Below are 54,563 nucleotides of genomic sequence, written 5' to 3'. Positions count from 1 at the left end.
GTCGTAGATCAGGTTGAGGTTCTGGAACAGCGCGTCCGCCGACCCGGAGAACCAGTGCGGCCCGAGCCGCTGCTGGGCGGGGACGGGCGTGACGTAGTTGCCCAGCATGGACGACAGCCGCCAGGTGCGGGAGATGTGCCGGTCGAGGCTGTGGTTCTTGTACTGCGTCAGCACGACGATCTGCAGGTAGTTGGCGTTCGCCAGGTTGGACAGAACGAAGTCGATGAGCCGGTAGATGCCCCCGAACGGGACGGCGGGCTTGGCCCGGTCCGCGGTCAGCGGCATGAGCCGCTTCCCCTCACCACCTGCGAGCACGATCGCCAGGACCTTCATAGGCAGGACCTTAACCTGCCAAACCGCTAACAAACACCCGTGACACCGCCAAACAGGACCCGCGTGTCCCGTGAGATGACTCTAAGCTCCTCATATGCGCGTCGATCTGCTCAGTCGTGAGTATCCGCCGGAGGTGTACGGCGGCGCCGGAGTCCATGTGGAGTACCTCGCGCGGGAGCTGCGCGGGCTGGCCGACGTGCGGGTCCGGTGCTTCGGCGGCCCGCGGGAGGAGCCCGGGGTGTCGGCCTACCGCGTCCCCGGCGGCCTGGCCGACGCCAACGCGGCGCTCCAGGTGCTGGGCGTCGACCTGGAGATGGCGGCCGGGTGCGAGGGCGCCGACGTCGTGCACAGCCACACCTGGTACGCCAACTTTGCCGGCCACGTGGCCAAGATGCTCTACGGCGTGCCGCACGTCGTGACCACGCACAGCCTGGAGCCCCTGCGGCCGTGGAAGGCCGAGCAGCTCGGCGGCGGCTACACGCTCTCGTCCTGGGCCGAGCGGACCGCCCTCCAGTCGGCCGACGCCGTCATCGCGGTGTCCGAGGGGATGCGGCGCGACGTGCTCACCGCCTACCCCGAGGTCTCGCCGGACCGCGTCCGGGTGATCCACAACGGCATCGACACCGGGGAGTACGCCCCCTCGCACGGCACCGAGGCCCTGAAGCGGCACGGCATCGACCCGGAGCGCCCGTACGTGGTCTTCGTCGGCCGCATCACCCGGCAGAAGGGCTTGGTGCACCTCCTCCACGCGGCCCGGTCGTTCGACCCGGGCGCCCAGCTCGTGCTCTGCGCCGGCGCGCCGGACACGCCCGAGATCGCCGCGGAGGTGACCGCCCTCGTCCGGGAGCTGTCCGCGAGCCGGGAGGGGGTCGTCTGGATCTCGGAGATGCTGCCGAGGCCCGAGGTGATCCAGATCCTCACCCACGCCACCGTCTTCGTGTGCCCGTCGGTGTACGAGCCCATGGGCATCGTCAATCTGGAGGCCATGGCCTGCGAGACCGCCGTCGTGGCCACCGCGACCGGCGGCATCCCCGAGGTCGTCGCCGACGGCTCGACCGGCCTGCTCGTCCCGATCGACCAGGGCCCGGACGGCGAGCCGCACGACCCTGAGGCCTTCGCGGCCGCGCTGGCCGAGCGGGTCGGGACGGTGCTCGCCGACCCCGGCCTCGCCGCCGCCATGGGGAAGGCCGGACGCCGGCGGGCGATCGACCACTTCTCCTGGCAGCGGATCGCCGAGCGCACCCACGAGCTCTACGCGAGCCTGACGCGCGGCTGATCCCCGATCCGCCGTCGCCGGCAGGACGGGGCCTCCCGCGGCCTGGCGGCCGGGCGGCGGGGTCAGGCGGGCCCGCGCGGCGGGCGCCCGGGCGCGATCATGGTGATCCCCGGCGCCGCCGGGGCGGCGCCCATGGCGGCGAGCGCCGCCGGGACGTCCTCCAGGCCGACCGTCCGCGTGACGAGCAGATCGGGGCGCAGCGTCCCGGCCGCGATCATCTCCAGCATCGCCGGGTACGCGTGGGCGGCCATGCCGTGGCTGCCCACGATCTCCAGCTCGTGCGCGATCACCCGTCCCATCGGCAGCGGCGTGTCGCCCGGGAGCAGCCCCACCTGGACGTGCCGGCCCCGCCTGCGCAGGCCGCCGACGGAGGCGACGCAGGTGGCCGCGCTCCCCAGCGCGTCGATCGAGACATGCGCCCCGCCCCCGGTCGCCTCCCGCACGGCCTCGGCCACGTCCCCGGCGCCGGCTGCGTGCCGCACCGTCTCCGCGGCGTCCGCGCCGCCGGACGCGGCCCGCACCTGGACGGCGGCGCCGAGACGGGCGGCCATGTCGAGCGCGGCGGGGGAGACGTCCACGGCCACGACCCGGGCGCCCGCGGCCACCCCGATCATCACGGCCGACAGTCCCACGCCGCCGCAGCCGTGCACGGCCAGCCAGTCGCCGGGGCGCACCCGGCCCTGCGCGACCACGGCGCGGAAGGCGGTCGCGAACCGGCAGCCGAGGCTCGCCGCGGCCGGGAATCCCATGCCGTCCGGGAGCCCGACCAGGTTCACGTCGGCATGGTCGATCGCCACCCGTTCGGCGAACGACCCCCAGTGCGTGAACCCGGGCTGCGTCTGCCGCTCGCAGACCTGCTGGTCACCCGTGACGCACGCACCGCAGCGCCCGCAGGCGGAGACGAACGGCGTCATCACCCGGTCGCCGGGGCGCCAGCCGGTCACCTCCGGCCCCACCGCCTCCACGACACCGGACAGCTCGTGCCCGGGCACGTGGGGGAACGCCGTGATGTCCGGATCGCGGCCCATCCAGCCGTGCCAGTCGCTGCGGCACAGGCCGGTGGCCTCGACCCCGATCACCGCGCCCGCCGGCGGAACGGCCGGATCCGCCACCTCCCGCACCTCGGGCTCCGCCCCGAACGCCTCGTACACCACAGCACGCACCCGTACGCCTCCCTCGGTCCGGGCACCAACCTAGATCCTGCGCGGGCGGGCTTCGGCGGGGAGGGCGGGGCGGGCTTCAGTAGGCTGGGCGGGTGATTGCGATCGACCGCGTCCGCATGGCCTTCACCGACCGGCACGGCGGCGTGAGCGCCGAGCCGTACGGCACCCGCAACCTGGGCGGCGGGGTCGGGGACGACCCGGCGGCGGTCGCGGAGAACCGGGCGAAGACGGCGGCCGAGCTCGGCCTCGACCGGGTCGTGTTCATGCGTCAGGTCCACGGCGCGGACGTCGCCTACGTGACCGAGCCCTTCACGGGGGAGCCGCCCGCCCTCGACGGCGTGCTCACCGACCGGCCCGGGCTGGGGCTCGCGGTGCTGGTGGCCGACTGCGCCCCCGTGCTGGTGGCCGACCCCGTCGCCGGGCTGGTCGGCGGGGCCCACTCCGGACGGCCGGGCACGGAGGCGGGGGTGGCGACGGCCCTGGTGGAGGCGATGGCGGCCCGGGGGGCGGAGCCGTCCCGGATGGTGGCGGCGATCGGCCCGGCCGCGTGCGGGCTCTGCTACGAGGTCCCGGCCGACCTGCGGGACCGGGTGGCGGCCCGGGTCCCCGAGACCCGGTCCACGACACGGCGGGGCACGCCGGCGCTCGACATCAGGGCCGGCATCGAGGCCCAGCTGCGGCGGGCCGGGGTCGCCGACGTCCGGCACGACGCCCGCTGCACGATCGAGACGCCCGGCCTGTACTCGTACCGGCGGGAGGGGCTCACGGGTCGCTTCGCCGGGTACGTCTGGCTCCTGCCGTGACCGCCCACCGTCGCGCCTGAGCCGTCCGGAGCCCTACGATCGGGCGCCATGGTGTTCACGCGGGGCGACTGGCGGCTGATCATCCTGTGCGTCACGGCGGCCGCCGGGGCCGCCGTCACCCGGTTCGCCGGCGGCGGCCCGGTGCTGCCGTTCGTGGTCTCCGGCATCGCGCTGGCCGTGCTCGCCAGCCTGGTCGGACGCAGCGTGGAGGCCCTCGGCGACCGGCTCGGCGCGGGCGCGACCGGCGTGGTCCAGAGCGCGCTCGGGAACCTGCCCGAGCTGTTCGTGGTGCTGTTCGCGCTGCGCGACGGCCTCTACGGAGTGGCCAGTGCGTCCATCGTGGGGTCGATCCTGGCCAACGTGCTGCTCGTCCTGGGCCTGGCGTTCGTGGTCGGCGGCGTGCGGCACGGCCCGCAGCGCTTCGGGGCCGAGTCGGCCCGCACGAACAGCCTCCTGCTGGTGCTCGCGGTCTTCGCGCTGCTCGTCCCGGCGCTGACGGCGGCCCTGCACACCCCGGCGGCCGGGCACGAGCGCGGCCTGTCGATCGTGGTGTCGGTGCTGCTGCTCGGGCTGTTCGCGGCGTCCCTGCCCGCGGCGATCCGCCGCCGCACCGCGACGCCCGCAACCACCGGGACGCCCGCAACCCCCGGGACGCTTGCAGCCGCCGGAACGCAGGGAATCCCTGGAGCCGAGGCCGCGAAGCCCGCCGGGACCCCGGAGGTCGCGGGGGAGCCCGAGGCGGCCGCGCCGGGGCACCAGGGCCCGCGGTGGCCGCTCGGCGTCGCGCTCGCCATGCTGGCCGTCACGGGCGTGGGCGCCGCGTTCGTCTCCGAGTGGTTCGTGGAGGCGCTCCAGCCCGCGATGGACACGCTCGGCATCTCCCAGGCGTTCGCCGGCCTCGTCATCGTCGCCATCGCGGGCAACGCGGTCGAGAACGTGGTCGGCATCCAGCTCGCCGCCCGCAACCAGGCCGACTTCGCGCTGTCGGTGATCCTGCAGAGCCCCCTGCAGATCGCCCTCGTCGTCGCCCCGGCCCTGGTGCTGCTGTCGCCTCTGGTCGGTGCCTCGTTCACGCTCGTGCTGCCGCCCCTGCTGATCGCCGCGCTCGTCATCGCCGTCCTCGTGACCGTCATCGTCGTGCTCGACGGCGAGTCGACGTGGCTGGAGGGCGCCACGCTCATCGTGCTCTACTGCGTCATCGCCGCCGCCTTCTGGTGGGGCTGACGCCGGCGCGGCACGCCCGGCCTCAGCCGCGGGCCCGGGGGTCGAGCCCCGCGAGGGCCTTGCGCGCCAGGGCGTGCAGCGTGCGCCGCTCCTCCTCGTCCAGCGCGGCCAGCACCTCGTCCCGTACGGCTCCCGCGTCGGCGACGGCCGCGTCCAGCGTGGCCCGTCCCTCGTCCGTCACGGCCACCCGATAGCGGCGCCGGTCGGAGGGGTCGCGGCGGCGCTCGGCCAGCCCGAGCGGCACCAGCGTGTCCATGACCGCGACGAGGTCGCTCGGGTCGATGCCCAGCCGCTCGCCCAGCTCCCGCTGCGACGCCGGGCCGTAGTCGCGCAGCGCGGCGAGCACGGCGAAGTCCCACAGCCCGAGGCCGTGCTCCCGGAGCCGTTCGCCCATCCGGCGCCGCCCGGCCACGCCCACCTTCGACAGCAGGAACGCCGTGACCCCGAGCAGGGACGGAGGCAGTTGCGGCACGTCGCTCATCCCGGCAGGATAGGGCACGCCCAATAGTTGGTAAACACCAAGGATTTCGTCATGGACGCTCTGTACCCCCGGGTCCTCGCGACCCGGTTCTCCGACTGCTTCCGCTTCTACGACGGCCTGCTCACCGAGGTCGCCGGCGCGCGCCTGGTGAAGGGCGCCGCGGACGGGACGTACGCCAACTGGGACCGCGGGCCGGAGGCCGTGCTCGCCCTCCTGGACCGGTCGCTGCTGGCAAAGGTGACCGGGGTGGCCCTCGCCGGGGGAGGCGGCGACGGGGCCATGCTGGTCCTCACCGTCGACGATGTCGGGCGGGCCGCCGAGGTGGCCGCGGCGCATGGCGGGCAGGTGGTCGTGCCCCCGGGCGACCGGCCGGAATGGGGGCCGACCTGCCGCACCGCCCACCTGCGCGACCCCGACGGCAACCTGCTGGAACTCCAGTCGTACTAGGGCCTTCGGGGAGTCGCGCGGTGAGGGGCTGCCGGCCGGCCGTCCCCCGCCGGGCCCGGGACGCGGATGTGCTGGGTGAGGAAGAGGGCCGCGCGGTCCAGTGCCTCGTCGGCCTCGTCGAGGACGCCGGCGAACGCCTGGAACACGTGGGGGACGTCGGCGGTGACGTCCAGGACGACGTCCACTCCGGCGGCTCTGGCGCGTTCGGCCATGCGTGTGGAGTCGTCCAGGAGCACTTCGTTGGTGCCGGCCTGCAGGAGCATCGGCGGGAAACCGGTCAGGTCGGCGAGGACGGCCGGGCTGAGCAGGGGGTGGGCCGGATCCCGCCCCGCGAGGTACATGCTCCCGGTGTGTTCCAGGGTCTCGCGCGTGAAGAAGGGGTCGAGACCGGCTTTGGCGTCCATGCTCCCGCCCGTCCGCGTGGCGTCGAGTCCAGGGGAGAACGCCACGATCGCCGCGGGCATCGGAAGGCCCGCGTCGCGAGCGGCGAGGCAGGCGGTGACCGTGAGGCCGCCGCCGGCGGAGTCCCCGGCGAACGCGACGGCGGACGGGTCCTCGCCGCCGTCGAGCAGCGCGCGGTAGGCGCTCAGAGCGTCCTCGATCGCAGCCGGGAACGGGTGCTCGGGGGCGAGCCGGTAGGCCGGCGAGAAGGCGCGGAACCCGGTCCTGGCCACCAGGTTCCCCGTCAGCGACAGCGCCGTCTCGGGTGAACCGAACACGTATCCGCCGCCGTGGAAGTACAGGATCGTCCCGGCGCGCGGGACGCCGCCCGGCTCCACGAGCAGCGCGGGATGGGGGCCGAGCGTCGTGGCCGTGGTGCGGATCCCGTCCGGGACGATCATCTGGGCCATCATCGCCCTGAATCCGGCCCGGAGCTCCTCAACCGGTCGAGGGCCCGCGGGCCGGGGCTGCCGCAGCATCGCGCCGATCATCGCACGCTGTTCCCTGCTCATCACTGCTCCCGTCGTAGGTAGATGCCGCTACACTATATGCCGTGGCATATAAATCGAATGACGGCGCCGGCGACCTCGTTGGCCTGTTCGCCGACCTCGTCCGGTGCGAGACGCGTCTGTACAACGCGCTCAACGACCGCCTGCGCGAACGGCACGGGATCGTCGCGTCGCAGTTCGAGTTCCTGCGCCACCTCCGCGACCATCCCGGGTCCCGGGTGGCGGACCTCGCCGCCGAGTTCGCGGTCGGCATCGGCGCGACCAGCAAGGGCGTCGACCGTCTGGAGAGGCAGGGATGGGTCCTCCGGCAGCCGAATCCGTCGGATCGCCGGTCGTCGCTGCTGGCCCTGACCGGCGAGGGATCGACGCTCGTCGACGCGGCGGAGGCCACCTTCGCCGAGCGGCTGACCGAACTGATCGGCGACACCCTCGGCGGGTCCGCGATGCCGGCTGTCGCGCAGGCCCTCTCGCGGCTTCGCTCCCTGCTGGAACGCGACCAGATCGGCATGCCCACAGGCTGACGGGCGTACGCGAACCGGCTCCCCCTACACGGCCGGGCAGCGCAGACCCCGGCGCCGGGACGGCTTGCAGCGGGCTTGCACGGCGGCGGGCAAGCGGGGATCAAGGGGGCTGCAGGCGGGCGCGCCTATCACTGAGGTGCACGGCCCCGGCGGCACACGGCCAGACCGGGAACGACATGCACAGGAGACCCCAATGAAGCGCACCCTTCTCGGTCTGGCCGCCGCAGCGATCGCGGGCCTCGGCGTCACCGTCCCCGCCACGATCATGGCCGGCCCCGCCTCCGCCACCGGCGACTTCGGCCCCGACACCTGCCTGCAGGGCTACGTCTGGCGCGAGGCCCGCACCGGCGACGTCGTCTGCGTCACCTCCGCGGTCCGCGCTCAGGCCGCCGCCGACAACAGCGTCCGCGCGAGCCGCTGGACCTCCGGCCCGTTCGGCCCGCACACCTGCGTCAACGGCTACGTCTGGCGCGAGGCCTTCACCGGCGACGACGTCTGCGTGCTCCCGTCGGTGCGCAGCCAGGCGCTGTCCGACAACGCCAAAGCGGCCGACCGCAAGGTCTCGGCCCGCCTGTGGATCTCCAAGTACACGATCCCGCCGCACGACAACGGCGACGGCACCTCCACCAGCACCTCGGTGGACGACATCCCGCGGCTCAAGCTGAACGGCGACCACTACAACTTCGGCCAGGTCCGGCTCTACATCCGCTACACCAGCGGCCACCTGTTCTGGAGCGGCTCGGTCACCGCCTCGGCCCACGCCGGGTTCGCCGGCGGCAGCTTCGGCAAGAAGACCGGCGTCTTCGACTGCACCGCCCCCGGCCGTCCCGCGAACGGCTACGCGCAGGCGTACGACGTGATCTCCGGCCGCTGGTCGGCGCGCGTCCCGGTCCGCGTCGGCTGCGCCGTCCTCTGACCGCCCGCACAGACGGCCGCGACGTCCTCGGCCGCCCACATAGATGGAGGGACCGGTCCCCACGGGGGCCGGTCCCTCGTCCTTTCTGCGCTTTTCGACCATGTTCGAGGCCGGATGTTCCAAAGGTCATCACGGGGGTAGTCGCTGCCGGTGCGGCACCGCCGACGATGTGAGGACGACATGGGAACCGCGACAACGGTGCCGGAGACCCGGAGGATGAGTGGCGACGAGCTCTCCGCGGACGACGCCTACGCATCCATCAAGCGGTACGGCGGCTGGCACCTCATCCGCGACTCGTACATCCGGTTCCGCTACGGCGACGGCGTCAGCCACGCCCGGGCCCTGGCGTTCCAGATCTGCCTGGCGATCATCCCCGGCGCCATCGCCATCGTGGGCCTCAGCTCGGTGCTGCACCAGGAGAGCCTGGGACGGCTCCTGGAGCTGACCCTGCGCCGCCTGACACCCGGAGCCGGTTCACAGGTGATCCAGGAGACGCTGTCGCAGAGCCACCGCGCGGGCGCGGGGGAGTCCCTCGCCCTCTGGTTCGGCCTGCTGACCGCCCTGGTGTCGCTGACCACGGCGATGGCGCAGTTCGAGCGCGGGGCCAACCGCATCTACGGCATCGAGCGCGACCGGCCGTTCAGGCAGAAGTACGGCAACGCCCTGCTGATGGCGGTGACGGCGGGCGTCCTGATGAGCGTCGGCTTCGTCGTCCTGGTGGGCGGCGGTGCCGTAGGAGAGGCGGCGGCCAAGGTCTACGGCTGGAGCCAGACCACCGAGGCGGTCTTCGGCTGGCTGCGGTGGCCGGTCGGCTTCCTGCTCGCCGTCCTGTCGATCTCGGTGTTGTTCCGCTCCTCGCCGCGGCGCCGCCAGCCCGGCCACACCTGGCTCGCCGTGGGCGCCACCGTGGCCGTCCTGCTGTGGATGCTGCTCACCTGGCTGCTCGCCCTCTACACCGCGAGCAGCGGCACGTTCGGCGCGACATACGGCCCGCTGACGGCCGTCATGGCGCTGCTGCTGTGGTCGTTCCTCAGCTCGATGGCGCTGCTGCTCGGCCTCTCGTTCGCCGCGCAACTGGAGGCCTGCCGGGCGGGGCTGGACGAGCCGGTCACGCCTGATCCGGGGTCGGGCCCCACCGCCCGCGAGGACCGCCGGCAGGTGGTGACGGCCCGATGAACGACTGGCTGCGCAGGCGCTTCGACCCGGAGCGCCGGCTCGGGCTGCGGCTGACGGTGGCGAGCGGCGCGCTGGCGCTGGTGGCGGTGCCGTTCATGCTGCTGCTGGTGCTCGTCAAGACGGCGTCCGAGCCGCTGAACCGGATCGACCAGGGCGCGGCCGAGAGCCTGCACGCCCAGGCGGTCGCCCACCCGTCGTTCGCCCGGGCGATGGAGCTGGTCAGCGACGTGTTCGGCCCGCTGACCTGGCGCATAGCGGTCGGCGCCGCGGTGGCCTGGCTGCTGTACCGCCGGGCCTACCACCTGGCGCTGTGGGCCGCCACCACGATCACCGTGGGGGGCCTGCTCGGGCTGGCCGTCAAGGTGATCGTGGCCCGCGCGCGCCCGCACCTGCCGGACCCCGTCGCGCTCGCGCCGGGCGCCTCGTTCCCGTCCGGGCACACGGTGAACGCCACGCTGGGCGCCGGGATCCTGCTGCTGCTCGCGCTGCCCCTGGTGCGGGAGCGGGGCAGGGCCGTCGTCTGGGCGCTCGCCGTGCTGATCCCGCTGGCCGTGGGCTTCAGCCGGATCGCGCTCGGCGTGCACTGGTTCAGCGACGTGGTCGCCGGGCTCGTGCTGGGGGTCGCCGTCGTGGCGGCGACGTCGGCCGCGTTCGAGACGTGGCGCAGAGACGCGGGCCGCCGGCCGGTCGAGCCGTACAAGGAGGGCGTCGGCCGTGAGGCGCGCCGGGATCTGCTACCTGAAGGAGGAGATCGGATTGGCCGTTGATCGTGAGCTCGTCCGGGACGATCAGGCCCCGCCCGGGGTCGTGGCCGGGCAGGCCGCGCGGCGGGTGCTGCTGCCGCTCGTGGTGATGGCCCTGGTGACGCTGGGCCTGGGATTGCTGATCACGCGGGTCCTCGGGCACTCCGCGCTCATCGCGGGAGACGAGGCGTTCAGCCGGGAGGTCGCGCAGGAGCGCACCCCGTTCTGGAATCAGCTGACCCACTACGGCTCGATGCTCTCCGACACGCCGGTGATCATCGTGCTCACCGCCGTCGCGGTGATCGTCTTCCGGCTGGTCTTCCGCCGCTGGCGCGAGGGGGTCTTCCTCGTCCTGGGGGTCTGCGCCCAGTCGGCGATCTTCCTGCTGGCCACCGTGTTCGCGCAGCGGCCGCGGCCGCACGTGCCGCACCTGGACCCGGCGCCCCCGACGTCCAGCTACCCGTCCGGGCACACCAGCGCCGCCGTCGCGTTCTACTGCGGGGTCGCCCTGGTGCTCACCCTGCACACGTACCGGCACGCGATCCTCAACGCGGTGTGGTGGCTGCTCGGCGCGGGCGCGCCGCTGACGGTCGGGGCGTCGCGGATCTACCGCGGCATGCACCACCTGACCGACGTCGGCTGGGGCCTCGTGCTCGGCGTCTTCTGCCTCGTCGTGGTCGGGCAGGCGATCCTGCTCCGGCCGATCCCCGCCCTCTCGTGGCGGGCACGCCGCACCCCGGTCGTCGAGAGTCCCAGGGCAGGGGCCGCCGCCCGCTGACGCCCCGCCGCGTCGCCGTCCGCCGCGCACGACCCGAAGGGTGGCGCGGCGGACGCGTGCCCGGGAGCGTCGTCAGGCAGTCAGGCAGTCAGGCAGTCAGGCAGTCAGGCAGTCAGGCAGTCAGGCGGTCGGGCTGCCGGTGAGGCGGCAGGCGTCGGCCCAGCGCGCCGCGTCGACGGCGGGCTCGGCGTCCGCCGGGTGGACCAGAGCCCGGCAGTCCTCGATGGCGCCGGCCAGCAGGTCGCGCAGCAGCGGGTCCGGGTCGGGCACGCACGCCTGCGCGATCCCCCGTACGGCGAGCTGCACCGTGTTGGGCGCGGCGTACCGGCGGAAGCCCTTCGCGGAGATCCGCACGCCCCGCCCGAACGTGTACGCCCAGCGGGCCGCGTCGGGCACCTGCGCCAGCGCCTCCCGGCTGCGCTCCTCCAGCCGCACCGGCCGGTCGTCGAGCTGGGCGAGCACGTGCTCGGCCGACAGGATCGACACGGCCATGGCGAGCTGGCGCTCGTGCGCGACCACCGGCAGCGACTCGGTGGCGCAGCGCAGCGCGATCCGGACGTCGATCCGCGGGTCGTCGCCGGTCAGTCCGATCACCGACGGGATCAGCCCGGCCAGCCGGTGCCGGGCGGCGTCCGTCGTGTGGTCGTTGACGAGGCGGGCGAGCCCGGCGAGCAGCGGGTGCGTGCACGCGGGGTGGTCGCTCCAGCGCTCACCGGCGAGGTAGGACGCGAACTCCATGAAGCAGGCGCCCTTGCTGGGGTTGCGATGCTTGCCGCGCGAGAGCATCGGCATTGCCTGAGGCGTGTGACCGTGCACGAGCTACTCCACCAGAATCGCCCATCATGTCTCATTCCAGTGTGCGCTCACCGACGGGCGTTGAGAAGAACCCCCCACGATACTGGTCGCGTACCGCCTGAACCGCCCCGTCACCGGGCGGCGCACGCCTGACGATCGCAGGAAGATCGTGGTGGGCGATACTGGGATTGAACCAGTGACCTCTTCCGTGTCAGGGAAGCGCTCTCCCGCTGAGCTAATCGCCCTCCGGAAAACCAGAGGTGGAGACGGGATTTGAACCCGTGTACGCGGCTTTGCAGGCCGCTGCCTCGCCTCTCGGCCACTCCACCGAGCGAGGCCCAGGTAAAGACCTCTGAGAGCGGAAGACGGGATTCGAACCCGCGACCCTCACCTTGGCAAGGTGATGCTCTACCACTGAGCCACTTCCGCGTCCGCCTCACGGCGACGTGGCTACTGTATCGGGTTTTCGACCCCGGTGTGTACTCGAACCGTCTGGGAGGTGGCCTTCCGGAACGCGCGGTCGGCTCCCCGCTCGATCGCGGGCAGCATGAGGAAGATCTCCAGGATCCTGGTCAGCCGGTGAACCTCGTTGCGGTGGAAGGCCGGGCCCTCCGCCCGGGCCAGCACCAGCGACAGGGCCAGCGGGGGCAGCGGGGCCGCGATCAGGTGCAGGCCGGACGGCAGTGTGAACGCCGTAGGCCGGGCGGGCGTCTCGTCGGGGAACGGCACCTCGGCGGGCGCCCGCCAGCTCGAGTACACGGTCACGCGAGGGATCTTCTCGGTCCCCGCGGCGGCCCAGTCGGCGCTGAACAGCACCGGCATCGAGTCGATCAGCGTGGCCAGCGCCCGGTCGCCCGCGGTGGTGAGGAACTTGAGGATCTCCAGCTCGGGATAGGTGCCCGGGGCCTCCCGGGTGGCCCAGACGCCCTCGATCTCCACACCGTCCACGCTCGTGAGCGCCTCCATGAGGTGCTCCCTCGGCGCGGCGTCCGGCCAGTACACAGTGAAGTCGTCGAGCGCCCGCCCGTCGCCGCGGTCGAGGACGGTGACCTGCGTGATGTCCGCCCCGGCCGAGCCGAGCGCGCGGGTCAGACGGCCGAGCGTCCCCGGCCGGTCCGGCAGGGCGATTCTGAGACGCAGCAGCATGTCGGCCTCCCCCGCCACTAGTCAGGCCAGATTAACCGGACAAAACCCCCAAGTCCATGATCTTGTATGGTTCACGCCGCGGGGCGGGGAAAATGAACAGGTGAAAATCGGCACGCACGAGGTCTGGCCCCCGGTGGTGCTCGCCCCCATGGCGGGCATCACGAACATCGGCTTCCGCCGGCTGTGCCGGGAGCAGGGCGGCGGCATGTTCGTGTCCGAGATGATCACGTCCCGGGCGCTCGTTGAGCGGGTGCCGCTGACGTTCCAGATGATCCGGTTCGGCGAGGGCGAGACGCCGCGGAGCATCCAGCTGTACGGCGTGGATCCCGTGGTCATCGGCAGGGCGGCCCGGATGGTCGCCGAGGAGGGCCTCGCCGACCACATCGACCTCAACTTCGGCTGCCCGGTGCCCAAGGTCACCCGGAGGGGCGGCGGGTCGGCCCTGCCGTACAAGCGGAACCTCCTGCGCGCCATCCTGCGGGCGGCCGTCGTCAACGCGGGCGCGCTGCCGGTGACGATGAAGATGCGCAAGGGCATCGACGACGACCACCTCACCTACCTGGAGGCCGGCCGGATCGCCGTCGAGGAGGGCGTGGCCGCCGTCGCCCTGCACGCCAGGACCGCCCGCCAGCACTACGGCGGCGCCGCCGACTGGGACGCGATCCGGCGGCTGAAGGAGACGGTCACCGAGATCCCCGTCCTCGGCAACGGCGACATCTGGAGCGCCGACGACGCCCTGCGCATGGTGGCCGAGACCGGCTGCGACGGCGTGGTCGTCGGGCGCGGCTGCCTCGGCCGGCCCTGGCTGTTCCGCGACCTCGACGCGGCCTTCCGGGGCTCCCCGGAACGGGCCCGGCCGGCACTGGGGGAGGTCGGCGACATGATGCTGCGCCACGCCGAGTTGCTGTGCGAGGTCGTCGGGAGCGAGCGGCACGGGCTCGCCGACTTCCGCAAGCACGTGGGGTGGTACCTGAAGGGCTTCACCGTGGGCGCCGAGACCCGCCGGGCGCTGACGTCGGTCGTGACGCTCGCCGAGATGGCCGAGCGCCTCGGCGAGCTGGACCGCGAGCAGCCCTGGCCCGACGAGGCCGACGGGCCGCGCGGCAAGAGCGGAGAGCGGGACAAGGTTGCGCTGCCCCACGGCTGGCTCGACGACCCCGACGACACGACGGTCCCCGGCGCCGACGCCGAGGACGCCACCTCCGGCGGCTGACGGCCCGCCGCCGGCGCGGTGGGGCAGCGGCCGCGGGCCCCCAGAAGGCGGCTGACGCCCCACGGCCGGGACGGCGCCGAGGACGCCACCTCCGGCGGCTGACGGCCCCGCGCCGGGACGGCGCGCCTGCGGCCGCGGGCCAGGAGGCGGGTACGGCCCGGGGCCGTGCGCAGCCACGCGCGCGGGGGGCTACATGCGGGTGAGGCCGGTGACGTGCAGCACGGCCTGGCCCTCCTCGTCGGACGCGGCGAGGTCGACCTCGGCGCTGATCCCCCAGTCGTGGTCGCCGGCCGGGTCGTCGACGATCTGGCGCACCCGCCAGAGCTCCTTCTCCTCCTCGATGAGCAGCAGCGCCGGGCCGCGGGCGGCCGGGCCGGTGCCGATCTCGTCGTGCTCGGCGTAGTAGGCGTCGAGCGCGGCCCCCCAGTCCACGTCCGGATAGAGCTCGACGAGCTCCTCCTCCTTGTCGAGGGCGGCCAGCTCCACCATCCGGAACATCGCGTTGCGCACCAGCACCCGGAACGCCCGGGCGTTCGCGGTGACCGGCCGGGTGCGGGTCTCCAGCTCGTCGCGCGACTCGAGGGCCTCCGACGGGTTGGCCAGCTTCTCCCACTCGTCGATCAGGCTGGAGTCCACCTGGCGCACCAGCTCGCCCAGCCATTCGATGAGGTCGATGAGCTCGTCGGTCTTGAGGTGCTCGGGGACCGTCTTCGACAGCGTCCGGTAGGCGTCGGCCAGGTAGCGCAGCACGGTGCCCTCCGAGCGGGCCAGCTCGTAGAACTGGATGTACTCGGTGAAGGTCATCGCCCGCTCGTACATGTCCCGGACGATCGTCTTCGGGCTCACCGCGTGGTCGCCGACCCAGGGGTGGCCGCGCCGGTAGGTCTCGTACGCGCCGAAGAGCAGGTCGGCCAGCGGCATCGGGTGGGTGATCTCGGCGAGGCGCTCCATCCGCTCCTCGTACTCGATCCCGTCGGCCTTCATCTGCGCCACGGCCTCGGCGCGGGCCTTGTTCAGCTGCGCGTGCAGGATCTGCCGCGGGTCGTCGAGCGTCGACTCGACGATCGAGACCATGTCCAGCGCGTACGTCGGCGAGCCGGAGTCGAGCAGCTCGAACGCGGCGAGCGCGAACGTGGACAGGGCCTGGTTGAGCGCGAAGTCCTCCTGGAGGTCGACGGTGAGCCGGGCCCGGCGGCCGTGCTCGTCGGGCTCGCGCAGTGTCTCCACGATGCCGCCGGCGAGCAGCGAGCGGTAGATCGCGATGGCGTGGCTGATGTGCCGCCGCTGGGCCTTGCGGTCCTCGTGGTTGTCGGTGAGCAGCCGCTTCATCGCCTGGAAGCAGTCGCCCGGCCGGTTGATCACCGACAGGAGCATGGCGTTGCTGACCTTGAAGCGCGAGGTCAGCGGCTCGGGCTCGGCCGTCTGGAGCTTCTCGAAGGTGTCCTCGCTCCAGCCGACGAACCCCTCCGGCGGCTTCTTGCGGGCGTACCCGCGCCGCCGCTTCGGGTCGTCGCCGATCTTGGCCAGGGCCCGCTCGTTCTCGATCACGTGGTCGGGCGCCTGGCACACGACGTACCCCACCGTGTCGAACCCCGCGCGGCCGGCCCGCCCGGCGATCTGGTGGAACTCCCGGGCGCGCAGCCGCCGCACCTTGGTGCCGTCGAACTTCGACAGGGCGGTGAACAGCACGGTCCTGATCGGCACGTTGACGCCGACGCCCAGCGTGTCGGTGCCGCAGATGACCTTCAGCAGCCCGGCCTGGGCCAGCCGCTCGACCAGCCGGCGGTACTTGGGCAGCATGCCGGCGTGGTGGACGCCGATGCCGTGCCGGACGAGCCGCGACAGGGCCCGGCCGAACCGCGTGGTGAACCGGAAGCCGCCGATGAGCTGCGCGATGGCCTCCTTCTCCGCCTTGGTGCACATGTTGATGCTCATCAGCGCCTGGGCCCGCTCCATCGCGGCGGCCTGGGTGAAGTGCACCACGTAGACCGGCGCCTGCTGGGTGGCCAGCAGCTCCTCCAGCGTCTCGTGCAGGGGCGTGAGCCGGTAGGAGTAGATGAGCGGCACCGGCCGCTCCGCGTGCTTCACGACGCTCGTGGGCCGGCCGGTACGGCGGGTGAGGTCGGTCTGGAAGCGCGCGACGTCGCCGAGCGTGGCCGACATCAGCACGAACTGGGCCTGCGGCAGCTCCAGCAGCGGAACCTGCCACGCCCACCCCCGGTCGGGCTCGGCGTAGAAGTGGAACTCGTCCATGATGACCGTGCCCACGTCGGCGTCGGCGCCGTCCCGCAGCGCGATCTGCGCGAGGATCTCCGCGGTGCAGCAGATCACGGGCGCGTCGGCGTTCACCGTGGCGTCGCCGGTCATCATGCCGACGTTCTCGGTGCCGAACAGCGCGCACAGGTCGAAGAACTTCTCCGACACCAGGGCCTTGATGGGCGCGGTGTAGAAGCTGATCTCGTCGCGGGCGAGCGCGGCGAAGTGGGCCCCGGCGGCGACCAGGCTCTTGCCCGACCCCGTGGGGGTGGACACGATCACGTTGTTGCCGGAGACGACCTCGATGAGGGCCTCCTCCTGCGCGGGGTAGAGCGTGAGCCCCCGCTCGGCGTTCCACGACACGAACGCGTCGAACAGGGCGTCGGGTTCGGGGTCAGGGGGAAGGCGCCGCAGCAGGCTCATGCTTTCGCTCACCCTCCTTATCCTGCCCAAGCCGCCGCGGTGTTTCGACCCTCGCCCGCTGCGGGAGCCGGAACCGCGGCCTCGGGCGCCGGCCACACGGCCTCGGGCAAGCCGTGGCCCAGGAGCGGCAAAAGGGTGTGTGGCGATGCGAGAAGTCGCAGGTCAAGCCCCCAAACTAGCGGTATGGGGGAGAAGTGGGCCAGGCTCGCGCCGTGGCGCCGCGGAGCGTTCGTCGACGTGCTGCTGGCCCTTGCCGTCCTCGCGTTCACGATTCCGTTCACGCTGACCGGGCGGTCCTTCTCACTCGTCTCGGCGCCGCAGTGGCTCCAGCTCGCCGCAGGGGCGGCCACCGCGGCGGCGATGCTGGGGCGCCGGCGGTCGGCCTGGCCGATGGTCGCCGGCGCCGTCGTCTGCGCGGTGCTGACCGGGCAGCTGGTGCCGCTGACGCTGGCCGCGTACTCGATGACCGCGGAGAGCAGGGTGCGCCACTGGCCGTGGGTGGTGGGCGCCATGACGCTCGCCTACATGGCGGTCGACTACGCCGAACCGTCCACCGACCAGTTCGTCCACCTGGTCGCCGTGCGGGGGCTCACGCTCGTCTTCCTGCCCGCCCTCGTCGGGACGTGGGTGCGCGACTACCAGCGGATGATCGGCGAGCTGCGTGAGGGCGTCCGGGTGCGCGAGGAGCGCGCCGCGGCCCAGGAGCGCCGGCGCATCGCGGCCGAGCTGCACGACACCGTGACCCACGCCGTGACCGTGATGGTGCTGAACGCCGGCCTCATCCAGGACACCGAGGACATCGGCGACATCCGCAAGCTGGCCAGGAGCATCGAGGACAAGGGCGTGCGGGCGCTGACCGAGCTGCGCGAACTGCTCACCGCGCTGCGCCGCCGGGACCTGCCGCCCTCCGCCGAGGGCGTGGAGGGCATCCCCCAGCTCGTGGAGGAGAGCCGCGCCACGGGGCTGCGGGTGGCGCTCCACCTCGACGTCCCGGTCGAGGAGATGTCACGGGAGGCGGGGCACGTCTGCTACCGGGTCGTCCAGGAGGGGCTGAACAACGTCCGCAAGCACGCGCCGGGCGCGGACGTGCAGGTGGCCTGCGAGGCCCACGGCAACGCGGTGAGCCTCTCGGTGGTCAACAGCGGGGGCTCCCGGCCGGCCCGCCGCGGCTTCGAGGCGCCGTGCGATTCCGGGTACGGCCTGGCCGGCCTGCGGGAACGGCTGACCCTGATCGGGGGGCGGCTCTGCTACGGCCCCACCCCCGAGGGCGGGTTCTCGCTGACGGCCCGGGTGCCGTTCCACCCGCCCGACATCGAGTCGTGAGGCGGGCCGCCGGCCGGGGCTGGTGGTGCCGCGGCGCGCCGGTCAGAGGCCCAGGTCCTCGATCTCCTTGAGCAGGGCCGACTTCCCCTCCCCGGAGGCGGGCGCCGCGGGCGTCCCCGCGGCGGCAGCGCGCCGCTCCCGGAACAGGTAGCCGCCGAGGATGCCGCCCGCGAACCCGAACAGGTGGGCCTGCCACCCGATCCCCTCGGCCGGCAGCAGCCCAGCGAACTGGTAGGCGAAGCACAAGCCCATGACCAGGCCGATGACGATGTCGATCAGGTGCCGGTCGAAGGCCCCGCGGACCAGGACGTACCCGAAGTAGCCGAACACCAGCCCGCTCGCGCCCGCCCCGATCGCCCCGGAGTCGGCCGTGAACCAGGAGCCGAGCCCGCTCGCGACCGCGATCAGCGCGGTGACGCCGAGGAACTTGCGCACGCCCCGGTAGGCGGCCAGGAAGCCGAAGATGAACAGCGGCCCGGAGTTGCCCTCGATGTGCGCCCAGCTCCAGTGCAGCAGGGGCGCGGACACGATGCCGGGCAGCCGGGCGGCGTCCCAGGCCCGGATGCCGTAGCTGTAGCTGAGGCCGTAGCCGTCCGCCCAGTTGACCACCTGGACCACCCAGATCAGCGCCAGGAAGCCGACCATGACCCAGAACGCCTTCCGGGCCTCGGCGATCACGATCTCCGCGGTGCGGCCGTCGCTCACGGTACCTCCCCGTCCCCAGCCGATCACGCGGGAAAGATACCGCCGACGGCCGCCCGCGGACAGGCTGTCCGCGAAGACGGAACCCCGGCTCGGGGTGCGCTACGCGCGCTCGATGACGACGACCGGGATCTCCCGGTCCGTCTTCTTCTGGTACTCGTCGTACGCGGGCCAGGTGGCCGCCATGACCCGCCACATGTCCGGCTTCTCCTCGGGCGTCGCGGTGCGCGCCCGCGCCTTGAACCTGTCGCCCTTGATCTGGAACTCGACCTCGGGGTCGGCCTGCAGGTTCAGGTACCACAGCGGCGGGGTGTCGGCCCCGCCCTTGGAGGCGACCACCAGATAGTCGTCGCCGTACGGCTGGTAGATCAGCGGCGTGCTGTGCCTGTTCCCCGACTTCCTGCCGGTGGTCGTGAGGATCGCCACAATCGTGCCCTGCCAGTCGTGGCCCTCGTCGCCGTCGGTCTCGACGTAGCGCTTCACATGTTCCTGTCCGAAAAGCATTCGGCTCACCTACCCTTCAGCAGGCCGACAACCGTCCGCGCCCTCGATCAATTCCTGGGCCACCTGGAACGCGGCGTCCATCCGCTGCTCCTCGGTCAGGTCGTCGTCGATGAGCACGAACCACACCGCGTGCAGTGTGAAGATGCCCATCGCGCGCCTGAGCCTGGTCGTGATCGGGTCGCCGGGCTCGCCGAGCACGTCGAGCAGCGCCGTCATGCGCTCGCGGATCATCTCCATCTTGTTGTGGCCGCGCAGCGCCGTCTGGTTGCGCTCCATGAACCGCATCACCTCGTGGTGGCGGCCGCGGTTCATGTCCTCGACGTACCGGCGGAGGATCTCGGCCCGCGTCCGCGGGCCCCTCGGCTGGCGGGCCGCCCACGCGATCAGCTCATCGAGGGCCGCGATCCGGTCCTCGGTGAGGCTGACGACGATGTCCTCTTTAGTCCGGAAGTGGTAGTACAGCGCGGCCTTGGTCACCCCGAGCGCCTCGGCGATCTCCCTGAGCGAGGTCGCCTCGTAGCCCTGTTCCGTGAAGAGCCGGAGGGCGACCTCCTGAATGCGGCTCCTCGTGTCCGTGTGTGCACCCATGCCTGCTGATCCCTTATTAACTTGACGGCCGGCAAGTAAGGAGAATACCGTAATCCCGTTCACTAGCCGGTCGTCAAGTAAGCAAAGATTCTCTCAAGGGGGGCGTCACCATGACGGAGACCGCGGCCGCGCCGGGGCGGTCGAAGGAAGTAATGGCCGTCTTGCCCGGCCTCATGCTCGCGATCATGCTCGCCATGCTCGACAACATGATCGTGGGCACCGCCATGCCGCGCATCGTCGGTGAGCTGAACGGTCTCGAGTACTTCACCTGGGTGACCACGGCCTACGTCCTGGGCACGACCGTGTCGACCCCGATCTGGGGCAAGCTCGGCGACCTGTACGGCCGTAAGAACATCTTCATGGGTTCCATCGTGCTCTTCCTCGTCGGCTCCGCCCTGTGCGGCATGGCCGGCTCGTCGATCTTCGGCGGCACGGGGGACGGCATGGTCGAGCTGATCGCGTTCCGCGCCCTCCAGGGCCTCGGCGCCGGCGGCCTCATGGTCAACGTGATGGCCATCATCGGCGACCTCGTCCCGCCCCGCGAGCGCGGGCAGTACCAGGGCATCATGGCCGCCATCATGTCCCTGGCGATGATCGCCGGCCCGCTGGTCGGCGGCTTCATCACCGACCACCTCAACTGGCGGTGGGCCTTCTACGTGAACCTGCCGCTCGGGGGCGTGGCGCTGGTCTGGCTGCTGCTCCGGCTCCACCTGCCGAAGTACCGCACCGAGCACCGCATCGACTGGCTCGGCGCCGGCGTGCTCACCGTGGGCATCACCGCGCTCGTGCTGATCACGTCGTGGGGCGGCCAGGCGCACGGGTACCCGTGGGGCTCCTGGCAGATCATCTCGCTGGCCGTCGTGGCCGTCGTGGCGATCGCCGTCTTCATCCCGATCGAGCGGCGGGCGGCGGAGCCGATCATGCCGCTGCACGTGTTCGGCAACCGCAACTTCACGCTGATCTCGCTGATCGGCTTCCTGCTCGGCTTCGCGATGTTCGGCGCGATCAGCTTCATCCCGCTGTTCCAGCAGCTGGTCCAGGGCGCGAGCGCGACCAACTCCGGCCTGCTCCTGCTGCCGATGATGGCCGCGGCGATGGTCGTGTCGCTGTTCGTCGGCCGGGCGATCACGAAGACCGGGAAGTACCGGATCTACCCCGTCGTCGGCGGGGCGATCATGGCCGTCGGCATGCTGCTGCTGGGCCTGCAGGACGCCCACACCCCGTCGTGGCAGACCGGCCTGTTCATCGCGGTCCTCGGCCTCGGCATGGGCTTCCTGATGCAGACCACGATGCTGATCGCGCAGAACAGCGTCGAGCAGAAGGACCTCGGCGTCGCGAGCAGCGCCAGCACGTTCTTCCGGTCCATCGGCGGCTCGTTCGGCGTCTCGCTCTTCGGGGCGATCTTCAACAACCGCCTCGCCGACAACCTCGCCGAGAAGCTCGGCCCGCAGGCCGCGGGCGCCGTGAGCGCCGGCGGCGGCCGGATGGACCCGGCCACGCTCAGCCACCTGCCCCCGCAGATCAAGGTGCCCTTCCTGGACGCGCTCGCCGGGGCCATCGGCAACGTGTTCCTGTGGGCGATCGCGTTCGCCGTGCTGGTGCCGGTGCTGGCCGCGCTGGTCAAGCACGTGCCGCTGCGCAGCGGCGCCCCCGGCGAGAGCCGGCAGGCCGAGCCGGCGGTCGCCGCCGTCCTCGACTGACCTCCCGGCGGCCCGCCGGAACACGTGGAAGGGCCCGCCCGGTCGCCGTGACCGGGCGGGCCCTCCCCTTGTGACCGAGGGCCTGTACGGCTCACACCCCCGCGCGGGCGTGAGCCGTACAGGCGCCGGACCGGCCGGCGCACCCGGGGGGCGCCGCCGGGGACGCGGTCAGGCGGGCCTTTCGGAGCGGTCGCCCGACCAGTCGGTGTGGAAGACGCCCTCGCGGTCCACCCGGCGGTAGGTGTGGGCGCCGAAGAAGTCCCGCAGGCCCTGGACGAGCGCCGCCGGGAGGCGGTCCCTGCGGAGGGCGTCGTAGTAGGCGAGGGCTGAGGAGAAGCCGGGGGTGGGGACGCCGATCGTGGCGGCCGTCGCCACGACCTTCCGCCACGACTCCTGCGCCTCCTCAAGCGCCGACGCGAAGTGCGGGTCGACGAGCAGCGTGGGCAGCGCCGGGTCGGCGTCGTAGGCCGCCCGGATCCGGTCGAGGAACCGGGCCCTGATGATGCAGCCGCCGCGCCAGATCGTGGCCATCGCGCCGAGGTTCACGTTCCAGCCGTACTCGCGGCTGGCCGCCGCCATCTGGTCGAAGCCCTGGGCGTACGCCACGACCTTCGAGGCGTACAGCGCCCGGCGGACGTCCTCGACGAGGCCGGAGTCGCCCGCCGTGCCGGAGGGCCCGGTCAGCGTCCGGGCGGCCGCCCGCTGCTCGGGGTGGCCCGACAGCGCCCGGGCGAAGACCGCCTCGGCGATGCCGCTCACCGGGATCCCGAGCTCGAGCGCGCTCTGCACCGTCCAGCGGCCGGTGCCCTTCTGCTCGGCCTGGTCGACCACCACGTCGACGAACGGCTTGCCGGTCGCCGGGTCCACGTGGCCCAGCACCTCGGCCGTGATCTCGATCAGGTACGACTCCAGGTCGCCCCTGTTCCACTCGCGGAACACGTCGGCGAGCTCCTTCGGGCTCAGCCCGAGGGCCTGCCTGAGCAGGTCGTACGACTCCGCGATGAGCTGCATGTCGGAGTACTCGATGCCGTTGTGCACCATCTTCACGAAGTGGCCGGCGCCGTCGGGGCCGACGTGCACGCAGCAGGGGACGCCGTCGACCTTGGCGGCGATGTCCTCCAGCAGCGGGCCCAGTGTCTCGTACGCCTCGGCGGCGCCGCCCGGCATGATGCTCGGGCCGTTGAGCGCGCCCTCCTCGCCGCCCGAGATGCCGGTGCCGACGAAGTGGATGCCCCGCTCGCGCAGCGCCGCCTCCCGCCGCCGGGTGTCGGCGTAGTGGGCGTTGCCGCCGTCGATGATCATGTCGCCCGGCTCCATGACGGCCGCCAGCTCCTCGATCACGGCGTCGGTCGGGGCGCCCGCCTTGACCATGATGATCGCCTTGCGGGGGCGTTCGAGGCTGGCCACGAACTCCTCCACGGTGGACGACGGCACGAACGCGCCCTCGTCCCTGTGCTCCTCCATGAACCGGGTGGTACGGCTCTCGGTCCGGTTGTGCACCGCGACCACATGACCGTGGTGGGCGAAGTTGCGGGCGAGGTTGCGGCCCATCGTCGCCAGACCGGTCACACCGATGTCTGCCTTCTGCATGTCTCCAGTCATATACCGCCTCGTGGAGTGCCGGGTGCGGCGACGGGCCGCCGCCGCACCCGGTGGCCGGCCGCGCCGCCCTCCGCTCGATATGGTCCGGCCGTCCGGCGCCGTCGCTCAGTAGCCGTAGCCGCCGGACGGCGCGTGGGAGTGCGACGGCCGGGGAGTGGCCGTCGCGGACGGGGTAGGCGACGCCGAGGCCGACGGGACGCCGCCCGCGCCGGCCGGGCGGATCAGGCCGAGCAGGCCGTGCTGCGCCTTGCCGATGCCCGCCGAGAACCACAGGGCGTCGGCGCCCCCGTTCTGCTGCGTGCCCGGTTCGAGGTCCCACAGCCCCTCGACCGCCACCGCCCTGCCGTCCGCCTTCCGCAGCGGGCCGAGGTAGCGGCCGTTCCGCGGGTTGTACGCGTTGATCCACCCGTCGCCGAAGTTGCCGACGAGCAGCGCGCCGCGGTAGGTCCCGAACCCGCTCGGCGCGATCGTCATCGCCCACGGCGCGTTCAGCGGGCCGCGGCTGGCGAAGCGCCGGACGAACCGGCCGCCGGGGGTGAACTGGCTCACGAACCCGTTGCCGCGTCCCGCCACGGCCTTGCCGGTCTCCGGGTCGCGCTTGGCGTACGCGACGAACACCGAGCCGCCCAGCACCTCCACGTTGAACGGCGAATAGGACGAGGGGAGGAACCGGTCGCGGAACTGCCAGCGCGACAGCCGCACCCGGGCGAAGTCGTCGTCGAAGACGTGCACGCGGCCGTGCGAGAACGACGGCGCGAGCAGGAACGTGCCGCGGTTGGTCCGCATGACCGCCAGGCCCTTGTAGTCGGCGCCGCGGGTGAAGGCGCCGATGATCGCGTTGCCCGGGTCGGCCTTGGCGCTCCACGCCGTGATGGCCCCGCTCGGGCTGGAGAAGATGAACGACGCCGGCGCGGTGCCCGCCTTCCCCTTGATCGTGAAGCCCTCGCCGCTGTAGGCGACCTGGCCCGTGGGGGTGCCGCCCGGGATCCACACCTGCGTGGGGGCTTTCTTCACCGTCCCCGCGCCGCCCGTGTAGACGGTGGCCGTCCCGGTCCCGGCGTCGGACACCCACAGCGTCGCCCCCATGGCGAGCCCCCACGGGTTGACCAGCTTCGGGTCGGTGACGGCGGCCTTGCCCGCGACGTCGGAGACCAGGTCCACCTCGGCGAACCGGGTGGGCGTGTGGGCGGTCCCGGCGGACGCGGCGGACGCCGGCTGGGAGTGCGCGGGGGCCGCGCCGGCCAGCGCCAGCGCGAGCGGCGCGGCGCAGAGCGTGACGATACGTGCCCGCATGGGGCCTCCTGAGAGTGGTCAGAACTGTGTCGGCATGCCCTTACGTCCCGAGATACGCCGCTTCGGCGCGGGGGGTTCAGCCGTCGCTCAGCAATCCCGGAGGCGCGAGCACGGACGGACCTGACCTATCATGACGAAAACCCGTAAACCCAGCGGGTTTTGTATAGAGATGGCAGCCTGGTGGGCGAGGGCGCTTGGCGCACCCCCCGCTCCTCTGTTATCAGGGGTGAGCGCCCGAGGCCGGGCCGTCCACCGTCGTCTTGCAGCAACGGAGATCCTCGTGTTCGTACCGCAGCCGGAACGGTCAGTCGTCGCGGTCCCCCCACCCGGAGACGGGCCGGGCTTCTGGGCCGGCGCGCCCAGCGCCGTGAGCAGGGACGGATGGATCTACCTGGCCTACCGGCTGCGGCGGCCCATCGGCTCCGGCCGCGGCTACGCCGTCCAGGTGGCCAGGTCGGCGGACGGGGAGCGCTTCGAGCCCCTGCTGACCCTCACCAAGGAGGCGATGAAGACCGAGTCGCTGGAGCGGCCGACGCTCGTCGTCACCCCCGAGGGGACGTGGCGGCTCTACCTCAGCTGCGCCACCTACGGCACCAAGCACTGGCGGGTCGAGGTCATCGAGGCCGACGACCCGGCGGACTTCGACCCGGCGAACGCGCGGGTCGTGCTGCCGGGCGACCTCAAGACCGGCGTGAAGGACCCCGTGATCCTCCACCACGGCGGCGTCTGGCACCTGTGGGCGTCCTGCCATCCGCTGGAGGACCCCGACGAGGCCGACCAGATGGTGACCGACTACGCGACCAGCCCCGACGGCCTGGAGTGGTCGTGGCACGGCACCGCCCTCGACCGGCGGCCCGGCGCCTGGGACTCCCGCGGGGTGCGCGTCAGCGCGGTCACGTTCAGCGGCGAGACCGTCATCGCCTACTACGACGGGCGCGCGTCGGCGGCCGAGAACTACGAGGAGCGCACGGGCGTGGCGATCGGCCCTGACCCGTCCACGCTGACGGCGACCGGAACCGAGCCCGCCGCCCAGTCGGCCCACGGCGGCGGGGGCCTGCGCTACCTGTCCATCGTGCCCGTGCGGGGCGGCCACCGGCTCTACTACGAGCTGACCGGGCCCGGCGGCGCCCACGACCTGCGCACCGAGTTCCGCCCGGCCTGACTCTGGCGCCCCCCAGACCCGCGGGCCGTGTCCCGGCCTGCGGGAACCCGCGCCTGTGCAGGAGGCCCTGCCTCGTGTCAGCGGGCCGTCACGAGCCGCCGCGGGGACGGCCGTTGCGCGCCTGCCGCTGGCCCACGGGACGGCTGCCCACCAGCCCGCCCGACCGCTCGCGCGGGCGCAGCCAGTCGCTGAAATCCTCGTCCGTCACGTCCTGTAGCACCGCGATGTCGGCCGCGAAGTAGGCGAGCAGCTCCTGCCGCTGGGCCCAGGTCAGCGGCTGCCGGGGCCGGCCCCTGCTCTGCAGCAGCCGCTCCATCGGCGCCGTGATCCGCTGGCCCAGCACCGGGTCGCCGAGCCGGACGAGCCGGGCCAGCAGCCGGTGCCGGTGGCTCTGCGGGGGATGGGCCGTCACGTTCTCCCTGGGCACCTCCGTCACCAGCCCCTGCTCGACCCCCAGGAAGCCGCAGATCCTGTCCAGCGTCTCGGCCGGGCGGTCGACCAGGTCCCGGTAGCGGAACAGCAGCACCTGCTCGCGCGGGAACAGCGAGAACAGGTGCCGCAACTGCTCGCCGTACCTGCCGAGCCCGATGTAGTGCCAGAACGGCGACCAGCCCTCCGCGACCCGCCGCTTCTCTGCCGCGCACGCCTCGATGACGTCGCCGACGGGCTCCAGCCCGGCCGACCACAGGTGCGTCCAGTTGGAGTGCGCCCGCTCCACCGGGTCCCGCAGCGAGACGACGAGCCGGGCGCTGGGGACGGTCTCCCTGATCCGCCGCTGGGCGTCCGGGTCGTACAGGTAGAAGGGGGTCGACTCGCCCCGCAGCGTCCCCTCCGGGGCGTCGTCGAACAACGCCTCGTAGTCGGAGCGCCGCCACACGTGCTCCCGGTAGGTCTCGGCGTCGCCCGGGCCGCCCTTCGCGGGCGGCGGCCCGTCGGTGAGGAAGAACTTCGGCTCCTTGACGGGCGACATGAACAGCCCGGGATGGCGGGCCAGGGCGGAGTGCAGCGCGGTCGTGCCGGCCTTGGGCACCCCGATGATCAGAAAGTCCGGCAGGGCCATAGGTCCTCCCACTATCCCGACTGATTTAGTTGGTATGCACCTCCTGCGCAGGATCTCATCGGAGTGGGTCTACCACCAAGGCGACGACCTATCCCGCGCCGCCTTCTCATACCTCCCGCGCATCATGACAATCATCAGTAGCATTGCGTCATGATCCCGAAGGATCCGGAGGAAAGCCCCGAATCTATGCGCCGGCGCGCCCATGAGCTGAGGGAATGCGCGCGGCGCGCCCGGTCGATCGCGGAGGGGCTCGGCCCCTGCCTCGACCAGGCCGTGTCGCTGGCGACCGCGAAGGACGCCTGGCAGGGCTGGTACGCCCACGAGATCACCGGCCGGCTGACCGACCGGCAGCGCGGCCTGCGCGGCATGGCGACCCAGCTCGTGAACGACGCGGGCTCCTGGATCGCCGAGGCGGACCGGCTCGAACAGGCGGCGGACAAGGCCGGGAAGGAGGCGAAGGCGGGCCGATGAGCTACGTGGGCTTCGACGTCGACAAGATCCGCGGGCTGGCGCGGGAGATGCGCAAGGCGGGCGGCACGGCCGCGCCGCTGCACCGGGACCTGGCCAAGGTGCTCGCCGACGCGGAGGCCGCGCTCGGCGGCGTGGCGCCGACCACGTCCCAGCCCCTCCTCGACGCCATGCGCGGCGGCCCGGCGAAGGGCCTGCCCGGCGTGCTGGCCACCTCGCTCCCCGGCGAGGCGGGGGAGATCGACCGCCGCTGCGACCGGATCTCGCCGCCCAACGGCGGGTTCCCGCCCGGCACGGTCGTCGACCCCATGGTCGTCTTCGACCGGGCCGAGCCCGACGAGGCGAAGGTCAACCAGGTTCTCGACCTGATCAAGGGCCTGAACGGCAAGGACTTCGGCACGAACGGCAACCGGGACGACGTCCGCGAGGTGGCCAAACGGCTCGAGGAGCTCACCCCCGCCGAGCTCGACCTGCTGCTGTCCAAGCTCGACGACGCCGACCTCAAGCGGTTCGGCGCGCTGATCTCCGACACCGGCGACCACTGGTACAACCCGTTCGACGCCAACGGCCTCCCGGAGGGGGAGCGGCGCGACCTGCTCAGCCATCTGCTGGAGCGGTCGGGTCCCGGTGCGTGGGCCAAGCTGGCCGCCGACCTGCCCGGCGTGCAGCCGGGGTTCGACACCACGGACGTGTTCCTAGACGGCGTCAACAGCCAGAGCGGCGTCTCCACGTCGGGCCTGCACTACGGCGTGCCGAACGTGCCGCTGTTCGCCGACGGCGGCGTCCAGGCGAGCGAGGTGGCGCAGGGCACGCTCGGCGACTGCTGGTACATCGCCTCCCTTAAGGCGACGGCCGCCGCCGACCCGAAGTTCATCCAGGACGGCATCCGGCAGAACGCCAACGGCACGATCTCCGTACGGGTCTGGGACAAGGACGGCAACCTGCACTGGGTCACCATGACCCCCGACCTCCCCCTCGACTCCGGCGGGAACATCGCCTTCGCCCGCAGCGTGAGCAACGGCACGACGACCGAGAGCTGGCCGGCCTACTACGAGAAGGCGTTCGCCCTCCTCTACGGCGACGACGACGGAGGCGCCCCCGACGGCAAGGACGGCGACTCCCGCTACGACCGCAAGGAGCACGGCGACTACGGCGCCGTCGAGTGGGACTTCACCGACAAGGCCCCGCCGTACGTCACCGGGAACGACGCGGACGGCATCGACCTCGACTACGACGATGTCAAGAAGGCGTTCGACTCCGGCCACCCGGTCATCGTGTCGAGCCACTCGAACATGGACGGCGTGCCGGACCACCTGAAGAAGGCGTACGTGACGCGGCACGTGTTCTACGTGAAGGGCTTCCAGAACGGCAAGATGGTCCTGGGGAACCCGTGGGGACCGGGATCGCCCGACCTGGTGGTCACGCCCGACGAGTTCAAGCGCATGTTCGACGACCCGCAGAAGCTGACCGTGGGGAAGTGAGATGGACAGGTGGCGGCTGCGCCGCGGCATCCCGTACCGGATGGAGCATCAGGGGGAGGCCCTGCTCGTCGGGATCAACGACCTCACCCCCGACCGGGTGACCTTCACCGTGAACGTCGACGGCGTGCCGCGCGACACCTTCGCCCTCGGCGTGGGGGACACGGCGCGGATCGCCGGCCGGCCGTACACGGTCGTCGCGATCGACGCGGACGGCCCGGGATTCGCCGACCTGGAGGCTCGCGCATGAGGCCGATCCCGTCCCGTGTCCCGCTCGCGGCGTCTGCGCGGTCGCCTCGCCCGCTCGCGCGGCCGTTCGCCGCGGCCGCACTCGTCCTGGCGCTGCTCCCGGCGGTCGCGTCCTGCTCGTCGTCCGGCGGGGGAGGCGCGGACGCCTCCGCCTGCGCGGGGACCGACCGGTCCGGCGCCGTCCACGTGCTCCAGGGCGGCACGTACCCCCTGGCGGGCGGCGCCCGCGCCGGGATCAACGTGATCGGCGACGACCACGCCGCGACCCTGACGCTGCTCGGCGGACGCCCCGGCGACCCCGCCACCGTCGACGTCAAGGTGGGCGACGAGTTCGGCGTCGCCGGGCACCGCTTCCAGGTCGTCCAGGTCTGCTCCGACAAGGTCTCCCTGCTCCCCTCCTCCTGACGGGGTCGCCCCTCACCCGCCGGCCGTACGGTCCCGGAGGGCGAGGGCGAGCACGGCGCCGAGGGCGGCGGCGACGGCGGCGGCGACGAACATGACGTCGGTCCCGGCGGCCGCCGTCCGTGCGGCGCCGACGACGGCGACCGCGGCGGCCACGCCGACGGAGCCGCCGATGTAGCGGGCGGTGTTGTTCGCGCCGGAGCCCATGGCTGCGCGGCCCGCCGGCACGCTCTCGACGGACAGGCGGGCGAGGGCCGCGTTGGCGAGGCCGCTGCCGATCCCGATCAGCACGAGCGCCGCGGACGCCCGTCCCCACGACCAGTGGCCCGCCGTGCCGAGGAGGCCGAGGTCGCCGGCCGCACCCACCGCGAGCCCGGCGGCGAGCTGGGCGCGGCCGGGCAGCCGCGTCCGGCCCGCGACGATCGAGGAGACGGCCGACACGCTCGTCCAGATCGCCGTCATGCCCGCCGCCTCCAGTGGGGCGAACCCGTGGGTCACCTGGACGATCGTGGCCAGGTACGTCAGGGGCCCGATCACGGCCAGACCGGTGACCAGGGCGCCGCCGATCGACGCCAGGAACGGCGGCCGGCGGAACAGCGACAGGTCGAGCATCGGGGCCCGCGACCGCGCCTCGATCGCCACGAACGCGGCGAGCAGCACGGCGGCCGCGGCGAACAGGACGACGACGGAGACGCTCGCCCACCCGGCGCGGCCCTGGGTCAGCGCCGTCAGCAGCGCCGTCAGCCCGAGCCCGAGGGCGAGCACGCCCGGCACGTCCATCCTGCGGGGCGTCTCGGCCCGCGACTCCCGAAGGCGCAGGACACCGGCCAGCGTGAGCAGGGCGGCCACGCCGCCGAGGACCCAGTAGACGAGCCGCCAGCTGCCCCACTGGGCGAGCACGGCCGACAGCGGCGGGCCGGCCGTCAGACCGGCGCCGATCATCGCGCCCCAGGCCGCCGTGGCCCTCACCCGGGAGGCGCCCGGAGGGAAGGCGTGGGCGATCATGCCGAGGCTTGCGCTGAGCATGGCGGCGCTGGCCCCGCCCTGCACGATCCGCGCGAGCACGAAGACGAGCGTCCCGCCCGCGGCGGCGCAGACGACGGAGGCGGCCGCCAGCACGGCCGACCCGATCAGGAAGACGCGCTTGCGCCCGTGGTCGTCGGCCAGCGTGCCGGCCGTGAGCAGCGTCGCGGCGAGGCCGAGGGCGATCCCGTTGAGGATCCAGACCTGGCCGATCGGGCCCGCGCCGAGGCCCGCCGCCGTCTGGGGCAGCGTGGTGGCCGGCGCGCTGTAGTTCATGAGCACGAGCAGGGTGGCGGCGCAGCCCACGAGTAGGGTGGCGGACCGGTGCGCCTGGTCGGCCGGCGGCAGCGCGGCGCGAGGAGGCGAGAGCGTCACGGCGACTCCAAGGTCTGTCTTTGAGTTCGTTCATCGAACCAACAGGGGGAAACCCTAGCAGTGATGGTTCGGTGATTGAACTAGCGGATAGACTGGCCGCATGGCGCTGGGCAAGGACTACGAGGGCCAGGACTGCTCGCTGGCGCGGGCCCTGGAGTTGGTCGGCGAGCGGTGGACGCTGCTGGTGATCCGCGACGCGTTCTACGGCGTGCGGCGGTACAGCGACTTCGTGGCTCATCTGGACATCCCGCGGGCGGTCCTCGCCGACCGGCTGGCGGCGCTTACCGCGGCCGGCGTCCTGGAACGGCGCCGCTACCAGCAGTCGCCCCCGCGCGACGAGTACGTGCTGACCCAGATGGGACGAGACCTGTGGCCCGCGGTCCACGCGCTGTCGCGGTGGGGCGGCCGTTACCTGTCGCCGGACGGGCCGAGCAAGCTCTACACGCACGCGCTCTGCGGGTCCCCGCTAGACCAGGCGGGGACGTGTCCCGAGTGCGGCGGCCCGGTGCCGCCGGAGGACGTCGAGGCGCGGCCGGTCCGGCCGACGGCCTGCGACCGGAGGGACGACCCGGTCACCCGCCTGCTCGAAGGCCCGCGCCGCCTCCTGCGGCCCCTGACCGAACCGGTCTGACCGCTCCGGGACGGTCCCTCACGCGCTCAGGCGCGGGCGGCGTCGCAGGCGCCCGTACGGGTGCGGGCGGACGACCAGCGGCCCGGGTGGGCGGCGGCGGGGCGCCGGTCCCGCTCGGCGTCGAACCAGATCTCGAACCACACCTCGTTGCGGCCGCCCTCCCGGACGAGTCCCCAGCGGTCGGAGAGGGCGTCGAGCAGCGGCAGGCCCCGGCCGTTCGGCCCCTCGGGGACGGCGTGGCCGGCACAGGGAGGCCCGGCGGAGCCGTCGTCCTCGACGCCGACCCGCACCCGGTCGGCCAGGCATGCCACGGTGATCGTGAACGTGCCGCCCAGGCCCGACCGCGAGTGGACGACGGCGTTGGTGGCTATCTCACTCGTCAGCAGCACGCAGTCGTCGTGCCGCGGGTGGTCGCGGCCCAGCGTGGCCGACACCAGGCGGCGTGCCCGCCCGACCTGGTCCCGTCCGCCGTCGAGCCGCGCGACGCGATGTCCCGAACCGTCCCCCGAGATCTCCATGGCACCCTCCCTGTGTGGCCGCGATATCAGGACGCCCCCGCGGCTGTCCGAGATGTCACGGGAAAGTAGGAGTGTGCTAGCCCCCGGGAGCCGTCGGACTCCCGGAGACCGGTGCGACGTCGTCAGTGGTCGCCGGAGGACGAGCCGTTCACCGTGAGCACGCGCTCGGGGACCTCGATGGCCGGGAACGTCCCGGTGTCCACGATGCCGTGCTCCCGGTAGGCGGCCTCCAGCAGCGCGTGCGCCTGCGGTTCGAGCTTCCACAGCGCCCGCCACTCGCGCGCCAGCGCGACCGGGATGGCGACCTCCTGGGCGATGTCGGCCGCCCGGGGGACGTACTTGAGCTCGATCTGCTGGTCCCAGTAGCGCCGGGCCGCCCGCAGCTGCGCGGCCCGCTGGGCGGCGTCCACCGGGGGGCCGACGTCTACCGGGCGGTCCTCCTCGTCGTCGTCATCGAGGAACTCCGCCCGGGCGGTGCCCGAGGGCAGAGCCGGGTGGACGGCGACGGCGACGGGCTGCTGCTCCGGCTCGGGGGCCCACGGGACGGGCGGCGTCAGGTCGATCAGGGCCGCCGTGTTGTAGAGCGCTCCAATCTGCGACAACAGCGCCTCCTGCCGCTTGTCGTCGATCGCGAGGCCCGTGTACTCCACCGCGCGGTCCATGGCCTTGTCGAGCCGGGCCAGCGCGACGCGCATCTTGCGGTCGGACGCGCCCGCCTCGCGCAGCGCGCGGGCCTTCTTGGCGGCCAGCGCGACCCGGGTGAGCCTGCGGTGGGCGTCGACCTCGCTGGCGGTCCGGTCGCTCGCCTCGGCCAGGCCGACCCGCACGAGGACCCGCTCCGGGGTGAGGCGCCAGTTGATCCGGGCCCGGCCGGTGATGCGGTGCCGCTCGATGGCCATGCCGCGCTCCCACAGCCACGCGGCCACCAGCGGCGCGGCGAGCCGGAAGACGGCCTCGGCGAGGCTGCGGGCGTCCATGCTCGACAGCACGGCCGACAGGCAGGTGAGGGCCCACACGGCGATGCCGTCGATGCCGGCCGAGTAGTTCTCGCGCATGTTGCGGCGGGCGCGGACCGCGCTGGTGATGACGGCCACCTCGATGAAGGCGAAAAGCAGCAGGCGCAGCGGCCCGTCGAAGCCGAGCACGTCGCCGGAGAAGCGCCACATGCCCTGCGCCGACACCCCGGTGGCGATGCTGGCGGCGACGATGGTCAGGATGTCCTCGGTGGGACGGCCCGCGGCCCAGCGCCGCAGCAGCCGCGACACGGCGCGGAACACCGTGCGCAGCACGAAGACGATCAACGCGAGCAGGACCAGGGCGAACACGCAGATGATGACTGTTCCGACCGGGTGGTCCGACGCGAAGGCGGTTATTTGGTCAATGGGGGGCATCAGTCACGGTCTCTCGATGTCCGGCACTCTTTACGCGAGATCATTCCAGAATGCCGTCATCCTGTACGTGAAACACCCGCGCACAGCCGTGACGGTTGGGGCAAGGGGGAGACAAGGTCACGTGTCGGGGGACGCGAGCCAGGCGTCGATCTCCCGGCGCAGCCGCTCCTTCGTCCCGGCTGGAGCGAACGACGCGTCGGCCGACGCCCGGGCGAGAGCGGCCAGGACGGCGTCGTCGTAGCCGAAGGCGTCCCGCACCCTGGCGTACTCCTCCGACAGGGTCGTTCCTGCGCTCGACGGGATGTCGGTGTTGAGCGTGACGGCGAGCCCGGCGTCGAGCAGCAGCGGCAGAGGGTGGGCCGCCAGCGACCCGACCAGGCCGAGGGCGACGTTGGACGACGGGCAGACCTCCAGCGGGATGCCCCGCTCGCGCACCTCGGCGACCAGGTCGCCGTCCTCCAGGACGCGGAAGCCGTGGCCGAGCCGCTCGGCCCTGCCGATCGTGACGGCCTCCCGGATGCTCTCCGGGCCCTCGCACTCGCCCGCGTGGTGCACGAGGCGGAGCCCGGCGTCCGCGGCGGCGGCGATCACGTCGGCGAACGGCGCGAGAGGGTACGACTCCTCCCCGGCCATGCCGATCCCGGCGACCCCGCGGTCCGCGTAACGGGTGGCGAGCTTCAGCGTGCGCCACGCCCGGTCGGCCGACCGGCGGCGCGAGTGGTCGAGCAGCAGCCGGCACTCCACGCCGTGGGCCGCCGCGCCCTCGGCCAGGCCGTCGAGCACGGCCTCCAGCGGCATCTCCAGGTCGTCCAGCCGTTCGCCGTGGGAGGCGGCGGTGAACGTGACCTCGGCGTACCGGGTGCCCTGGGCCGCCTCGTCGCGGCAGAACTCCACCGCGATCCTCCGGAAGTCCTCCGGCCGCCGGAGGCAGTCCCGTACGAGGGAGTTGTGGTCGGCGAACGCGCGGAAACCGGCGAACGGGCCGGGCGGCGGGGGGACCGGCAGGCCGTTGGCGGCGGCGATCTCGCGGAGCGTCTCCGGTCTGATCGTGCTCTCCAGGTGAACGTGCAGATGGGCCTTGGGCAGCCGCGCGATGTCCCGCATGCCCGGGAGCCTAGGAAACGCCCAGGATGGGACGCACCTCATTATTTGAATTAGAAGCTTATATAAGTTTCTGATACAGTCTGGCGCGTGTCCCAGGAGATCCCCGAGCTGAACGTCGTCGGCCTGACCTCGGTGCTGGAGAGGTTCACCCGGATGTTCATCCGCCTGCCGTCGGTGCAGCGCCTGAGCTTCACGACGCTGTCGGTGCTGCACACGCTCGAGGGCCGGGGGCCGATGCGGCTCACCGACCTGACGGCCAGCGAGCAGGTCACCCAGTCGGCCGTCACGCAGATCGTGACCAAGCTGGAGCGCGAGGGCCTGGTGCGGCGCGAGCCGGACCCGTCGGACGGCCGCGCGGTCCTCGTGCACGTGACGGCGGCCGGCGCCGCCGTCGTCCTAGGGAGGCGGGCCGACCGGATCGCGCATCTGGCGGAGCTCACCGACCAGCTCAGCCCCGCCGAGCGCGAGGCCGTCGCGGCGGCGTTGCCGGCGCTGACGCGCCTCGTCGAGCTCGACCGGGAACGCTCCGGCGAGGACGGCGGAGGGCGGGCACACCGCGGGACGTGAGGCGCGGAACCCGAAGCGGAGGCCCCACCCGCCGCGGAACCCGAAGCGGAGGCGTCAGCCCGTAACAGACCGGGACACGCGAACCCGAGACCCCCACCCGCGTCACCGGCGCGGCCGTGAGGCCGGCCACGCGTGCCTCCCGCGCGAACGGATGAGGAGATGACGTTGCACCAGGAGACCACAGGCCAGGACACCAGGGGCCGGCAGACCACCCCGGCGGCCGGGGCCCGGCCGTTCCCACTGACGCCGGAGCCGATCCACGTCCCCGACGACGTGCTCGCCGACCTGCGACGGCGCCTGGAGCTGACCCGCCTGCCGGACGACGCGGGCAACGAGGACGGGTACTACGGCGTGCGCGCCGCCTACCTCAGGGAGCTTGTCGACCATTGGCGCACCGGCTACGACTGGCGCGCGGCCGAGGCCGCGATCAACGCCTACGAGCACTACCGCGTCGAGGTCGACGGCGTGCCGGTGCACTTCATGCGCCGGCCGGGGGTGGGCCCCGACCCGACGCCGCTGATCCTCACGCACGGCTGGCCCTGGACGTTCTGGCACTGGGCCAAGGTGGTGGACCCGCTGGCCGACCCCGGGGCGCACGGCGGCGACCCCGCCGAGGCGTTCGACGTGATCGTCCCCTCGTTCCCCGGCTTCGGGTTCTCCGGCCCGCTGCCGGGCCACCCCGACATGAACTTCTGGAAGGTCGCCGACCTCTGGCACACGCTCATGACCCGCACGCTCGGGTACGAGAAGTACGCCGCCGCCGGGTGCGACGTGGGAGCCCTGGTCACCGGACAACTCGGGCACAAGTACGCCGGCGAGCTGTACGGCGTCCACATCGGCTCCGGCCAGAAGCTCACCCTGTTCAACGGCGACCGGGCCTGGGACCTCAGCGGTGGCCGGCCCATCCCCGAGGGACTGCCCGCCGACGTCCACGCCCAGGTGGTCGCGCTGGACAGGCGGTTCGCCGTCCACCTCGCCGCGCACGTGCTCGCCCCGAGCACGCTGGCCCACGGGCTGTCCGACTCGCCCGCCGGGATGCTCGCCTGGATCCTCGAACGCTGGGCGAAGTGGAGCGACAACGGCGGCGACATCGAGACCGTCTTCACCAGGGACGACCTGCTCACCCACGCCATGATCTACTGGGTGACGAACTCGATCGGCACCTCGATCCGGACCTACGCCAACAACAACCGCTACCCGTGGACCCCCTCCCACGACCGGTGGCCGGTCGTGGAGGCGCCCACCGGCATCACCTTCGTCGGGTACGAGAACCCGCCCGGCGTGACCACGGACCAGCGCGTGCAGAGCTACCTCGAGGGCGACCGCGCCCCCTGGTACAACCTCGTCAACGTCACGGCCCACCACCGCGGCGGCCACTTCATCCCGTGGGAGATCCCGGGGGAGTGGGTGGACGACCTCCGGCGGACCTTCCGCGGCCGCCGCTGACCGCCGCCGGAGGAACGCCGCCGCCGCTGACCGTTGCCGACCGCTGCTGGCGACCCCCGCCGCTGCCGGCCGCCGCCCTCGGGCTCAGATGTCGAGGTTCAGCCGGGCGATCGGCTCGACCAGCTCCTCCTCCTCGTAGTCGAGGTGCGACAGCAGCACGTCCGCCAGCACGTCGACCTGCTCGCGGACCCCATCGAGCCGGCCGGGGTCCTCGATCATCGCCACGAGCGCGGCGTCGAGGGCGGTGAGCACGCCGGCGATCACCTCGTGCTCCTGCTCCAGCCGCTCCACCACCGGCGCGAGGGACGCCTGCGCCCGCGCCAGCATCGGGAACATGTGCTCGTCCTCGATCGTGTGGTGGGTCGTCAGCAGGCGGCAGTACGACGCGCAGAACGTGCCGAGCGTCCAGTGGTTCTGCCGCATGGTCAGCTGGTTGATCATCGACCGCATGGCCGCGGCGTCGGCGCTCCCCGCCGCGACCTGCTCCAGGGCGTCCCTGATCTGGGCGAGCTCCTGGCGGAGGTGGTCGTGGATGAGCACGAGCCGCCGCCCGTTCGCCTGCTGCGCGGGGGCCAGGGCGGCGAGGTCGCGCTTGGGCAGGCGCGGGCGGCCCGCCTCGTCCAGCCGCCCGTTCCCCGTGAGGACGACCGCGGGGGGCGCGACGGCGGGGGCGGTCTCCGCCGGACCGGGACCGGCCGGGGTCCGCTCCCGCGTGACGGCCTCGCGGACCGCCGGCGCGACCTCGCCGGCGAACGCCTTCAGGTCCCGGTCGTCGTCGGTCGCCAGCACGAACACGCTGACGCCGTGCCGCAGGGCGAGGTCGGCGAGCTGGTCGGCCCACAGAGCGGGCGGCCCGTCGAGGAAGCCCGCGCCGGGGACGCGGGACAGGCGTCCCGAGACGTTGTAGACGCGCCGGACGGCCGCCGGGTCGCGCCCCGCCCGCTCGGCCGCCTCGTCGAGGATCCGCGTCATCCCGCCCAGCTCGTCGGGGGCGGCGTACCCCGATGAGGGGACCCAGCCGTCGCCCAGCCGCCCGGTCAGCTCCAGCATCCTGCGCCGGTACGCGCCGACCCACAGCCCGATCGGATGCGGCGGGAACGGCCCGGGCCTGGCCCCGTCCAGCCGGTAGTGCGCCCCCTCCAGGCGGACCTCGGGTCCGGGCGTCCACAGGGCCCGGATGACCGTCATCGCCTCCTCCAGCGCGTCCACCGCGTCCTTCGGCGTGCGGCGGGGGCCGCCCATGGCGGCGATCCCGTCCCAGAACGCGCCGGCCCCGAGGCCGAGCTCCACCCGTCCCCCGCTGAGCAGGTCGAGCGAGGCGGCCGCGCGGGCCAGCACGGCCGGCGGGCGCAGCGGCAGGTTGGCCACGTCGGGGAACAGCCGGATCCGCTCGGTCCGCGCCGCCATGACCGACAGCAGCGTCCACGCGTCCAGGAACGCCGGCTGGTACGGGTGGTCCTGCACGCCGACGATGTCGAGGCCCGCCTCCTCCGCCAGCGCCGCCTGCCGCACGAGCCGGTGACGCCCCTCCGCGCCCGGGGTGAGGAACGCCCCGAACCACAGCTCGTGCCCGTAGTCACCCATCCCGATCCGTGCCCTTCCCGCCGTTCGCCGAGCCGCCCAGGAGCCTACAGAGAGCGGCTGTGGCAGGATCCCTCGGCATGGAGTTCCAGGTGCTCGATCGGACCGTGCTGTCGGTCGTGGTCGGGTCGCGGGCGTACGGGCTGGAGACCGAGGAGTCGGACACCGACCGGCGGGGCGTGTTCGTCGTGCCGACCCCGCTGTTCTGGCGTCTCGACAAGCCGCCGGCGCACATGGAGGGGCCGCTGCCCGAGCAGTTCTCCTGGGAGGTCGAGCGCTTCTGCGAGCTGGCGCTGCGGGCCAACCCCACGGTCCTGGAGTGCCTCTGGACGCCGATCGTCGAGCGCTCGGCACCGCAGGGCGACGAGCTGCGGGCGATGCGGCGGGCCTTCCTGTCGCGGCGGGCGCTGGAGACCTTCGGCGAGTACGCCGACCGCCAGTTCCGGCGTCTCGCCCGGCCGTCCGGGTCCGGCGGCCGTGACGAGACCCGGGAGCCGGACGAGAGCGTGGAGAGGCGGCGCCGCAAGATGGCGATGCACGCGATCCGGGTCACGCTGAGCGCCGTCCACCTGGCGCGGCACGGCGAGCCGCTCGTGCGGGTGGACGGCCACCGCGACCGCCTCCTCGCCGTACGGCGGGGCGAGGCGGGATGGGACGAGGTGTGGCGCTGGCGCGACGACCTGGCCCGCGAGCTGCGCGACCTGTCCGCCGCCGGCGTGTCAGCGCTGCCCGGGCGGCCCGACCGCGACCGGGTGGAGGAGTTCCTCGTCTCGGTGCGGAGGTCGGCCCTGTGACCGCCGTGCTGCCGGGCTGGCTCGGGGAGGTCGCCGGCGAGCAGCCGTACCCGCTCGCGTTCGCGACCGTCAGCGGCGCCCACCTGTACGGGTTCCCCTCCCGGGACTCCGACGTCGACCTGAGGGGCGTCCACGTCCTGCCGCCCGAGGAGGTGGTCGGCCTGAGGACCGGGGAGCAGACCCTGGTCAGGTCGTGGGTGCGGGACGGCGTGGAGGTCGACCTCGTCACCCACGACCTGGCGAAGTTCTGCCGCATGCTGCTGGAGCGCAACGGCTACGTGCTGGAGCAGCTGCTCAGCCCGCTGGTGGTGCGCTCCTCGCCCTGGCACGAGGAGCTGCGCTCCCTGGCGCCCGGCTGCGTCACCCGCCACCACGCCCATCACTACCTCGGGTTCGCCCGCACCCAGCGGCGGCTGTTCGGGCGGACGGGCGAGCTGAAGCCCCTGCTGTACGCCTTCCGGGTGCTGCTGACGGGCGCCCTTCTCATGCGGACCGGCGCGCTCGTGGCCGACCTGACCCTGCTGGCGGGCGGGCCGCCGTACCTGCCCGACCTGGTCGCCGCGAAGCGGGAGGCCGAGCACGGCGCGCTGCCGGACGCCGCGCCCGGCCGCGACCTGCTCGACCGCGACCTGGACCGGCTCGCCGCCGGGCTGGAGGAGGCCAGGGACGCCTCCCGGCTGCCGGAGACGGCCTCGGCCCGCGACGCCCTCCACGACCTCGTCGTACGGATCCGGCTGGGCCGCGGCTGACACGGATGACAGGGGGATGCTGACAAAGAGCGAAAGGTATATATCCTGATCATTGTCTGGAAAGCTCAGGCCGATGCACGGGGGAGCGCCTGTTGGACAAGGATCACGAGCCAGGGATCTTCGACCCGAAAGTCCCGAGCGTCGCCCGTCTGTACGACTACTACCTCGGCGGCAAGGACAACTTCGCGTCGGACCGCGAGGCGGCCGAGCGCGTCCTCGCCGTCGCCCCCGAGGTGCGCACCGCCGCCCGCGAGAACCGGGCCTTCCTCGGCCGCGCCGTCCGCTTCCTGGCCGCGTCCGGGGTCACGCAGTTCCTCGACGTGGGCACCGGCCTGCCGACACAGGGGAACGTCCACGAGGTGGCGGCGACCGTGGTCGACCGGCCGCAGGTGGTGTATGTGGACAACGACCCCGTGGTGCTGAACCACGCCCGCGCCCTGCTCGCGCGCAGCGGGGACGCGACCACCGTGGTGGAGGGCGACCTGCGGCGGCCCGAGGAGATCCTCGGCCATCCCGACGTCGTCAAGGCGATCGACTTCGACCGGCCGGTCGGCCTGCTGCTCGTGGCGATCATGCATTTCATCTCCGAGGAGGACGACCCGGCGGGCATCCTCGGGACGTTCCGCGACGCGCTGCCGCCGGGCAGCTTCCTCGTGCTGTCCCACGGGACCCGCGAGGCCCGGCAGGAGGCCGTGGCGACCGGCACACAGGTGTACCGGAGCGCGACGGCGCCGCTGGTCCTGCGGACCCGCCCCGAGATCGAGGGCCTGTTCGAGGGCTTCGACCTGGTGGAGCCCGGCGTCGTCTGGCTGCCCGAGTGGCGCCCAGACGAGACGTACCTGCTGGAGCCCCCGGAGCGGTCGCTCATCCTGTGCGGCGTGGGCCGCAAGGTCTGAGGGCGGAGCGGTGGACCTCGGCCTCGCCCTCGCGCAGTACGGGCCGTTCGCCTCACTCGGCAGCGTCCGCCTGGTCGCCCGCGAGGCCGAGTCGATGGGCTTCGCCTCCCTGTGGGTGGGCGACCGCCTGCTCACCCCCCTCCGGCCCCGGGACCCCTACCCGGGCGGGGACGGCAGGATCCCCGAGGCCCAGCGGGTCTTCCTCGACCCGGTCGCCGTGCTGACCGTCGCCGCCGCCTGCACCGTCCGGCCGCGGCTCGGCACGAGCGTGCTGAACGGCCCGCTGTACCCGCCGGTCGCGCTGGCCCGGTCCCTGACCACGGTCGACCTGTTCAGCGGCGGGCGTCTGGTCGTGGGGCTCGGCCTCGGCTGGTCCTCCGACGAGTACGCCGCCTCGGGCGTGCCGTGGAAGGGGCGGGGCGCCCGGCTGGAGGGGGTCCTCGACGTGCTGGAGGCCGTCTGGACCGCCGACCCCGTCTCCTACGCCGGCGGCCCGTGGACGGTCGCCCCGAGCCACGTCCTCCCCAAGCCGGCCCGCCGCCCGCCCGTGTACCTGGCCGGGTTCGCGCCGGCGGCGCTGCGCCGCGTGGGCCGCAGGGCCGACGGCTGGCTGCCCGCCGCCCTGCCGCCGCCCCTGCTGACCGGGATGTGGGACGTGGTCCGCCGGGCCGCCGAGGAGGCCGGGCGCGACCCCGGCGCCTTGCGGATGGCCCTGCGGTGCAATCCGATCATCACGGACGAGCCGGTCGACCCCTCCCGTGTGCCGAGGGCGGGGACGGTCGCCCAGATCGCCGGCTACCTGGCGGAGACGGCCGCGGCCGGGGTGCACGAGGCGTTCGTGGACCTCCAGCTCACCGCGCGCGACGACGACCACCTGCTCCGCCTGGCCGAGGCCGTGCGGAAGGCCGTGGGCTGAGCCGGGCGGCGACATGCCGTTCTCCGGTACCCACTCCCCGGAACCGGTCGGTGTCGCGGATAATGGGCCAAGCCGCCATCATCCCAGGAGAACGCGTGACCTCTCTCAGCAAAGACAACCTGGACCTGGCCGCGACCGCGGAGAAGCTCGCCGACAGCGCCCCCACCGGGTCGCTGCGCCACGCCGCCGCCAAGTCGGTCGCCATCACGTTCGCCACCACGCGCGACCTGTCCCAGGCCCGCACCACCCTCGACGGGCTCGCCCCCGACGACGTGCGCAAGGCCGCGCTGGAGCTGTTCGACCAGCTCTCCGCCCGGCCCGAGTAGCCGCCGCCCCCGGACGGTCAGCCCGCGGCGGTCCAGGTGATCGCCGGCGGCCGTACGGCCGCGCACAGCGGATGGCCCTTGGCGTCGGTGAGGCCGAGCCGGCCGACCAGCGTGCCCGACTCCACGGCCGCCCGGGCGACCTCCGGGGCGACGGCGTCGAGCATGAGCTTGGCCCGGCGGAACACGGTGAGGCCGCCGGCCGGATCGGCCGTGCCCCACGACAGGTAGACGAACCGGCCGCCCGGCCCGCCCTGGACGTACGGCCCCCGGATGTCGACGCCGTCCGGGCCGGCCAGTGCCGTGCACTCCAGGGTCCAAAGGGCGGACGGCGCGTCCCCCGGCTGGAGGCCGTCGATCCCCCCGGGCCGGTTGCGGCGCTGCACCCCCACGTGCACGCCCGTGTACCCCGGAAAGCCCTGGGCGGCGGGGCAGTCGCGTCCCGGCAGGTCCACGCCCTCGATGCGGATCAGCATGGGGCCATCCTCGCAGGCTCCCTCGGGAGGGGGGCGGAAAGCACGACGGGCCCCGGCGTCGCCGGGGCCCGTTCCTGGTGGGCGATACTGGGATTGAACCAGTGACCTCTTCCGTGTCAGGGAAGCGCTCTCCCGCTGAGCTAATCGCCCGTGTGCATATGCAGAGGTGGAGACGGGATTTGAACCCGTGTACGCGGCTTTGCAGGCCGCTGCCTCGCCTCTCGGCCACTCCACCGGGTCAAGCTCCGAGCGGAAGACGGGATTCGAACCCGCGACCCTCACCTTGGCAAGGTGATGCTCTACCACTGAGCCACTTCCGCGTGCTGTCCGTCACCGGACTCACGCAGAGCACTTTATCCAATCCCCGCCGAGTACCCAAATCAGAATCCGGATCCTTCGACCGCCGTCGAAGAATCGCTGGTCTACGGTCGATACATGCCCGCCGAGTACATCGCCATGGACGCCGACGTCGCCCCGGTGGCGGCCCTGATCGCCGATCCGGCGCGCGCCGCCATGCTCACCGCCCTGCTGGACGGCAGGGCCCTCGCGGCGGGTGAACTGGCCCGCCTGGCGGGGGTGAGCGCTCCCACCGCGAGCTCCCACCTGGCCCGGCTGCTGGACGGCGGCCTCGTCACCGTGGTCAGCCAGGGGAGGCACCGCTACTACCGCCTCGCGGGCCCCGACGTCGCCGCGGTGCTCGAGGTGCTGGCCCGGGTCAGCGACCGGCCGGCCGTGCGGTCCCTGCGGCAGTCGCGGCAGGCCCGCCTGTTGCGCGAGGCCCGGACCTGCTACGACCACCTCGCCGGGCGGGTGGGCGTGGAGATCTACGACGCGCTGGTCCGGGAGGGCCGGCTGCTCGACGAGGAGGAGGGCGCGCGGCGGATCACCGACGCGGGCGCGGCGGCGCTGGCCGGCCTGGGCGTGGACGTCGAGGCCGCACGGCTCAGCCGCCGCCGGTTCGCCCCCGGCTGCCTCGACTGGCTGGAGCGCAGGCCCCACCTCGGCGGGGCGCTGGGCGCCGCCCTGCTGGAACGGCTCCTGGACGCGCGATGGCTGGTCCGCGGCTCGGCGCGCAGGGCTCTCCGGCTGACCGAGGCCGGCCGGGACGGACTTGCCGCGACCCTCGGGTGTAAGGACCTAAGCTGCGATACGCTGGTTACCTCTTAGAGGTCCAGGAACGTGAAAGAGTAGGACGATGCACGACAACGAGGTCGTCGCCGTCGGGCCCGAGCCGCTCGCCTTCGAGGACGTCGTCCGGGTCGCCCGGTACAACGCGCCGGTGCGGCTGACGGACGACGCGATCGCGGAGATGGCCGCCTCCCGCGGGAGGATCGAGGAGCTGGCGGAGGGCGACACCCCCGCGTACGGCGTCTCCACCGGTTTCGGCGCCCTCGCCACCCGGCACATCGACCCGTCGTTGCGGGCGCGGCTCCAGCGCAGCCTGGTCCGCTCGCACGCCGCCGGCTCGGGTCCGGAGGTCGAGACCGAGGTCACCCGGGCGATGATGCTGCTGCGCCTGCGGACGCTCGCCAGCGGCCACACCGGGGTCCGGCCGGCCACGGCCCGCGTCCTGGAGTCCCTCCTGAACGCGAAGATCACGCCGGTCGTCCACGAGTACGGCAGCCTCGGCTGCTCGGGGGACCTCGCGCCGCTGTCCCACGTCGCCCTGACGATCATGGGCGAGGGCGTGGTCCGGGACGCGTACGGACGGATCAGGCAGGCCGGCGAGGCGCTCAAGGAGTGCGGGATCGAGCCGGTCGAGCTGGCCGCCAAGGAGGGCCTCGCCCTGATCAACGGCACCGACGGCATGCTCGGCATGCTGGTGCTCGCCCTCGGCGACCTCACCCGCCTGCTCAGGACCGCGGACATCACGGCGGCCATGAGCGTCGAGGCCCTCCTCGGCACCGACTACGTGTTCGCGGCCGACCTGCAGGCGCTGCGCCCGCACCCGGGGCAGGCCGCCGCGGCGGCCAACATGCGGGCGCTGCTCGCCGGCTCCGGGGTGATGGCCTCCCACCGGGACGGCTCGTGCACCCGCGTCCAGGACGCGTACTCGCTGCGCTGCGCCCCGCAGGTGGCCGGCGCCGCCCGGGACACCATGGCCCACGCCGCGACCGTGGCCTCCCGCGAGCTGGCGAGCGCCATCGACAACCCGGTCGTGCTGGCCGACGGCCGGGTGGAGTCGAACGGCAACTTCCACGGCGCCCCCGTGGCGTATGTGCTGGACTTCCTGGCGATCGCGGTGGCCGACCTCGCCTCGATCTCCGAGCGGCGGACCGACCGGATGCTCGACGTGGCGCGCAGCCACGGCCTGCCGGCCTTCCTGGCCGACGACCCCGGCGTGGACTCCGGGCACATGATCGCCCAGTACACGCAGGCGGCCGTCGTGTCGGAGCTGAAGCGGCTGGCGGCGCCCGCGAGCGTCGACTCGATCCCGAGCTCGGCCATGCAGGAGGACCACGTCTCCATGGGCTGGTCGGCCGGGCGCAAGCTGCGCAGGGCCGTCGACGGCCTCACCCGCGTGCTCGCCGTGGAGCTGCTGACCGCGGCCCGGGCCCTCGACCTGCGCCGCCCCCACGAGCCCGCTCCCGGCACGGGCGCGGTCGTGCGGGCGCTGCGCGAGGCCGTGGCGGGCCCCGGCCCCGACCGGTTCCTCGCCCCGGAGATCGAGGCGGCCGTCCAGCTCGTCGCCGACGGCACCGTGGTCAACGCCGCCGAGTCCGCCGTCGGCGCCCTCGCCTGAGAACCCGAGACCCGGGCGGTCAGGAGACGGCGGCGACCAGCTCGACCTCCAGGAGCAGGCCGGGGCGGAACAGCCGCGGCACCTCGACCGTTGTGCTCGCGGGCGGCTCGCCCGTGATGTGGCGCCGCCGCACGGCCACGTACTGCGGCAGCAGGTCCATGTCGGTCAGGAACGTCCGGATGTGCAGCACCCGGTCGAACGACGAGCCCTGGTCGGCGAGGATGCGGCGCAGGTTCTCCATGACGAACTCGGCCTGGCGGGTCATGTCGCCCTCGCCCACGACCCGGTCGTCCTCGTCGAGGGCCACCTGGCCGGAGACGAAGAGCAGGTCGCCGGCCCGGGTGGCGTGCGAGTAGTTGCCGTTGGTCGCGGGGACCGAGGCCGGGTTCAGCCTGCGCACCGGCTCCGGCGGGCCGGCGGCCTCGGCGAACGGGATGATCGCCGTGAGGTCCCGATCCGCCAGGCCCGCCGCGGCCGCCTCGGCCAGCCGGTCGCGGGCCGCCGCGGCCACCGACTGGGCGCTCCCCGGGCCCTCGGTGCCGAGCCGCAGATCCTTGGCCGCCAGGCCCAGCGCGTACCGCGTCTCGAACGGGCCCGATTCGACGGCGGGCCGCAGCCGCTCCGCGAGCGGCCCGAGCGGTGTGGCGGCCAGCACGTCGAGGACGGCCGACCGGTCCAGCCCGAGCGCCCGCGCGTAGGCGAGGCCCTCGGCCAGCCCCACCTGGGCGGAGACGAACACGTTCATCACGGCCAGCTTGGTCGCCGCGCCCGTGCCCGGGCCGCCCGTCTCCCTGACGGTCCCGAAGACGGACAGCACCTCCCGCACGCGGGCGACGTCGCCGGGCGCGCCGCCCGCGAGCACGGTCAGCGTGCCGTCCGCGGCCGGTCCGACGCTGCCGAGCACGGGGGCGTCGACCAGGGCCACCCCCTCGGGGAGCAGGCCGCGCACCCGCCGGACGGCGTCGGGCCCGATCGTGGACATCTCCGCGAGCGCCGACCCCGGCCGCAGTCCCGGCGCCGCGGCCCCCACGACGTCCTCCACGGCCCGCGGATCGCTGAGCATCGTCACCACAATGTCCGCTTCCGTCACGGCTTCCTCCGGTGAGGGGGCCGAGCGCGCGCCGGGCACCTGTTTCGGCGTACGGTTCCATACGGTCACGTCGTGCCCGGCGGCGACCAGCCGCCCGGCCATGGGGGCGCCCATGCGCCCCAACCCCAGAAATGCGATCACGGCCGGGACGCTAGTGGAGGATCCTCCTATTCCACCAGCGATTAGATCGCATGGAAGCCATACCGCGAACTCATGGATGGGAGCATGTTCGAGACCGACGCGCTGGTGCTGCTCGACATCGTGGCCCGTACCGGGTCCTTCACGGCGGCCGCCCTCCAGCTCAGCTACACCCAGTCCGCCGTCTCCCGCCGGATCGCCTCCCTTGAGGCCGAGGCGGGCGGCCCGCTGTTCGAGCGGCTTCCCCGCGGCGTACGGCTGACGCCTGCGGGGCGGGCGCTGCACCGCCACGCCCGTGAGGTGCTGGAACGCCTGCGCCGGGCCGGCGAGGAGCTGTCGGCCATCCACACCGGGACGGGCGGGCGGCTGCGCGTGGGGGCGTTCGCCACGGCCAACGCGGTGCTCGTGCCCGCGGCCCTGCGCGCGTTCCGCGAGGAGAGCCCCGAGGTGGGGGTGACGCTCGTGGAGGGCCTCAGCGGCGCGCTCATGGAGGCCCTCGGCCGGGGGGAGATCGACATCGCCGTGGTCAGCGACTACCCCTCCGGGCTGGGGCCGGGGGAGGACGCCGAGGTCGTGCCGCTGATGGAGGACGAGCTCCTGGTCGCCCTCCCCGCCGACCACCCGCTGGCCGCCTGGGAGGAGGTCGACCTGCGCGACCTCAAGGACGAGAGCTGGATCGAGGGCGCGCCCCCGGGCAGCGCCACCATGCTCGCGGCCGCCTGCGCCCGGGCCGGCTTCACCCCGCGTGTGGACATCAGGATCGCGGAGTGGACCGGCAAGCTCGGGTACGTCGCGGCCGGCCTCGGGGTGACGCTGGTGCCGGCCATGGCCGCCCCGGCCGTGCGGAGCGATATCGCGCTGCGGCGGCTCGGCGACCTCGCCCCCCGGCGGTCGGTGTACGCGGCCCTGCCGCGCACGACGGCCCTCCCCGCCGCCCGCACGCTCCTCGCCCTGCTGCGCGACCGCGTCCCCGCCTGACCACTGCGAGAGGTGGACGACGGTTTCGCCGGGCGTGCGGCGGGTTGCGACAATGGAGGCGTGCACGACGCATTCGCCCACGTCGGGGGACGCCTGGCCACCGGCCTGCGGGACGTGACGACCGACCTCGCCGCCCTCGACGGCGAGGGATGGTGGGCCGTCGTCGTGACGTACGAGGGCAAGGTGACCTGCGCCCGCTTCGACCGGGTACGCCCGGCGCCGCTGCCCCCGCCGTCCCGCCCCTGGCACGGCCCGCGGCGCGACGCGTGGCGCAGCTCGCTCGACCGGACGGCGTACGAGCGGGGCGTGGAGCGGATCCGGGACCACATCGAGCGGGGCGAGGTCTACCAGGCCAACCTGTGCCGGATCCTGTCCGCGCCCCTCCCCGGCCCGGCGGACCCCCGCGCCCTGGCCGCGCGGCTGGCCGAGGGAAACCCGGCGCCGTACGCCGCGGTGATCGACGTGCCGGGGCTTGCCGTGGTGTCGGCCTCGCCGGAGCTGTACCTGTCGCGCAGAGGCGAGCTGATCGAGTCGCGGCCGATCAAGGGGACCGGGGCGACCGCGGCCGACCTCCTCGAGAAGGACTACCCGGAGAACCTGATGATCGTGGACCTCGTCCGCAACGACCTGGGCCGCGTGGCCACGGTAGGCTCGGTGTCGGTGCCCTCCCTCTTCGCGATCGAGGAGCACCCCGGGCTGGTCCACCTGGTGTCGACCGTACGGGCCCGGCTTGACCGGGGAGCCGGCTGGCCGGAGCTGTTCGCCGCCACCTTCCCGCCCGGGTCGGTGACGGGGGCGCCGAAGTCCTCCGCGCTCCACGTCATCAACGAGCTCGAACCGGAGCCCCGCGGGCCCTACTGTGGGGCCGTGGGCTGGGTCGACGCCGACAGGCGCGAGGGGGCGCTGGCCGTCGGCATCCGCACCTTCTGGATCGAGCACGACACGGTCCGGTTCGGCACAGGCGCGGGCATCACCTGGGGCTCCGACCCCCGGCTGGAGTGGCGCGAGACCGAGCTCAAGGCCGCCCGGCTGATCGGGCTCGCGTCGGAGGGCGGGCCGCGCGCATAGGAACGGAGAAGGAGATGGCAGTACCCATCTGGGTCAACGGGGAGCTGTACGAGCCCGACAAGGCCGTGGTGTCGGTGTTCGACCACGGTCTGATGGTCGGCGACGGAGTGTTCGAGACGATCAAGGCGGTCGACGGCGAGTCCTTCGCCCTCACCCGGCACCTCGACCGCCTCGCGCTGTCCGCCAAGCGGATGGACCTCCCCGAGCCCGACCTGGCCGCGATCGCCGACGGCGTGCGCCGCTGCCTTGCGGCCGCCCCGAAGTGGCCGCTCGCCCGGATCAGGATCACCTACACGAGCGGCCCGGGCCCGCTGGGCTCCGACCGCGGCGGGGCCGGGTCGAACACGATCGTCATCGTGGGCGAGCAGGCGCCGTTCCCCGCGGCCGCCGACGTGGCCGTCGTGCCCTGGCCGCGCAACGAGCGGGGCGCGCTCGCCGGCGTCAAGAGCACGTCGTACGGCGACAACGCCAAGGCCCTCGCGTACGCCAAGGAGCGCGGCGGCGCGGAGGCGATCTTCGAGAACCTCGCCGGCGACCTCTGCGAGGGCACCGGCAGCAACATCTTCATCGTCACCGGCGGCCGCCTGATCACGCCGACGCTCGCCTCCGGCTGCCTGGCCGGAATCACCCGGGCGCTCACGCTCGAGTGGTACGGCGGCGAGGAGGCCGACGTGCCGATCTCGGCGCTGTACGAGGCGGAGGAGGCGTTCCTCACCTCCACCACCCGGGACATCCAGCCGATCAGGGCCGTCAACGGCGTGGTGCTGCCCGCCGCCCCCGGCCCGGTCACGCTGGCCGCCATGAAGGCCTTCGCCGAGCGGGCCGCGGGCGACCTCGACCCGTGACGCCCCGCCGGCTCAGCCCCGGCCGTACGGGTGCTGGCTCTGCGGGTTGAACCCCGTCATCCGCACCTTCCCGGCCGGGGCCGTCAGGGGATCGTCGAGGCGCAGCACGTCCAGCCCCTTGGTGATGTCGCTGGAGTAGATGTAGCCGTTGTAGTAGTACGCCGACCAGGAGCCGCCGAGTTCCAGCTCCGGCGCCAGCGGCCCCCGCTCGAAGTAGGCGATCTCGCGGGGGCGGGCGGCGTCGGTGAAGTCCCACACCGAGACCCCGCCCATGTACCACGCCTGGACCATGACGTCCCGCCCCGGCACGGGGACGAGCGAGCCGTTGTGGGCCACGCAGTTCTCCTTCGGGCCCTGCGGACGCGGGATCTTGTAGTAGCCCTGCCGGACCAGCCGCCGGTCGGGCGTCAGGGAGTAGACGGCGTCCGCGCCCTTCTCCGGGCTGACCTGGGCGTTGCAGGTCGCCGCGAGCCCGCCGCCCAGCTCGTCGCTGAAGACGACCTTGGTCCCCGCGTCGTTGAACGTCGCCGAGTGCCAGATGGAGAAGTTCTCCTGGTCCGTCACCACCTGGAGCACCCGCGGCTTCACCGGGTCGGAGATGTCCATCAGCACACCGTCGCCGAAGCACGCCCCCGCCGCGAGCCCCTTCTCGGGGTACGCGGTGATGTCGTGGCACCCGGCCGATACCTCATCGGAGGTGCCCTCCAGCAGCGCCGGCGTGGCGACGACCCGCGCGTCGCCCGGGTGCCTCACCGGCACCTCGACGATCGAGATGTTCTGGTGGGGCGGCGGGCAGGTCGGCGAGTCGTCGATCGGGCCGGGGGAGGACACGTACAGGTAGAGCACGTCGGGGGTCTTCCCGGGCACGATCGTGTTCGTGTGGGAGCCGCACTCGGTGCGCACCGACGCCACGTACCGGGGGTCGGTCTTGTCGGAGACGTCGAAGATGCGGACGCCCTCCCACTCCTTCGGGTCGGAGGGGTCCCCAGGGCCGGCGGCGCAGGTGTCGTCCGTCCGCGGGTCGTCGACCGAGACGAACAGCAGGTCGCCCGCGACCGACACGTCGTTCTGCCCGCCCGGGCAGACGACCCGGGAGACGGCCTTCGGATGGGCCGGGTCGCTGATGTCGTGGACCGTGAAGCCCTCGTAGTTGCCGACGTACGCGTAGTCGCCCTCGAACGCCATGTCGGTGCCCCAGGCCTGCGGCCCGTCGAACGGCGCCTGGAGGGGGACGTTGGCGACGACCGTCATGTTGGGGCTGTGCCGGATCTCGTCCTGGCCGGGCAGCCCGGCGGTCTGCCCGGCCGTCGATTCGGCGGTGGGCGGGGACGACGGGTCGGGCGCCGAGGCCGTGCAGGCCGCGGACAGGAGGACGACGGCCGCCGCCGTCGCCGTCAGCACCGGTCGTCTCACTGCGCCCCCATCTCTCGGCAACGTGGCCCAGTATGGAAGCTATGTCCGGCAGGCGTCCGGTGAGGGCCGCTTTCGTAACGGTTGCGCTCGCAATGATCGCTCCGGCCGCCTGCTCGTCCGCCGAGCGGCCGGCCCCGCTCGTGGCGGGCTCCGGCGCCCCGGTCGTCGTCCCCGGCGCCCCGGGGGAGCCGGGCCGTACGGCGGAGCCCGGACAGCGGCTGGGGGAGTCGCAGGCGCGGGCGGCGGCGCAGGACGTCCGCTTCGCCGAGGCGATGATCCCCCACCACAGGCAGGCGATCGAGATGGCCGGCCTGGCGGCGGCCCGCACGGACGACCCGTCCGTGACGGCGATGGCCGGCCGCATCGCGACCGGTCAGGGTCCGGAGGTCGCGGTCATGACGTCGTGGCTGGAGGCGCTCGGCCGCCCGGCGCCGGAGGCGCACGACCACACGTCGGGCGGGTACGGCATGGCCACGCCGGACGAGCTCAACCGCCTCCGTGAGGCCCGCGGCGCCGACTTCGACCGGTTGTTCCTGTCACTGATGATCCGGCATCACGAGGGTGCCCTGCGGATGGCGGGGGAGGAGCTGAGGGCGGGCAGGGACCGGGCCATGCTCGCGATGGCGCAGGACGTCATGTCCGGGCAGCAGGTGGAGATCACCCGCATGCGGCGGATCCTGGACGGCGTCTGACCGGTCAGGAGCTCCAGAGCATGTTGGTGAGCTCCTCGTCGAGGTCCATGAAGTCGGTCTCCCGCCCGGCCGGCACCAGCTCGTACGTCCGGTGCAGGAACTCGGTCAGCGGGGCCAGCGGCACCTCGAACAGCGCCTGGCCGAAGGGCGAGGTGAGGCTGATGTTCAGCGTCCGCTCGCCGTCGGAGCGGGCGGGCCACACCTGGACGTCCCCGTCTCCCACCCGGCGCACGATGCCCACGGTCAGCAGCTCGCGGGCGAAGATCCACTCGACCGGCTCGTCATTCCCCACGTGGAAGGCCATGCGGATGGCGTACGGGTCCTCGGCCGTGTAGCTCAGGCCGGCGAGCAGGGGGACGGTCGTACGGTCGGGGACCACAAGCCGAAGGCCCAGCTCGGCAGAGACGGTGGTGCTGTTCATCGTCAGCCAAACCTTTTCGTCGTCGGGTCCCCAATCAGGGGCTATCACTGCGCGGACGGGCTTCGTCCGCCGCTCGTGCTACGAGGCGAACGAAGAGACCCGTAGGAAAGATTCCGCCTCCGAGCCCTTCTGTAACGCACATCACAGCTTGACATTCGGTCATCTACCTGCTCAAACATCGTCAACAGGCACAGTCTTACCTCTGCTTTACGTGTCCCCGACCTCCCCTTCTCAGTCCCATTGGCCACATTTGATCTTAGGTGGTGCGTATGGGTCGAGCATGGGGCATCACGATGCTATGACACGAGACGGCCGCACCGTGGTCTGTCCGGCGAACCTTTCCCACGCTGTTGGCGAAGCCGGTACGCGCGCACGGGCTCGCCGTGCTTTCGCCAGCACCCCCCCGGGTGCGGTATGGTTTTCCCCGTCGGCACCGCAAGGCGACCGGCCGTCCCGGGCGATTAGCTCAGCGGGAGAGCGCTTCGTTCACACCGAAGAGGTCACTGGTTCGATCCCAGTATCGCCCACCACGTTTGCGCATTTCAGAAGGCCGGGCCGCTGTCAGGCGGGTCGGCCTTCCGCCTTCTGGAGCGTGGTTGGACCGCGGGACCAGACGGCAGGCCCCGTCCCGGACCGTCACCAAGTGGCGAGGTTCGGCAGGCTGCTGTTTCTTACCGGGGCTTGTCCGTCGCCGTGCTGTCCCTTGCGGCAAGCGGAGGGTCGCGCCTGGATGCGGAACGCTGGAGTGATCCGCGGCGATGTCCTGATGACCGCTCAGCCGCAATCAGCCCGTAGGGAGCGGTATGGTCGACCTCGGCTTCACCGGTCCCAGTCGTCCGGCCAATGACCATCAGTTCCTGTCAGTGACCGACGGAGACACCCCAACATCGCGATGGCGGTGCGGATGGTGTCCATCGACACACCCGAGACGCATTATGGCGGCAGCCCGGCCATGGCGCAGGCCCTCCTCGACCGGACCCGGGCCCGCCTGCTGGGCGGCACCTATGACGTGCTCCCGGCTGGCCTGCGTGAGTACCTGGTGGCGCGGATCACCTCCGACGCCGCGCAGCGTCATCAGGCCGCCGGTGAGGCGGCAGCCGCCACTCACACCAGCATGATGAATAGTCGGCTGGCCCGGCCGGACGGGAGTCAGCGCAACATGGCTGTGATCGCCACGGGCGAGCTCGTCGAGGCCAAGGGCCGCCTGCTCGCTTACACCGCGCCCTGGTTCGCCGGTAACGCTGCCGATCCGCTTCCGCCACGAGATAACCCTCGCCGCCGCACGTTCAACCTCGACATGGTCGCGCAGGGATGGGCTGCGCTGTTTCTGATCTATCCGTCGATTCCGCCCGCCTGGGATCTGAATCTGCTGCTCGCGGAGGTCGACACCGCCTGGCGCGAGCAGCGCGGCGCCTGGGCGCGGGCTGGAGCCGACCTGCTTCTTGGCTATGAATACCGCGCACTCATCAAGCTCGGTGCCCGCAATTTGGGCCGGCCCGACGACATGATCGCGGATGCCTTTCAGCGCGTCCGGCCGTCACGGCACGTCCGATCGCCAGGACGGCGAGAACGCGACTGCGCGCGCATGCGGCCGGCACGGGGACGCCCGGCCACGGCCCCGCGGAGGAAGGCCCGCAGGTGCGGGTAGTCGTACTCTTGCCCCCCAGGCAGCTCGGCGGCGGCGCGAGCGGATCGGCGGGATGCAGGCAGGAGCGGCTCTGGGGCGAGACGATCAAACAGCCGGGGGCTCAGATACCGGCGAGTTCCAGGAACACATGCAGGTCGTGGGTGGCTTCCGCGATGGCACCGGTGGCGACGGCGAGGACCACGCCGGCGGCGATGACGAGTGCGGGGTGGTGGCGCAGCGGGGGCGTGAGGAGGGCGGCGACCCGGCCGGCGTGGTGCTGGTCGGCGCGCTGGCCTCCCTCGTCGCCGCGGTCACCGACCTACGCCGAGCCCAGCAGCACGTGGCCCAAGCAGCCGCCGCCCGCCAGGGGCCAACCGGCTGCTCACCCAGGTCACGGTGTCGCCGACGCCTCCCACTCACCCTCAACCCGTACGGCTGCACCAGAACTCTCCGAGGCAGCCCGGCAGCATGGTCAGGGAGCCCCGGCATGGATGTGAGCACTACGACGACCCGATGCGCGAAGCTCTGGGACGGGCGGCCGGACGCACCGCCCAGCCGACCTCGCTTCTCGCGGTCACCGTCCAAGTCGGAGTCGACATCGCACGGCGCCGGGCCGAAATCGCCCAGGCCCGCGACCTCGCCGCCCGGCGGAACTGGAACGGCAGGCGCACGCCGTACGGCAAGCCGCCCGGACCCGCTGGGCTCCCGCCTGCGACGCCCGCTGGCTCGGCGCAGCCGACCTACTCGACGTCGGCAGGATCTGGAGCGCGGCCGTGCCGCACGCGGCCGACGAGCCCACCGCCGAGGCCGCTATACGCAAGTGCGAGGAGCGGCTACGAAAGCTGCACCCGCACGCGATGGCCGACTACGACCGGCTGCGCACGAACGGGGCGGACCGCCTTGAGGTGCTGCGCCAGGCCGCCCCGTCGTTCTCCCCCGACACCCGCGGCCCGGCCCCGCGCCGCGCGGCGGTCACCGTCGGCGAGGGGCACGAGACGGTGTTCGACCGGTTCGAGCACGGACCATTCCGCGAGGACTGGGAGCACGCACGGTGGGAACGCGTCGCCGAGCAGCGGGCGCACGAGCTGTTGGACGAGATGAGCGCCTGTCCGGGCGGTGCCGTGCCGAGCGACGAGGAACTGCGGTCGGTGCTGGAGACCAGGAAGAACGTGCCGCTGGAAGCTATCAATGTTGCGGTAGCCATCCGGGCCAGTACGGCGGCGGCACTGGCCGCCCTCGACCACCCACACACGGTCGACCAGGTGATGAAGTCCGCCGTCGACGACACCGCACCCAGCTCAACTTCCCCGGTCCGTCCGCTGCGCCGCCAGGCTACTTTGCCCACAGTCAGTCCGCCTGCTCCATGAAGGCTAGACCGCTCACCCCAAGTGCGTGGGGAGGACTCCCCACCGCGTCGATCCCCGGCTCACTCCACGTGCGTGGGGAGGACACGTAGTCGTCCGCGCACCCATTCGGCCACAGTGTGCTGCGCGGACCCGACCCTGCTTCGTCCCCGTCGAGGATGACAGGGTCGGCGCCAGGCCATGACGGGCAGGAGACCACCACCTGCAGGCCACCTAGGG

General features: G+C 73.0%; 55 protein-coding genes and 7 tRNA genes (1 of these 62 cut by a window edge). 34 read left to right on the top strand and 28 right to left on the bottom strand.

The genetic code is table 11. The annotated features are described in order from the left end of the window. Positions 1-366: the beginning of a glucose-1-phosphate adenylyltransferase gene (glgC, locus tag MPTA5024_RS27350; protein WP_269750633.1), read on the bottom strand. It extends 894 nt beyond the left edge of the window; only the first 366 of its 1,260 coding nucleotides appear in the window; its start codon is at positions 364-366; the stop codon falls past the left edge of the window. Positions 367-427: 61 nt separating this feature from the next. Between glgC and glgA the strand changes: the two genes are divergently transcribed. Continuing rightward, on the top strand, positions 428-1,609 hold the full coding sequence (glgA, locus tag MPTA5024_RS27345; protein WP_036329900.1) for a glycogen synthase: 1,182 nt from the start codon (positions 428-430) through the stop codon (positions 1,607-1,609). Positions 1,610-1,671: 62 nt separating this feature from the next. Here the strand turns inward: glgA and MPTA5024_RS27340 are convergent, their stop codons facing one another. After that, the gene (locus MPTA5024_RS27340; protein ID WP_036329898.1) at positions 1,672-2,772 is read right to left on the bottom strand and encodes an alcohol dehydrogenase catalytic domain-containing protein; all 1,101 of its coding nucleotides are present in this window, start codon (positions 2,770-2,772) and stop codon (positions 1,672-1,674) included. Between the two features lie 116 nt (positions 2,773-2,888). Here MPTA5024_RS27340 and pgeF point away from each other — a divergent pair, with 116 nt between their 5' ends. Both pgeF and MPTA5024_RS27330 read left to right on the top strand, forming a co-directional pair. After that, on the top strand, positions 2,889-3,575 hold the full coding sequence (gene pgeF, locus MPTA5024_RS27335; RefSeq protein WP_036330798.1) for a peptidoglycan editing factor PgeF: 687 nt from the start codon (positions 2,889-2,891) through the stop codon (positions 3,573-3,575). A gap of 48 nt (positions 3,576-3,623) precedes the next feature. Continuing rightward, complete coding sequence (locus tag MPTA5024_RS27330; RefSeq protein WP_036329896.1) at positions 3,624-4,799, top strand: calcium:proton antiporter; 1,176 nt, start codon at positions 3,624-3,626, stop codon at positions 4,797-4,799. 22 nt (positions 4,800-4,821) lie between these two features. Here the strand turns inward: MPTA5024_RS27330 and MPTA5024_RS27325 are convergent, their stop codons facing one another. Next, positions 4,822-5,280 (bottom strand): MarR family winged helix-turn-helix transcriptional regulator, encoded by a 459-nt coding sequence (locus MPTA5024_RS27325; protein WP_198167425.1) that lies wholly within the window; start codon positions 5,278-5,280, stop codon positions 4,822-4,824. A 60-nt stretch (positions 5,281-5,340) separates the two neighbouring features. Between MPTA5024_RS27325 and MPTA5024_RS27320 the strand changes: the two genes are divergently transcribed. Further along, on the top strand, positions 5,341-5,727 hold the full coding sequence (locus MPTA5024_RS27320) for a VOC family protein (RefSeq protein ID WP_442922103.1): 387 nt from the start codon (positions 5,341-5,343) through the stop codon (positions 5,725-5,727). On the opposite strand, the gene MPTA5024_RS27315 is transcribed toward MPTA5024_RS27320, so the two are convergent. Next, entirely contained in the window at positions 5,724-6,680 is a 957-nt protein-coding gene (locus tag MPTA5024_RS27315) for an alpha/beta hydrolase (RefSeq protein ID WP_051458748.1), read from the bottom strand. The two genes, MPTA5024_RS27320 and MPTA5024_RS27315, sit on opposite strands and share 4 nt — an antisense overlap. 41 nt (positions 6,681-6,721) lie before the next feature. On the opposite strand from MPTA5024_RS27315, the gene MPTA5024_RS27310 reads away from it, so the two are divergent. From MPTA5024_RS27310 to MPTA5024_RS27290, 5 genes are all read left to right on the top strand, one after another. Continuing rightward, positions 6,722-7,198, top strand: a complete 477-nt coding sequence (locus MPTA5024_RS27310; protein ID WP_036329890.1) for a MarR family winged helix-turn-helix transcriptional regulator — start codon at positions 6,722-6,724, stop codon at positions 7,196-7,198. 193 nt (positions 7,199-7,391) lie between these two features. Next, positions 7,392-8,114 carry a hypothetical protein gene (locus MPTA5024_RS27305; RefSeq protein ID WP_051458747.1) on the top strand — a complete coding sequence of 241 codons (723 nt, stop codon included), beginning with the start codon at positions 7,392-7,394 and terminating at the stop codon, positions 8,112-8,114. A 180-nt stretch (positions 8,115-8,294) separates the two neighbouring features. Next, positions 8,295-9,290 carry a YihY/virulence factor BrkB family protein gene (locus tag MPTA5024_RS27300; protein ID WP_051458746.1) on the top strand — a complete coding sequence of 332 codons (996 nt, stop codon included), beginning with the start codon at positions 8,295-8,297 and terminating at the stop codon, positions 9,288-9,290. Beyond that, positions 9,287-10,057, top strand: coding sequence for a phosphatase PAP2 family protein (locus tag MPTA5024_RS27295; RefSeq protein WP_036329888.1), 771 nt, complete (start codon positions 9,287-9,289; stop codon positions 10,055-10,057). The genes MPTA5024_RS27300 and MPTA5024_RS27295 overlap by 4 nt, the downstream gene beginning before the upstream one ends. Next, positions 10,005-10,811, top strand: coding sequence for a phosphatase PAP2 family protein (locus MPTA5024_RS27290; protein ID WP_084370055.1), 807 nt, complete (start codon positions 10,005-10,007; stop codon positions 10,809-10,811). The genes MPTA5024_RS27295 and MPTA5024_RS27290 overlap by 53 nt, the downstream gene beginning before the upstream one ends. A gap of 120 nt (positions 10,812-10,931) precedes the next feature. Here MPTA5024_RS27290 and MPTA5024_RS27285 read toward each other — a convergent pair whose 3' ends face one another. The 5 genes from MPTA5024_RS27285 to MPTA5024_RS27265 form a co-directional block, all read right to left on the bottom strand. Beyond that, positions 10,932-11,603: a hypothetical protein gene (locus MPTA5024_RS27285; protein WP_051458745.1), complete on the bottom strand. Its 672-nt coding sequence runs from the start codon at positions 11,601-11,603 to the stop codon at positions 10,932-10,934. Between the two features lie 173 nt (positions 11,604-11,776). Then, positions 11,777-11,851, bottom strand: a tRNA-Val gene (locus MPTA5024_RS27280). A 13-nt stretch (positions 11,852-11,864) separates the two neighbouring features. Next, positions 11,865-11,935: transfer RNA gene (locus MPTA5024_RS27275), tRNA-Cys, on the bottom strand. A 28-nt stretch (positions 11,936-11,963) separates the two neighbouring features. Further along, a tRNA-Gly gene (locus MPTA5024_RS27270) sits at positions 11,964-12,035 on the bottom strand. Between the two features lie 21 nt (positions 12,036-12,056). Next, complete coding sequence (locus MPTA5024_RS27265; protein ID WP_084370117.1) at positions 12,057-12,752, bottom strand: ACT domain-containing protein; 696 nt, start codon at positions 12,750-12,752, stop codon at positions 12,057-12,059. Between the two features lie 100 nt (positions 12,753-12,852). On the opposite strand from MPTA5024_RS27265, the gene dusB reads away from it, so the two are divergent. Further along, on the top strand, positions 12,853-13,965 hold the full coding sequence (gene dusB / locus MPTA5024_RS27260; RefSeq protein ID WP_036329886.1) for a tRNA dihydrouridine synthase DusB: 1,113 nt from the start codon (positions 12,853-12,855) through the stop codon (positions 13,963-13,965). Between the two features lie 189 nt (positions 13,966-14,154). Here the strand turns inward: dusB and MPTA5024_RS27255 are convergent, their stop codons facing one another. Then, positions 14,155-16,644 (bottom strand): DEAD/DEAH box helicase, encoded by a 2,490-nt coding sequence (locus tag MPTA5024_RS27255; RefSeq protein WP_036329884.1) that lies wholly within the window; start codon positions 16,642-16,644, stop codon positions 14,155-14,157. A 183-nt stretch (positions 16,645-16,827) separates the two neighbouring features. On the opposite strand from MPTA5024_RS27255, the gene MPTA5024_RS27250 reads away from it, so the two are divergent. Then, on the top strand, positions 16,828-17,967 hold the full coding sequence (locus MPTA5024_RS27250; RefSeq protein ID WP_051458743.1) for a sensor histidine kinase: 1,140 nt from the start codon (positions 16,828-16,830) through the stop codon (positions 17,965-17,967). Between the two features lie 42 nt (positions 17,968-18,009). Here the strand turns inward: MPTA5024_RS27250 and MPTA5024_RS27245 are convergent, their stop codons facing one another. The 3 genes from MPTA5024_RS27245 to MPTA5024_RS27235 all read right to left on the bottom strand — a co-directional run bounded on the left by MPTA5024_RS27245 (position 18,010) and on the right by MPTA5024_RS27235 (position 19,761). Further along, a complete protein-coding gene (locus MPTA5024_RS27245; protein WP_036329878.1) occupies positions 18,010-18,672 on the bottom strand; it encodes a rhomboid family intramembrane serine protease in 663 nt (220 codons plus the stop codon). Between the two features lie 99 nt (positions 18,673-18,771). After that, positions 18,772-19,173 carry a nitroreductase family deazaflavin-dependent oxidoreductase gene (locus tag MPTA5024_RS27240; RefSeq protein ID WP_036329876.1) on the bottom strand — a complete coding sequence of 134 codons (402 nt, stop codon included), beginning with the start codon at positions 19,171-19,173 and terminating at the stop codon, positions 18,772-18,774. Positions 19,174-19,182: 9 nt separating this feature from the next. Then, on the bottom strand, positions 19,183-19,761 hold the full coding sequence (locus tag MPTA5024_RS27235; RefSeq protein WP_036329874.1) for a TetR/AcrR family transcriptional regulator: 579 nt from the start codon (positions 19,759-19,761) through the stop codon (positions 19,183-19,185). Between the two features lie 110 nt (positions 19,762-19,871). Here MPTA5024_RS27235 and MPTA5024_RS27230 point away from each other — a divergent pair, with 110 nt between their 5' ends. Continuing rightward, positions 19,872-21,461 carry an MDR family MFS transporter gene (locus tag MPTA5024_RS27230; protein WP_036329873.1) on the top strand — a complete coding sequence of 530 codons (1,590 nt, stop codon included), beginning with the start codon at positions 19,872-19,874 and terminating at the stop codon, positions 21,459-21,461. Between the two features lie 168 nt (positions 21,462-21,629). On the opposite strand, the gene gndA is transcribed toward MPTA5024_RS27230, so the two are convergent. Then, complete coding sequence (gene gndA / locus MPTA5024_RS27225) at positions 21,630-23,051, bottom strand: NADP-dependent phosphogluconate dehydrogenase (RefSeq protein WP_051458742.1); 1,422 nt, start codon at positions 23,049-23,051, stop codon at positions 21,630-21,632. A 117-nt stretch (positions 23,052-23,168) separates the two neighbouring features. Beyond that, complete coding sequence (locus MPTA5024_RS27220) at positions 23,169-24,356, bottom strand: TIGR03118 family protein (protein ID WP_051458741.1); 1,188 nt, start codon at positions 24,354-24,356, stop codon at positions 23,169-23,171. 280 nt (positions 24,357-24,636) lie between these two features. Here MPTA5024_RS27220 and MPTA5024_RS27215 point away from each other — a divergent pair, with 280 nt between their 5' ends. Then, on the top strand, positions 24,637-25,518 hold the full coding sequence (locus MPTA5024_RS27215) for a hypothetical protein (RefSeq protein ID WP_232326661.1): 882 nt from the start codon (positions 24,637-24,639) through the stop codon (positions 25,516-25,518). Positions 25,519-25,606: 88 nt separating this feature from the next. On the opposite strand, the gene MPTA5024_RS27210 is transcribed toward MPTA5024_RS27215, so the two are convergent. Beyond that, positions 25,607-26,578 carry a sulfotransferase family protein gene (locus tag MPTA5024_RS27210; RefSeq protein WP_036329869.1) on the bottom strand — a complete coding sequence of 324 codons (972 nt, stop codon included), beginning with the start codon at positions 26,576-26,578 and terminating at the stop codon, positions 25,607-25,609. 150 nt (positions 26,579-26,728) lie between these two features. Between MPTA5024_RS27210 and MPTA5024_RS27205 the strand changes: the two genes are divergently transcribed. Genes MPTA5024_RS27205 through MPTA5024_RS27190 form a run of 4 tightly spaced genes read left to right on the top strand, consistent with a single transcriptional unit; the run spans position 26,729 to position 29,178 of the window. After that, the gene (locus MPTA5024_RS27205; RefSeq protein WP_036329868.1) at positions 26,729-27,049 is read left to right on the top strand and encodes a hypothetical protein; all 321 of its coding nucleotides are present in this window, start codon (positions 26,729-26,731) and stop codon (positions 27,047-27,049) included. Next, entirely contained in the window at positions 27,046-28,527 is a 1,482-nt protein-coding gene (locus MPTA5024_RS27200) for a C2 family cysteine protease (protein WP_036329866.1), read from the top strand. The genes MPTA5024_RS27205 and MPTA5024_RS27200 overlap by 4 nt, the downstream gene beginning before the upstream one ends. Before the next feature lies 1 nt (position 28,528). Next, positions 28,529-28,774 carry a hypothetical protein gene (locus MPTA5024_RS27195; RefSeq protein ID WP_036329864.1) on the top strand — a complete coding sequence of 82 codons (246 nt, stop codon included), beginning with the start codon at positions 28,529-28,531 and terminating at the stop codon, positions 28,772-28,774. Further along, positions 28,771-29,178 carry a hypothetical protein gene (locus tag MPTA5024_RS27190; protein WP_036329862.1) on the top strand — a complete coding sequence of 136 codons (408 nt, stop codon included), beginning with the start codon at positions 28,771-28,773 and terminating at the stop codon, positions 29,176-29,178. Before MPTA5024_RS27195 ends, MPTA5024_RS27190 begins: the two co-directional genes overlap by 4 nt. A 12-nt stretch (positions 29,179-29,190) precedes the next feature. On the opposite strand, the gene MPTA5024_RS27185 is transcribed toward MPTA5024_RS27190, so the two are convergent. Further along, entirely contained in the window at positions 29,191-30,573 is a 1,383-nt protein-coding gene (locus tag MPTA5024_RS27185; RefSeq protein WP_198167424.1) for an MFS transporter, read from the bottom strand. Between the two features lie 100 nt (positions 30,574-30,673). On the opposite strand from MPTA5024_RS27185, the gene MPTA5024_RS27180 reads away from it, so the two are divergent. Further along, on the top strand, positions 30,674-31,204 hold the full coding sequence (locus tag MPTA5024_RS27180) for a winged helix-turn-helix transcriptional regulator (RefSeq protein ID WP_036329860.1): 531 nt from the start codon (positions 30,674-30,676) through the stop codon (positions 31,202-31,204). A gap of 26 nt (positions 31,205-31,230) precedes the next feature. On the opposite strand, the gene MPTA5024_RS27175 is transcribed toward MPTA5024_RS27180, so the two are convergent. From MPTA5024_RS27175 to add, 3 genes are all read right to left on the bottom strand, one after another. Then, complete coding sequence (locus MPTA5024_RS27175; protein WP_063794785.1) at positions 31,231-31,722, bottom strand: ATP-binding protein; 492 nt, start codon at positions 31,720-31,722, stop codon at positions 31,231-31,233. A gap of 122 nt (positions 31,723-31,844) precedes the next feature. After that, positions 31,845-33,113 carry a hypothetical protein gene (locus MPTA5024_RS27170; RefSeq protein ID WP_036329858.1) on the bottom strand — a complete coding sequence of 423 codons (1,269 nt, stop codon included), beginning with the start codon at positions 33,111-33,113 and terminating at the stop codon, positions 31,845-31,847. Positions 33,114-33,230: 117 nt separating this feature from the next. Then, on the bottom strand, positions 33,231-34,217 hold the full coding sequence (gene add, locus MPTA5024_RS27165; RefSeq protein WP_036329856.1) for an adenosine deaminase: 987 nt from the start codon (positions 34,215-34,217) through the stop codon (positions 33,231-33,233). Between the two features lie 87 nt (positions 34,218-34,304). On the opposite strand from add, the gene MPTA5024_RS27160 reads away from it, so the two are divergent. After that, positions 34,305-34,784: a MarR family winged helix-turn-helix transcriptional regulator gene (locus MPTA5024_RS27160; RefSeq protein WP_051458739.1), complete on the top strand. Its 480-nt coding sequence runs from the start codon at positions 34,305-34,307 to the stop codon at positions 34,782-34,784. Between the two features lie 159 nt (positions 34,785-34,943). Further along, on the top strand, positions 34,944-36,230 hold the full coding sequence (locus MPTA5024_RS27155) for an epoxide hydrolase family protein (protein WP_084370053.1): 1,287 nt from the start codon (positions 34,944-34,946) through the stop codon (positions 36,228-36,230). Between the two features lie 84 nt (positions 36,231-36,314). Here the strand turns inward: MPTA5024_RS27155 and MPTA5024_RS27150 are convergent, their stop codons facing one another. Continuing rightward, on the bottom strand, positions 36,315-37,814 hold the full coding sequence (locus tag MPTA5024_RS27150; protein ID WP_036329855.1) for an LLM class flavin-dependent oxidoreductase: 1,500 nt from the start codon (positions 37,812-37,814) through the stop codon (positions 36,315-36,317). A 59-nt stretch (positions 37,815-37,873) separates the two neighbouring features. Here MPTA5024_RS27150 and MPTA5024_RS27145 point away from each other — a divergent pair, with 59 nt between their 5' ends. The 5 genes from MPTA5024_RS27145 (at position 37,874) to MPTA5024_RS27125 (ending at position 41,492) form a co-directional block, all read left to right on the top strand. Then, positions 37,874-38,605 (top strand): nucleotidyltransferase domain-containing protein, encoded by a 732-nt coding sequence (locus tag MPTA5024_RS27145; protein WP_157099758.1) that lies wholly within the window; start codon positions 37,874-37,876, stop codon positions 38,603-38,605. After that, entirely contained in the window at positions 38,602-39,354 is a 753-nt protein-coding gene (locus MPTA5024_RS27140) for a nucleotidyltransferase domain-containing protein (RefSeq protein WP_051458738.1), read from the top strand. Before MPTA5024_RS27145 ends, MPTA5024_RS27140 begins: the two co-directional genes overlap by 4 nt. Positions 39,355-39,446: 92 nt before the next feature. Further along, a complete protein-coding gene (locus MPTA5024_RS27135) occupies positions 39,447-40,250 on the top strand; it encodes an SAM-dependent methyltransferase (RefSeq protein ID WP_198167423.1) in 804 nt (267 codons plus the stop codon). A gap of 10 nt (positions 40,251-40,260) precedes the next feature. Next, positions 40,261-41,166, top strand: coding sequence for a TIGR03619 family F420-dependent LLM class oxidoreductase (locus tag MPTA5024_RS27130; protein WP_036329851.1), 906 nt, complete (start codon positions 40,261-40,263; stop codon positions 41,164-41,166). Between the two features lie 95 nt (positions 41,167-41,261). Next, a complete protein-coding gene (locus MPTA5024_RS27125) occupies positions 41,262-41,492 on the top strand; it encodes a hypothetical protein (RefSeq protein ID WP_036329850.1) in 231 nt (76 codons plus the stop codon). A 17-nt stretch (positions 41,493-41,509) separates the two neighbouring features. On the opposite strand, the gene MPTA5024_RS27120 is transcribed toward MPTA5024_RS27125, so the two are convergent. The 4 genes from MPTA5024_RS27120 to MPTA5024_RS27105 all read right to left on the bottom strand — a co-directional run bounded on the left by MPTA5024_RS27120 (position 41,510) and on the right by MPTA5024_RS27105 (position 42,285). Next, positions 41,510-41,965 carry a DUF5990 family protein gene (locus MPTA5024_RS27120; RefSeq protein WP_036329847.1) on the bottom strand — a complete coding sequence of 152 codons (456 nt, stop codon included), beginning with the start codon at positions 41,963-41,965 and terminating at the stop codon, positions 41,510-41,512. Between the two features lie 75 nt (positions 41,966-42,040). Further along, positions 42,041-42,115, bottom strand: a tRNA-Val gene (locus MPTA5024_RS27115). 14 nt (positions 42,116-42,129) lie between these two features. Then, positions 42,130-42,200 (bottom strand) — tRNA-Cys (locus MPTA5024_RS27110). A gap of 13 nt (positions 42,201-42,213) precedes the next feature. Further along, positions 42,214-42,285 (bottom strand) — tRNA-Gly (locus MPTA5024_RS27105). 115 nt (positions 42,286-42,400) lie between these two features. Here MPTA5024_RS27105 and MPTA5024_RS27100 point away from each other — a divergent pair. Next, complete coding sequence (locus MPTA5024_RS27100; RefSeq protein ID WP_084370051.1) at positions 42,401-43,132, top strand: ArsR/SmtB family transcription factor; 732 nt, start codon at positions 42,401-42,403, stop codon at positions 43,130-43,132. 28 nt (positions 43,133-43,160) lie between these two features. Then, entirely contained in the window at positions 43,161-44,708 is a 1,548-nt protein-coding gene (gene hutH, locus MPTA5024_RS27095) for a histidine ammonia-lyase (protein WP_036329845.1), read from the top strand. Positions 44,709-44,727: 19 nt separating this feature from the next. Here the strand turns inward: hutH and MPTA5024_RS27090 are convergent, their stop codons facing one another. Further along, on the bottom strand, positions 44,728-45,939 hold the full coding sequence (locus tag MPTA5024_RS27090) for an NAD(P)-binding domain-containing protein (protein WP_084370050.1): 1,212 nt from the start codon (positions 45,937-45,939) through the stop codon (positions 44,728-44,730). Positions 45,940-46,023: 84 nt separating this feature from the next. Between MPTA5024_RS27090 and MPTA5024_RS27085 the strand changes: the two genes are divergently transcribed. The 3 genes from MPTA5024_RS27085 to MPTA5024_RS27075 are packed head-to-tail and all read left to right on the top strand — an operon-like array spanning position 46,024 to position 48,827. Continuing rightward, positions 46,024-46,914, top strand: coding sequence for a LysR family transcriptional regulator (locus tag MPTA5024_RS27085; protein ID WP_036329842.1), 891 nt, complete (start codon positions 46,024-46,026; stop codon positions 46,912-46,914). Positions 46,915-46,974: 60 nt separating this feature from the next. Further along, positions 46,975-47,982: a chorismate-binding protein gene (locus MPTA5024_RS27080; protein ID WP_036329840.1), complete on the top strand. Its 1,008-nt coding sequence runs from the start codon at positions 46,975-46,977 to the stop codon at positions 47,980-47,982. A gap of 14 nt (positions 47,983-47,996) precedes the next feature. After that, positions 47,997-48,827, top strand: coding sequence for an aminotransferase class IV (locus MPTA5024_RS27075; protein ID WP_157099757.1), 831 nt, complete (start codon positions 47,997-47,999; stop codon positions 48,825-48,827). Between the two features lie 12 nt (positions 48,828-48,839). Here MPTA5024_RS27075 and MPTA5024_RS27070 read toward each other — a convergent pair whose 3' ends face one another. Continuing rightward, the gene (locus tag MPTA5024_RS27070) at positions 48,840-50,240 is read right to left on the bottom strand and encodes an LVIVD repeat-containing protein (RefSeq protein WP_198167422.1); all 1,401 of its coding nucleotides are present in this window, start codon (positions 50,238-50,240) and stop codon (positions 48,840-48,842) included. A gap of 92 nt (positions 50,241-50,332) precedes the next feature. On the opposite strand from MPTA5024_RS27070, the gene MPTA5024_RS27065 reads away from it, so the two are divergent. Beyond that, the gene (locus tag MPTA5024_RS27065) at positions 50,333-50,932 is read left to right on the top strand and encodes a DUF305 domain-containing protein (RefSeq protein WP_232326660.1); all 600 of its coding nucleotides are present in this window, start codon (positions 50,333-50,335) and stop codon (positions 50,930-50,932) included. A 4-nt stretch (positions 50,933-50,936) separates the two neighbouring features. On the opposite strand, the gene MPTA5024_RS27060 is transcribed toward MPTA5024_RS27065, so the two are convergent. Beyond that, positions 50,937-51,353 carry an SsgA family sporulation/cell division regulator gene (locus tag MPTA5024_RS27060; RefSeq protein WP_036329836.1) on the bottom strand — a complete coding sequence of 139 codons (417 nt, stop codon included), beginning with the start codon at positions 51,351-51,353 and terminating at the stop codon, positions 50,937-50,939. A gap of 455 nt (positions 51,354-51,808) precedes the next feature. Here MPTA5024_RS27060 and MPTA5024_RS27055 point away from each other — a divergent pair. From MPTA5024_RS27055 to MPTA5024_RS27045, 3 genes are all read left to right on the top strand, one after another. Continuing rightward, positions 51,809-51,883, top strand: a tRNA-Val gene (locus MPTA5024_RS27055). 374 nt (positions 51,884-52,257) lie between these two features. After that, positions 52,258-53,001: a hypothetical protein gene (locus tag MPTA5024_RS27050; RefSeq protein ID WP_157099756.1), complete on the top strand. Its 744-nt coding sequence runs from the start codon at positions 52,258-52,260 to the stop codon at positions 52,999-53,001. Positions 53,002-53,753: 752 nt separating this feature from the next. After that, positions 53,754-54,347, top strand: coding sequence for a hypothetical protein (locus MPTA5024_RS27045; protein ID WP_036329834.1), 594 nt, complete (start codon positions 53,754-53,756; stop codon positions 54,345-54,347). The last annotated feature ends 216 nt before the right edge of the window (positions 54,348-54,563 follow it).

Origin of the sequence: Microbispora sp. ATCC PTA-5024, from assembly GCF_000511135.2 — a bacterium.
GTDB classification, from domain to species: Bacteria; Actinomycetota; Actinomycetes; order Streptosporangiales; family Streptosporangiaceae; genus Microbispora; species Microbispora corallina.
This window is presented reverse-complemented; position numbering and strand designations above follow the sequence as displayed.

Coding starts and splice junctions, on each gene's coding strand:
- glgA (WP_036329900.1), top strand. CDS start 428: ATGCGCGTCGATCTGCTCAGTCGTGAGTATCCGCCGGAGGTGTACGGC.
- pgeF (WP_036330798.1), top strand. CDS start 2,889: ATGGCCTTCACCGACCGGCACGGCGGCGTGAGCGCCGAGCCGTACGGC.
- MPTA5024_RS27330 (WP_036329896.1), top strand. CDS start 3,624: ATGGTGTTCACGCGGGGCGACTGGCGGCTGATCATCCTGTGCGTCACG.
- MPTA5024_RS27325 (WP_198167425.1), bottom strand. CDS start 5,280: ATGAGCGACGTGCCGCAACTGCCTCCGTCCCTGCTCGGGGTCACGGCG.
- MPTA5024_RS27315 (WP_051458748.1), bottom strand. CDS start 6,680: ATGAGCAGGGAACAGCGTGCGATGATCGGCGCGATGCTGCGGCAGCCC.
- MPTA5024_RS27305 (WP_051458747.1), top strand. CDS start 7,392: ATGAAGCGCACCCTTCTCGGTCTGGCCGCCGCAGCGATCGCGGGCCTC.
- MPTA5024_RS27300 (WP_051458746.1), top strand. CDS start 8,295: ATGGGAACCGCGACAACGGTGCCGGAGACCCGGAGGATGAGTGGCGAC.
- MPTA5024_RS27295 (WP_036329888.1), top strand. CDS start 9,287: ATGAACGACTGGCTGCGCAGGCGCTTCGACCCGGAGCGCCGGCTCGGG.
- MPTA5024_RS27285 (WP_051458745.1), bottom strand. CDS start 11,603: ATGCCGATGCTCTCGCGCGGCAAGCATCGCAACCCCAGCAAGGGCGCC.
- MPTA5024_RS27265 (WP_084370117.1), bottom strand. CDS start 12,752: ATGCTGCTGCGTCTCAGAATCGCCCTGCCGGACCGGCCGGGGACGCTC.
- MPTA5024_RS27255 (WP_036329884.1), bottom strand. CDS start 16,644: ATGAGCCTGCTGCGGCGCCTTCCCCCTGACCCCGAACCCGACGCCCTG.
- MPTA5024_RS27250 (WP_051458743.1), top strand. CDS start 16,828: ATGGGGGAGAAGTGGGCCAGGCTCGCGCCGTGGCGCCGCGGAGCGTTC.
- MPTA5024_RS27240 (WP_036329876.1), bottom strand. CDS start 19,173: ATGCTTTTCGGACAGGAACATGTGAAGCGCTACGTCGAGACCGACGGC.
- MPTA5024_RS27235 (WP_036329874.1), bottom strand. CDS start 19,761: ATGGGTGCACACACGGACACGAGGAGCCGCATTCAGGAGGTCGCCCTC.
- MPTA5024_RS27230 (WP_036329873.1), top strand. CDS start 19,872: ATGACGGAGACCGCGGCCGCGCCGGGGCGGTCGAAGGAAGTAATGGCC.
- gndA (WP_051458742.1), bottom strand. CDS start 23,051: ATGCAGAAGGCAGACATCGGTGTGACCGGTCTGGCGACGATGGGCCGC.
- MPTA5024_RS27220 (WP_051458741.1), bottom strand. CDS start 24,356: ATGCGGGCACGTATCGTCACGCTCTGCGCCGCGCCGCTCGCGCTGGCG.
- MPTA5024_RS27210 (WP_036329869.1), bottom strand. CDS start 26,578: ATGGCCCTGCCGGACTTTCTGATCATCGGGGTGCCCAAGGCCGGCACG.
- MPTA5024_RS27205 (WP_036329868.1), top strand. CDS start 26,729: ATGATCCCGAAGGATCCGGAGGAAAGCCCCGAATCTATGCGCCGGCGC.
- MPTA5024_RS27200 (WP_036329866.1), top strand. CDS start 27,046: ATGAGCTACGTGGGCTTCGACGTCGACAAGATCCGCGGGCTGGCGCGG.
- MPTA5024_RS27195 (WP_036329864.1), top strand. CDS start 28,529: ATGGACAGGTGGCGGCTGCGCCGCGGCATCCCGTACCGGATGGAGCAT.
- MPTA5024_RS27190 (WP_036329862.1), top strand. CDS start 28,771: ATGAGGCCGATCCCGTCCCGTGTCCCGCTCGCGGCGTCTGCGCGGTCG.
- MPTA5024_RS27180 (WP_036329860.1), top strand. CDS start 30,674: ATGGCGCTGGGCAAGGACTACGAGGGCCAGGACTGCTCGCTGGCGCGG.
- MPTA5024_RS27175 (WP_063794785.1), bottom strand. CDS start 31,722: ATGGAGATCTCGGGGGACGGTTCGGGACATCGCGTCGCGCGGCTCGAC.
- MPTA5024_RS27170 (WP_036329858.1), bottom strand. CDS start 33,113: ATGCCCCCCATTGACCAAATAACCGCCTTCGCGTCGGACCACCCGGTC.
- add (WP_036329856.1), bottom strand. CDS start 34,217: ATGCGGGACATCGCGCGGCTGCCCAAGGCCCATCTGCACGTTCACCTG.
- MPTA5024_RS27155 (WP_084370053.1), top strand. CDS start 34,944: ATGACGTTGCACCAGGAGACCACAGGCCAGGACACCAGGGGCCGGCAG.
- MPTA5024_RS27150 (WP_036329855.1), bottom strand. CDS start 37,814: ATGGGTGACTACGGGCACGAGCTGTGGTTCGGGGCGTTCCTCACCCCG.
- MPTA5024_RS27120 (WP_036329847.1), bottom strand. CDS start 41,965: ATGCTGATCCGCATCGAGGGCGTGGACCTGCCGGGACGCGACTGCCCC.
- MPTA5024_RS27100 (WP_084370051.1), top strand. CDS start 42,401: ATGCCCGCCGAGTACATCGCCATGGACGCCGACGTCGCCCCGGTGGCG.
- hutH (WP_036329845.1), top strand. CDS start 43,161: ATGCACGACAACGAGGTCGTCGCCGTCGGGCCCGAGCCGCTCGCCTTC.
- MPTA5024_RS27085 (WP_036329842.1), top strand. CDS start 46,024: ATGTTCGAGACCGACGCGCTGGTGCTGCTCGACATCGTGGCCCGTACC.
- MPTA5024_RS27075 (WP_157099757.1), top strand. CDS start 47,997: ATGGCAGTACCCATCTGGGTCAACGGGGAGCTGTACGAGCCCGACAAG.
- MPTA5024_RS27065 (WP_232326660.1), top strand. CDS start 50,333: ATGATCGCTCCGGCCGCCTGCTCGTCCGCCGAGCGGCCGGCCCCGCTC.
- MPTA5024_RS27060 (WP_036329836.1), bottom strand. CDS start 51,353: ATGAACAGCACCACCGTCTCTGCCGAGCTGGGCCTTCGGCTTGTGGTC.
- MPTA5024_RS27050 (WP_157099756.1), top strand. CDS start 52,258: ATGGTGTCCATCGACACACCCGAGACGCATTATGGCGGCAGCCCGGCC.